The sequence below is a fragment of the Chryseobacterium sp. KMC2 genome (genome assembly GCF_016756935.1).
Lineage (GTDB): Bacteria > Bacteroidota > Bacteroidia > Flavobacteriales > Weeksellaceae > Chryseobacterium > Chryseobacterium rhizosphaerae.
Map to the genome: position 1 here is coordinate 1 of NZ_JAESIT010000005.1, position 57,671 is coordinate 57,671.

A 57,671-nucleotide genomic window follows, 5' to 3' on the forward strand; every position below is an offset into this window, starting at 1 on the left:
AATAAGCAATAAGCAATAAGCAATAAGCAATAAGCAATAAGCAATAAGCAATAAGCAATAAGCAATAAGCAATAAGCAATAAGCAATAAGCAATAAGCAATAAGCAATAAGCAATAAGCAATAAGCAATAAGCAGATGGAACGTAAAAAATTTGATGTCATCATAATAGGAGGGAGTTATGCCGGATTATCAGCAGGAATGGCTCTGGGCAGATCCTTAAGAAATGTTTTAATCATAGATAATGGAAGACCTTGCAACAGACAAACTCCACATTCGCATAACTTTATTACGCATGATGGAAGCACTCCTAAAGAAATCTCAGATGCAGCAAGGGAGCAGGTGAAAGCCTATCATACTGTAGAATTCTATAATGGTACTGTTGTGAAAATAACTAAGGAAATTGAGGGTTTTAAAGTAGAATCATCTTATAATGGGGTTTTCCGGGCTAAAAAACTTATTCTTGCTTCCGGAGTGAAGGACCTAATGCTTGATATTCCAGGATTTGCAGCATGTTGGGGGATTTCCGTAATACACTGTCCATATTGTCATGGTTATGAAGTAAAAGATGAGGTAACCGGAATTCTTGCAGATGGGGAGATGGCTTTTGAATTTTCAAAACTGGTTTTTAATCTAACTAAAAAGCTAACCCTGTTTACCAATGGGAAAACTAAGCTCACTCCGGAGCAGGTCGCCCAATTGAATCGGAATGGAATTAACATCAACGAGGATGAAGTTCAAAGTATAGAACATGAGAGCGGATATATTCAGAACATGATTTTTAAAAACGGAAAAACGGTTTCGTTAAAAGCTTTATACGCCAAAATACCTTTTGAACAACATCTGAATGTCTCGACTGATTTGGGGGTTGAATTAACGGAGCAAGGATTTATAAAGGTAGATTTTATGCAGAAAACAAATGTTCCCGGTGTTTTCGCCTGTGGAGATAATGTTACCATGATGAGGTCTGTAGCCAATGCTGTTGCACAAGGTAATTTTGCCGGAGCTATTGCCAATAAAGAACTTTCGGAAGAAGAATTTTAACAAGTTTCCAGATATTACTTTCCCCATAACAGCTCTATGGGGAATTTTTGTAAAATTTTGTAATGGAAAGTTATTTTGTTAACAAGTTGTCCTTTTGTATAGCCTCCATTTTTCAAGAGGTAAAGAATGAAAAAACTGTTGACTACTTGTTTCTCAGATGCAATCACAACAGAGGTTTATTTTGGAAAGTTTGTAATCGGATTAAAAATTATGGTCACCGGTTTAGGGCAGGAAATTTATAATTATATATTCCCGATAAGGTTTTACAACACTTAGGGGCTAAAAATCATATGATTTGATACCAAAATCTCAAGGGAAATTCCGTACATTTGGGGTGAAAAATTTCAAAAACTAAAAGTAAAATGGATATTATTTTTGACCTGATTGAAAAGGAAAGACAAAGACAAGCCCATGGATTAGAGCTTATCGCATCAGAAAATTTTGTTTCTGAAAACGTGATGAAAGCAATGGGAAGTGTACTGACAAATAAATATGCTGAAGGATATCCCGGAAAAAGATATTACGGGGGATGTGAAGTGGTAGATGAGGTTGAAACATTAGCCATCAACAGAGCAAAAGAACTTTTCGGAGTAGATTATGTGAATGTTCAGCCACATTCCGGTTCTCAGGCCAATGCAGCCATCTATCTTGCTGTTTTGAAAGCTGGAGATAAAATTATGGGAATGGACCTTTCAATGGGAGGACACCTTACTCATGGTTCTGCAGTGAATTTTTCAGGAATTCAATACGAAGTGGTTTCTTACGGTGTAGAAAAAGAAACAGGGCTTATTGATTATAACCAAATGAGGGAAGTCGCTTTAAGAGAAAGACCCAAAATGATGATTGCAGGTTTCTCAGCATATTCAAGAGATCTTGATTATGCTAAATTCAGAGAAATCGCTGATGAAATTGGAGCAACACTTTGGGCAGACATAGCACACCCTGCAGGATTAGTAGCTAAAGGATTATTAAACTCACCATTTGAGCATTGTCACGTAGTAACGACTACTACGCACAAGACATTAAGAGGTCCAAGAGGAGGGATGATCATGATGGGGAAAGACTTTGAAAATACATATGGTCACAAAACTCCAAAAGGAGAAACTAAAATGATGAGCCAGGTATTGGACGGAGCTGTATTCCCAGGAATCCAGGGAGGGCCTTTGGAGCATGTGATTGCCGGTAAAGCAGTAGCTTTCGGAGAAGCTATAGATGGAAAGTTTGAGACATATGCAAAGCAAGTTAAAGCAAATGCTCAGGCGTTATCCAAAGCAATGATCGATAGAGGATTTGACATTGTGAGCGGAGGTACAGATAATCACCTGATGCTTGTAGATCTTAGAAATAAGGGAGTAAATGGTAAAGAAACTGAAAAAGCATTAGTTCTTGCCGATATTACTTGTAACAAAAATATGGTTCCTTTTGATGACAAATCACCATTTACAACATCTGGTATCAGATTAGGAACGGCAGCGATTACAACAAGAGGACTTAAGGAAAATGATATGGATACCATTGCCGGATTTATTTCTGATGTGGTAGACAATATTAAAAATGAAGAGGTTCTTGGATCTGTAAGAAAGAAGGTTAATGAATTAATGGAAGGAAAAGCTCTATTCAATTATTAATATAACAGAAACAATATAATACAAAGAATGAGCAAAGGCTCATTCTTTTTTTTGTAAATATGGAAAAGAAATCTTTTACTTTTGATGAAATTAAAATGAAATTGGTGAACTATTGTGTTTATCAGGACCGATGTCATGCTGAAGTAGAGCAGAAAATGAGAGAATTTTTGCTTATTGAAGAGGCAAAGGAGGAAATCATATTGTATCTTCTGAAAGAAAATTATCTGAACGAAGAAAGGTTTACACGAAGTTATATCCGAGGGAAGTTTTATATCAAACACTGGGGGAAGAATAAAATCAAAATGAATCTTAAACAGAAACAGATTTCTGAAAAACTGATCAATATGTGTTTTGACGAAATTTATGAAGATGATTACGTGAAAACCATTACAAGAATCTACGAAGATTACTTCTCTAAACAGACAGGACTTAAGGAATATCAGAGAAAATCAAAAACTATAAAATATTTAATGAGCAGAGGTTTTGAATATGAGAAAATAAATGATATTTTTGAATAAACATAAATTAAACAAAAAACACACAAATTGGAAAAGAATAAGATCTGGCTGTCACCTCCGCACTTAGGAGGTAACGAGCTGAAATATATACAGACTGCATTGGATACAAACGGAGTTTCTCAGTACGGTTCAAATATAGATGAGTTTGAAAAAAGACTTGAAAATTATTTTGGCAAAGATTCCTTCGTGACAGCTTTGTCTTCCGGGACAGCGGCAATACATCTTGCATTGAGGCTTTTGAATGTCGAAGAAGGTGATTTCGTAATTTGCCAGTCCTTTACTTTTGTAGCTTCTGCTAACCCCATCCTTTATCAGAGAGCAATTCCTGTTTTTGTAGACAGTGAAGCTTCTACTTGGAATATGTGTCCCAATGCTTTGGAAGATGCTGTTAAATATTGTCTGCAGCAAGGTAAGAAGCCGAAGGCAATCATTGCTGTCTCTTCATATGGAATGCCATTTATGGTAGATGAAATCCTTGAAATTTCCAGGAAATATGAAATTCCTATTATTGAAGACAGCGCCGGAGCTCTGGGCAGTACTTATAAAAATAGACCTTGTGGAACATTTGGAGATTTGTCTGTGATTAGTTTTAATGGAAATAAGATTATTACAACTTCAGGTGGGGGGATTTTAATATCGAGAAGTAAGGCAAATAAAGAAAGGGCTCTTTCTTTTTCTACCCAGGCCAACGAAAATAAAGAGTATTACAGCTATTCAGACATAGGATATAACTATAGAATGAGTAATATCTCTGCAGGGATAGGAATAGGGCAATTGGATGTTTTAGAAGACAGGGTAATAAAGAGAAGAGAAAACCATGAGTTTTATCAGGATATACTTGAAAACGATGAAACCATCCATCTTTTGGAAGAACCAAGCGAAGATTTTTTCTCTAATTATTGGTTGAACACTGTCACCATTGGAGGAAATAATTATGGAATGACAAAAGAAAAATTAAAAAAAATATTTTCTGAGAGTAATATAGAAACCAGATATTTATGGAAACCTATGCATTTGCAAACCTTATATAAAGGGTATAGGTTTTTTGGAAATAATATTTGTGGTATGCTTTTTGAAGCGGGTTTATGCTTGCCGTCAGGGACCAATCTTTCTGCTGAAGATAAAAATAGAATTGCAGATGTCCTTAAAAATCTAAGAAAGTAAAATTATTTTTTAGATTTAGGATATTGATGATATTTTATTTTAATTTTGCACGAATGATTCAATGTGAGTTGAATTAAGCGGCTAGAAATTGTACCACATTTAATAACATATGAACACCAATCAAGACAATGTATAACTCTCTTAGAAAAAAAATATTTGGAGGAGATAATGTTGTCAATCTCTCAGATGTAAGATATCTTCCCAGATGGATAATACTCGTAATAGATATTATTATTTTGGTAGTATCCTTATTTCTTTCTACGTATATCATTGAAAAAATTACCCAAAAAGAGTTTATTTATCATGAAGAGAAAAGTATTGTTTTTGCTTTTATCATTTTGGTAAATACAGCATTTATGTATTTTTTTAAAACATACGCAGGGATTATCAGACATTCCACATTTATAGACTTATTTAAACTTCTTGTTTCCTGCTTCTCTACATTATTTGTCGTTGCGACAATTAATCTGATGTATTTCTGGGTTACTGGAGGCAAATTCATTTTAACCCCCTATCTAGTTTTATACTTTGTTATATCCTTTATGGGATTATTTCTTTTTAGACTCTATGTCAAAGAATTTTTTCATATTGTCAGAGAGTATAGGAGAAGTACGTTGAAAAAAAGAATCCTTGTGTTGGGGATTGATGAACAGTCCATTGCTATCGCGAGGGCTATTTTGGATAATCCTAACCTTCCTTACCAGGTTGTAGGTTTCCTGACACAAAGAACGGACTCAAAAAGGGCGTCGCTTTTAGGGAAGCCTATTTATGCAAAAGAAAAAATTGAAGAAAATACCAAAGATGACCTTCTTGTTGACGGAGTTATTATTGTAAAAGAAATGATGGCTAAGGATGAGATGAATTCCTGGGTGAATTTATTTCTGGAAAAAGACCTGAATGTTTTCAAAGCTCCTTCTGTGCAAAAACTAAGAGACAGTGATCTGGGAGGATCAATCAGAAACCTTCAAATTGAAGATTTGCTTAACAGAAAGCCTATAAAAATTGAAAATGAAGAAGTCAAAAGCAGACATTACGGTAAAAACGTATTAGTAACTGGTGGTGCCGGTTCTATCGGCAGCGAAATTGTAAGACAGGTTGCTCAGTTTACACCTTCTTTAATTGTGGTGTTAGATCAGGCTGAAACACCGTTATATGATATTGAACTTGAAATGAAAGATAAGTTTCCTCATATCAGGTTTAAATTTGTTTTGGCAGATGTTTCCAATATACATAGGGTTGAGCCGTTATTCGAAATGTATAATTTCTCAATGGTTTATCATGCTGCAGCCTATAAACATGTACCTCTTGTTGAAGACAATCCTAATGAAGCTATTCGTGTAAATGTTTTAGGGTCAAAAAATATTGCTGTTTTATCCAGTCGTTACAAAGTAAACCGATTCGTGATGATTTCTACGGATAAAGCTGTAAACCCTACTAATGTAATGGGAGCTTCTAAAAGAGCTGCAGAATTATTTGTTCAGTCTTTACAACATGCTGAGGGAAATTCAACGAAGTTTATTACCACAAGATTTGGGAATGTTCTAGGGTCAAACGGTTCTGTTATTCCACATTTTAAAAAACAGATTGAAGCTGGAGGACCCGTAACAATCACCCATCCTGATATTGTAAGATATTTTATGACCATTCCTGAGGCTTGCGAACTGGTTCTTCAGGCAGGAACAATGGGACAGGGGGGTGAAATTTTTGTTTTCGATATGGGTGAGCCGGTGAAGATTCTTGATCTGGCCAGAAGAATGATTAAATTATCAGGGTTTGAACCCAATATTGATATTAAGATTATTTACACAGGACTTAGACCGGGAGAAAAGCTATACGAAGAGCTGTTGAGTGACAATGCAAAAACTCTTCCTACCCATAATGAAAAGATCATGATTTCTAAAGATCCTACCATGTCATTTTCAGAAATAGAAAGTCTTGTTCATTTGATTGGAGAGGCATCTGTCAATAAAGAAAAAGTAGAGGTCGTCAAAATTTTAAAGCTCATCGTTCCTGAATTTATAAGCAATAATTCAATCTACGAGGTTTTAGATAAATAGGAAAAAATATAAGTGTATATTTGTACAATTTTAAAATATGAAAAGTAAAATATTAGGGATATTTTTTGTATTCTTATTAGTATCATGTAAGGTAAAGGAAAATGCCCAGAATGATTTAAATTATATGCAGAATATAGAAAATGTTGCAATAGAATCATCTGCTAAAAATTCTAATTCTACTATACAAACTGGTGATCAATTAGTGATTTTGATTACAGCAAAGGATATGGATGTTGTAAAACCATTCAACCAAAACTATTCTTCTTCCGAAATGATTCAAACCAATAGTTTTGCAGGAGGAAATACACCTAATCAAGGGATGACAACCATTTCAGGACCTACATATATTGTAGATAGTGAAGGGAATATAGATTTCCCCGTTCTTGGTAAAATTGATACAAAAGGTAAATCACTTGTAGAATTTAAAAATGAAGTAAAGGATAAAGTAAGTCAATATGTTATTAATCCGACGATAAGTATAAGGCTTGCTAATTTTAAAATAACAGTTTTAGGTGAGGTTAATAAACAGGGAGACTATACCATATCTAATGGACAGGCTACGATTCTCAATGCTTTGGGACTTGCTGGAGATTTAACCATGTATGGTAAAAGGACTGATATCTTAGTAATAAGAACTGAAAATGGAACAGTTACTCATGGTAAAATCAATTTACAGGATGCTAATCTTATTAATTCCCCCTATTTTAATTTGAAGCAAGGAGATGCTGTTATTGTTCCGTCGAATAAAGCAAGAGACATAGCTTCTAAACAAAACCCTAATACAGCGATTTATCTGACAGCAGCTTCTGTTATTGTCACTGCACTTGCCGTAGTGGTTGGTTTGTTTAAAAAGTAAGAGTATTATATATCTATAAATGCAACTTTACATAAATTGTATTATAAAGTAAGGATAAAGGCTCTTCTAATAAAATCACAAAGAAATGAAATCATATAAAATAGCTGTTATCGGGCAAGGATATGTAGGGTTACCTTTATCTTTGGAGTTTGCAGGTCATTATCCGGTTTTGGGTTTTGATATTAATGCAGACAGAATTAACCAGCTTAATAATGGCTACGATATAACACAGGAAGCGGATCTCCGTAAGCTTAATGATGGCTTAAATTCCTATAAAGAATCCGGCGGAAGTATAGGTTATCATGGTACAAGTGAACTGAAAGAACTTTTAGACTGTAATATTTTTATAGTCACTGTACCAACTCCCATAGACAAATATAATGCTCCTGACTTAAATCCGTTACTTACAGCATCAAAAATGCTGGGAGGGATTATAAAAAAAGGAGATATTATCATATTTGAATCTACCGTTTTTCCTGGTTGTACAGAGGAGGAGTGTGTTCCTATATTAGAACTGTATTCTCACTTAAAATTCAATGAAGATTTTTTTGTAGGATATTCTCCGGAAAGGATTAATCCAGGGGATAAAATAAACACTTTGACAAGTGTAAAGAAAGTAACTTCAGGGTCTACTGCTCAAATCGCAGAGGAAGTAGATCGTCTATATAAAACAATCATTACAGCAGGCACTCATAAAGCACCTAGTATAAAGGTTGCTGAAGCATCTAAAGCCATTGAAAATGCCCAAAGAGATGTGAATATTTCTTTTGTGAATGAGTTAGCTCTTATCTTTGACAGGATGGGAATTGATACTCACGATGTTCTGGAAGCTGCTGGTACAAAGTATAATTTCTTACAATATAAACCTGGATTAGTAGGAGGGCACTGTATTTCTGTAGATCCATATTATTTAGCGCATAAAGCCGAGCAATTGGGATATCATCCGGATGTTATTTTATCCGGTCGAAGAGTAAATGACTCAATTGCAAAGTTTATAGCTTCAAAAGTGGTGAAATTGTTAATAGCAAAAAGCAATGTTATTAAAGGTTCACAAGCCTTGATATTAGGAGTAACTTTTAAGGAAAATTGTCCTGATGTTAGAAATACCAAAGTAATTGATATTTATAATGAATTAATAGATTATGGAATTGGAGTTGATATTTTTGATCCATGGGTGAATAAATCAGAGGTGGAGCATGAATATGGTATAAGCATTCTCGATCAGCTTCCGGAAGATAAAAAATATGACTCTATTATAGTTGCTGTATCCCATAAAGAATTTCTTACCTTAGATTTTGAAAAACTAAAGAAAAAAGATAGTGTCATCTTTGATACTAAAGCTTGTATTGATAGAAGTTTAGTAGATGCTAGACTATAATTAAAATAATAAAACTAATAAATATCTGTTGTTAAGTAACAGAATAATTTGTAAAATTTAAAACTAAATAATGGATAATCCAGTTATTGAAGAATCAGAAAAAATTAATATCCAGGAAATAATCAAACCCTATTTAAGAAACTGGTTATGGTTTGTTATTATTCCTATAGTGTCTTTAATTATCAGTTATTTTTATTTAAAACTAACTACTCCGGTATTTAGCATTCAATCATCAGTACTTATTAAAGATGCTAAAAAAGCAGCTTCTGGTGCTGGAGATTTTGGTATGTTACAGGATTTGTCGGTATTGGGAGGTATGGGAACTAATAGTATAGATAATGAAATAGAAATTTTTAAGTCTAAAAAATTAATGCAAGAAGTTGTAAAACAATTAAGATTACAAACTTCTGTCTATACTAAATATGGGTTAAAAGAAAAAGAGCTTTACAAAAGTTCATCTCCTGTTATCATTGAAGTAGTTAATGAAAAACCCTTTACAAAAGAACCTCAAAAACCTATTTTAGTAAAAATTTCCGGGGATAACATAACTCTAGCTAGTGATGAATTACCTGAGATTAAAACTCAGTTTAATAAAGTTATCAATCTTCCTTATGCTAATATAATCATATTGAAAAATTCCCAGTTTAATAAATTAGAAGCTGGAGAAATGGGAGATATTTATATGACATATTCGACAGTTGATGGTGCTGTGGATAACTTACAAAAAATATTAAATGTAGCATTGGTAAATAAAGATGCTACAGTGATTGGGTTGTCTCTTAACTATGCTAATATATCTAAAGCTAAAGATATAGTAAATAAACTGGTAGAAGCTTATAATAATGAAGCGATTTCAGATAAGAATTCAGAATCTAAAAAAACAAAAGATTTTATAGATGACAGAATCAATATCATTTCAAATGAATTGGGGCAGGTAGAAAGTGAAAAGGAAAAATTCAAATCCAATAATCAGATTACTGATTTAGTAACAGAAGCTAAAATTAATCTTGAAGTTTCCGCAGAAGCAAGAGCAAAACAAATTGACCTGGAATCTCAGCTTGAACTGACCAATGCGTTGATTGATTTTATGGGCAGACAAAATAACAGTCAGGTTCTACCTTCCAATATTGGTTTAAATAATACGACTGCTACAACTAATATTTCTGCATACAATCAGTTGGTATTGGAGAGAAACCGCTTATTAGAAAATGCAACCCCTCAAAACCCATTAATTATAGATCTTAATAAACAGATTTCATCTTTAAAAGGCTCTGTAATGGAAAGTCTTATTAAAAATAGGACAGGAATTCAGTTAGCTAAAAATCAATATGAAGGAGAGCAGAGTAAGATCAGCTCAAAAATCACAAAAATTCCTGCTCAGGAAAAGATGTTTAGAAGTATTGAGAGACAACAGCAAATAAAGGAAAATTTATATTTACTTCTATTACAAAAAAGAGAAGAGACAGCTATTTCTTTAGCTGTAACAGCTAGTAAAGCAAGAATAGTAGATTATGCCTATGCTTCACCTAAACCAGTTGCACCAAAAAAAATATTTATACTTTTAGGCGCATTGGTTTGTGGCTTTGTCATTCCATTTGTGATTATATACTTAAAAGAACTTCTTAATAATAAAGTGAAATCAAGAAGTGATCTAGAGAAACTTTCTCATGGTAAATCTGTAATAGGTGAAATCCCTGGTTTATTAAGAGGTCAGGATGAATTGGTAAAACTTAATGATCTTTCACCTTTGGCAGAGGCATTTAGAATTCTTATTACTAATATGAATTTTATGATTCCTAAAAAGAAAGATGCTAAAGTTATCTTCGTTACTTCAACGGTAAAGGGAGAGGGGAAAACTTTTGTTTCCGTTAATTTAGCACTTACTTTAGCTACTCCGAACAAAAAGGTTATTATTATTGGGTCTGATATTAGAAACCCGCAGCTTCAGAGATATAATCCTGCTAGAAAAGGTTTGTTAGGTCTTACAGAATATTTGTATAGTGATAAAATAAATATTAAGGAAGTTGTACATGTATCTACGTTCAATCCTTATTTAGATGTTATTTATTCCGGAAGTATTCCCCCAAATCCTACAGAGTTGCTTACAAATGGACGTTATGAACATTTAATTGAAGAATTGAGTGATCAATACGACTACATTATTCTGGATACTGCTCCTCTAATGCTTGTTACAGATACATTCCTGATAGCTGATATGGCTGATGTTACTTTATATGTAACCAGATCAAGATATACAGAAAATGCATTAATTGATTTTGCAAATAAGAGTATCAGCAGCCAGAAAATTAAGAATGTAGGCTTTATATTAAATGATGTTGATAAGGATTACTTTGGATATGGCAATAAATATGGGTATGGATATCATGCTGAAGAGCAAAATTGGTTTACAAAGCTTAAAAACAGATTTTAATTATGGATAAACCGGCTCTTATTACGCTTCCTAAAATTGTTGACCCAAGAGGTAACTTATCTTTTTTTGAACACCCCAACCAATTGCCCTTTGAGATTGTAAGAACTTATTGGGTCTATGATGTACCGGGAGGTGAAATAAGAGGAAGCCATGCCTTTAAAGAACAGCAGGAATTTATTATTGCACTTTCAGGTAGTTTTGATGTAGTATTACATGATGGTATAAAAGAAGAAAGATTTTCTTTAAACAGATCTTATTATGGTTTATATATTCCCAAAATGTATTGGCGAAGATTAGAAAATTTTTCTACTAACTCATTAGCTCTTATTGTATCAGACAGGTTGTATAATAATGAAGATTATATTAGAAATTTTGAAGAGTTTAAAATATTAGTCAATGGAAAGTAAGATTTCAGTATTTGATTGCAGTGTAATTGATTTAGGAAAAATCAGTTTTGCGGAAGGGAATCTAACAGTTGTTGAGAATGATTCGTCATTTCCTTTTAATGTAAAGAGAGTTTTTTATCTTTATGATATTGCTGGTGGTGAGAGCCGTGGAGCACATGCACATAAAGAGTGTCATCAATTTCTTATTGCAGCAGGTGGAAGTTTTGAAGTAGAATTGGATGATGGTAAATTTAAAAGGCAAGTCTTTTTAAATCGTCCTGATATAGGATTACATATTCCACCTGGAATCTGGGCTTCAGAAGTTAATTTTTCGTCAGGTGCTATTTGCCTAGTATTGGCGTCTCATACCTATAACGAAAGAGACTATATTAGAGATTATAGTAATTTTTTAGAATCTTTGAAATGAAACAATTAGTTAGAAATGTTAAGATAATAGGAACGGGCTCTTATGTTCCAAGAACAATATATACGAATGAATATTTAGAAACCATTTTACCAACAAGTGCTGACTGGATATTTGAAAATTTAGGAATTAAAGAGAGAAGAATCGCAAGTGAGACAGAAGCGACTAGTGATTTAGCTTGGAGAGCAGGCGAAAAAGCAATTAGCAATGCAGGATTAACAAAAGATGATATCGATTTAATAATTGTTGCAACAGCTACTCCGGATCGTCTGGCCCCTTCAACTGCGTGCATTGTTCAAGATAAATTACAAGCCTATAATGCTGCTGCTTTTGATATTTCAGCAGTTTGCAGTGGCTTTTTATTTGGAATGTCTGTTGCCTCACAATATGTGGCAAGTGGAGTTTATGATAATGTTCTCATCATCGGTGCGGATACATTCTCTAAAATTACTGATTGGACGAGGAGAGATGCTGTTTTCTTTGGTGATGGAGCAGGCGCTGCCGTTATTTCTCACTGTAAGGATGACGGAGGTTTCTTAGCATACCGTCTTTATTCTGATGGAAGAGGAAAAGAAAATTTTACAATTCCTGGGGGTGGATCAGAATTTCCTGCTACTTCAAAAACATTAGAAGAAAAGAAACATTTCTTTCAAATGAACGGAAGTGCAGTTTACGAAACAGCAACGAAAGTTCTTCCCAAAGCTATTATGCAGGTTTTAGAAGATACTGGGCTATCAATAGAAGATGTAGATTTAATGGTACCACACCAGCCAAGTATCAAAATTTTACAAAAAACAGCAGAAATAATTGGCTTGCCTTTTGAAAAGGTAATGACAAATATGGATAAATATGCTAATACTTCAGGTGGTACTTTACCTATTTTATTAGATGAATTGCATAGAGCAGGAAAGATAAAGAAAGGGAATATTATTCTTTTTGTTGCAGTTGGAAGCGGCTGGACTTATGGCGCATCCATTATTAGATGGATGTAATTTAATAAATAAATATAAACAACACAATATGATTATAATAATTGGAGCCTCAAAAGGGATTGGTAATTTTCTGTATGAGAAATATAAATCTTTAGATTTCAAAGTTTTAGGTACTTATAACAGTACTTCTTCTTCAGAAGATGCACTTTCTAAAGTGGATGTTACAGACTATCAATCAGTTTCAAATTGGATTGATAGCAATGTAGAATCATTAGAAAATATCACCCTTATCAATTGCGCAGGAATTACATATAATGCCTTTGCTCATAAATCAGATCCTGATGCATGGAAGAAGGTTATTGATGTGAATTTAGTTGGAACTTTCAACTGCATAAGAGCAGTATTACCAATAATGCGTTCTCAAAAATTTGGTAGAATTATCAATTTTTCCTCTGTTGTTGCCTCTAAAGGTACGCCTGGAATTAGTGCTTATGCAGCATCTAAATCTGCACTTTGGGGAATGTCTAAGTCATTAGCTCAAGAAAATGCAGGACTGAATATAACAATTAATAACATTAACCTGGGATATAGTGAATTGGGAATGATAAGTCAGGTACCACAAGAATTTCTTGAAAACCTGGTTAAACAGATTCCTGCTAAAAAGCTATGTGAGCCGATCGATATTTTTAGAACAGTGGATTACTTAATTAATTGTGAATATATCAATGGTTCATCAATTGATCTAAATGGAGCATTAATATGAGTAATGAATTAATCAAAAGCCAAATAGAGTTTAGAAAAAATGAACTCTTGCATTATGCACCAACAAGCTTTTTTAGAAATAACTCTGAAAAGTCATTTGAGTATTTTGTTAAAAATGATATTCTTTCAAAACCGGAAGGCGGAGAAGGAGAAATTTATAGCGTTGATATTGAGGGACACACATATAATTTCTTTTACGAATTCTTAAAATGGGACAGTGAATTTTTTAAAATGCCCACTCTTAAACTTACCTATATACTTTTCGGAGAAACTAACTATGCAAAACTTTTAAAAGCAATTTCAGCCTTTAAAGAAAATGTTGTTAAGAGTAATTACATTTTCATTGAAATTCCTTCTGAAGATATTTTTGTCATTCAGGCTTTAAATGAAAGTTTGTTTAGGCTGGTAGAAACAAGGATGACATATTACCTGGATCTTAATAAATTTACAAACAACAGATATGCTGTAAGAGAAGCTCAGGAATCTGATATTATAAATTTAAAGAAAGTTTCCTCTGAAATGGTTAATCCATTTGATAGGTTTCATGCTGATGTCTGTTTAGACCCGGTAATTGCAGATAGTTTCCTGGGAGTATTTGCAGAAGAATCAGTAAAAGGATTTGCAGATTATGTGATGGTTCCAAATGAAGAAGGAGTGCCGGCAGATTCATTTTTAACAGCTAAATATTATCAAAGCTGGTGGGATAATATTGATCTTAAAGTATCTAAAATGGTATTAAGTGCCGTATCATCCAAAACAAACCAAGGATGGTATGTTAAACTTATTTCCGAAATGGCATATCATTTAAGAGAACAAGGAGCCGAATTTGCTCTTATGCACCCTGCTTCAACAAATAAAGCCGTAATTCACTCTTATGAAAAATTAGGATGTAAATTGGGTAAAGTTTCACATATTTTAACATATAAACTGAGATGATAAAGTTTTTAGATTTACAAAAAATAAACCTGGTTTATCAACAGGAGATTGAAGATAGAATTTTAAAGACTTTCCGTTCAGGATGGTATTTATTAGGTGAAGAATTGAAAAACTTTGAAGAAAAACTGGCTCAATATATAGGGGCAAAGCATGCGATTGGGGTAGCCAATGGTTTAGATGCATTGCGTCTTATTCTTCGGGGATATATTGAATTGGGTATAATGCAGAAGGGAGATGAAATTATAGTTCCTTCTAACACCTATATTGCTTCTATCCTTGCTATCTCAGATAATGGGTTGGTTCCTGTGTTAGTGGAGCCAGAGATCAATACTTATAATATTGATATTTCTAAAATCGAAGAAAAAATTACCCCTAAGACGAAAGGAATCCTTATTGTACACCTTCAGGGAAGAGTTGTGTTTTCTGAAGAACTTAAGAAAATAGGGGAAAAGCATAATCTTAAAATTATTGAAGATAACGCTCAAGCTATCGGTGCAGAATGGAAGGGCATAAAAGCTGGAAATCTTGGAGATGCTGCAGGTTTTAGTTTTTATCCGGGTAAAAATCTTGGAGCTTTGGGAGATGCTGGGGCTGTGACAACCAATGATGATGATTTGGCAAAGGCAATAAGAGCTCTGGCTAATTATGGTTCAAATCAAAAATATGTTAATATATATCAAGGTTTAAACTCTAGGTTGGATGAAATTCAAGCCGCTGTATTGGATGTAAAGCTGAAGTATATTGATAATGAAAATGAAGTAAGAAGACAGCTTGCCAAAAGATTGATAGATGGAATTATAAATCCTAATATTATTCTTCCTGAATACCCTGTAGATGATAAGGAACATGTATGGCACGTTTTTGTAATCAGAACGGAGAAAAGGGATGAACTTCAGACTTATCTTACAGAAAACGGAATACAAACAATCATTCATTATCCAATTCCACCGCATAAACAAAAGGCTTATAAGGAATGGAATGAATTGTCATTTCCTATTAGTGAAAAAATACACAATGAAGTATTAAGTTTGCCTATTTCTCCTGTAATGAGTGAGGAAGAACTCTTAAAAATTATAGCTATAGTTAATTCATATAATGCTGAATAAAGTAAAGAAAATAATTGCAAGTGATCTGGTTAAAGTATTTTCTTTCACAAGTATTTCAACAATTATAAAATTAATTACAGGTTATGTAAGCGTAAAAATAGTTGCATCTATTATTGGACCTGCAGGTATTACATTACTAGGGCAACTCCAAAATTTTACAGCAATCTTTACAACTCTAGGAGCAGGTGGAATAAATAATGGAGTTGTAAAATATGTTTCTGAATTTAATGATGATAAAAAAACTTTAAAACAATTTTTAAGTAACGGTTTTAAAATCACTTTTTGTTTATCATTGTTTTTCGGACTTATATTAATTTTGTTAAGCCATCCAATAAGTACTTGGATCCTTTTAGACGTAAAATATTACTATGTCTTTATTTTTCTCGGAATAAGTTTGTTGTTATTTTCAATAAATAATTACTTTCTTTCTATACTAAACGGTTTTAAGGAGTTCAAAAGATTTATTATAGTAAATATTATTACTAGTTTAGTTGGACTTATATTTACTGTTTTATTAGTGCTAATGTTCCATCTTGAGGGTGCTCTTATTGCCAATGTAAGCTATCAGGGGGTCGTTTTATTTGTGACCTTTTTTTTAGTTAGAAAATATGACTGGTTTAATAAGGAATACCTTTGGGGACATTGGAATATAAAGATTCTTAAAAAGTACGCATCTTATTCATTAATGGCATTGGTTTCGGCCGCTACAGTGCCTATATCACAATTATTGATCAGGGGATACCTGATAAAAAATTTTTCAATAAATACTGCGGGTTACTGGGAAGGAATGAATAGAATCTCAACCTTATATATGGTGTTTTTTACAACAACTTTTGGAGTTTATTATTTACCAAAGCTCTCAGAAATTAAAAATAATTTATCACTTAAAAATGAGGTTATAAAAACGTATAAAATTATAGCTCCATTAATACTTATTAGCTTAGTTATTGTCTTTTTGTTAAAAGATGTTGTTATTAATCTTTTATTTACAAAAGAATTTTATTCTATGAAAGATTTATTTTTCTGGCAATTACTTGGTGATTTTTTCAAAATAATGAGTTGGATATTGGCTTTTATTATGGTTGCTAAATCTATGCCGAAAATATATATTTTAACAGAAATTATTTTTTCATTTTCTTTAATAACATTTTCATATTTTTTTATAAATGCAAATGGAATAATTGGTGCAACGCAAGCTTATTGTCTCAATTATTTTTTATATTTTATAGTTATGGTTTTTATTTTTAAAAATCTTATTTTTTCAAAAAATTAATTTATTATTATGAAAATACTAATTCCCTTAGTAGGAACTTTTAGTAAAGAGGGGGGATGGAGAGTTCTTTCCGAACTTGCTAATAGATGGTTAAAAGCTGGTCACGAGGTAGTTTTTCTATCACATAAAAAATACAAAAAACCCTATTTTCCAACAGATGCTAAGATATTGTTTTATGATAATAAAGGAAATATTTCTGAATCAGGATCTGACAACTATCCCTTACCTTTTGGTGGACCTTTCCCCTTAAGAAGAAAGTTAATAAAGGCTTTAAATCAATTATCCGCTGATGTAGTTTTGGCAACCCAAAATTTTACTGCAGGGCCAATAAAGAAGAGTACTATAAAAGCGAAAAAATTCTATTATATACAAGCTTACGAACCTGAATTTTATGATGGAGGCCCACTGCGTTATAAAGTTTATAAACAAATTGCCATTAATTCTTATAAAAAAGGCCTTATACATATTGTAAATGCGCCCATGTATCAAAATTTTAAAGAGATAATGTCTGATAAGGTAGTATTTCCTGGAATTGATCTAGATAAATTTTATCCAAAAGAATATAAACCATTGGATAGTATGCCTTTCATTATTGGTAGTATCGGAAGAACTGAAATTTATAAAGGAACGTCTTTTGTTATTGAAGCTTTTCAAAATATTCGTAAATCATTGGGGAATAAAGTTGAGTTACACCTTGCTTTTGGAAATGAGGATTGGAATAATATTGATGGAGTAAAAGTATTTTATCCTAAAAATGATAAAGAACTTGCAGACTATTACAGAACATTAAATTGCTACGTTTGTGCAGGTTATCTTCAAATGGATGCTATTCATTATCCTGTAATAGAAGCAATGTCTTGCAATGTTCCTGTTATTACAACGGGCTATTATCCTTCATCCGAAGAAAACTCTTATAAAATCAAAATTAAAGATAGTCAATCTATTGTAGACAAAATTTATTGGATGATGGATAATTATGAAGAAACAACAATTAAAAGTAAAATTGCTTTACAGATTATTCAGGAATTTGATTGGGATCGGGTAGCAAATAAAATGTTAGGATATTTTTTTGAAAAATGATAGTCGCAGCTTGTATATTGTATGTTTTATCTTTAGCTTTCGTAGTTTTCCCTACGAAAATAAAGACCGTTAACAAGATTACTATTGTAATATTATTTTTATCACTATTATATATAGCGTGTATACGGGATGAAAATTCAGTGAATGATTATGAATTATACATTGGAGCATGGATTTATTCAACTTATGAGAAAACCACTATTGAGGCATCATTCCTTTTTATCAGAGATATTCTCAGGGATACTTTACAGCTTCATTATAAAAGTATTTTTATTGTTTACGCTATATTAGGAGTAGGTACAAAGTTTTGGGGAATCAAAAGACTTGCAGATAATTTTTACCTGGCAGTACTTGTTTATATTAGTCATTTTTTTATTTTGCATGAACTTACTCAAATGAGAGCAGGGGTTGCAGCAGGTTTTATTTTAATTGCTTTAAAACCTTTATATGATAAAAATCTAAAACAATATTTGATATTTATTGGTTTAGCTACTTTATTTCATTATTCTGCAGCATTGATGTTACCATTATGGTTTTTGAATAGAGATAAAAATAATAAATATTTTTACTATTTTCTGATTCCAACGGGATACATTATATATTTTTTAGGTCTAGGTTTTGTTCAAAATATTCCAATACCTTATTTTCAGTCAAAATTAGATGCTTATAAAACTATAACAGAGGATGAATCTAATAAAATTAATGTTTTCAATGCATTATTTCTGCTTCGTATTTTGATTTATTATGTGTTAGTTTTTAATAGAGAGAAGATTGCCAAAGAATATAAGATGTTTTATTTCTTATTGAATATTGATGCGATTTCATTATTTGTTTTACCTGCATTAGCTGCTATTCCAGCTATCGCTTTTAGAGTACACGAACTTCTGGGAGTTGTTGAAATTATATTATTTTCTCTTTTGATTTACACATTTAAACCGAAGATTTTTGGTTATATAGCTGTTATAATTATTACACTGGTCTTTTTCTTGATAAATCTATTTTATAACAAATTAATCTTTAATTAAATTGGATACTAGCATACTCTTAGCAACCTATAACAGTTCTTATTTTTTGAGAGCTCAGCTCAATTCTCTATATGAACAAACAGATCTTAATTGGGAACTGATTGTTAGAGATGATGGATCTACCGATAACACTATTGAAATTATACGTGAGTATCAGCAAAAATATAATAATATTAAAATTTTAGAAGATAATGAAAAAGGCTTAGGAGCAATGAATAGTTTTATGAGGTTGCTTGAGAAGACTAAGTCTGAATATTATTTTTTTTGCGATCATGATGATGTTTGGTTACCACACAAGATAGAAGTTTCGAAAAATGCTATGTATAAAGCAGAAGAAAAAAATAAAAATATTCCTATCATCATCCATACTGATTTAATAGTAGTGGATGGCAATCTTAAAGTGATTAATGATTCATTTTGGAAGTCATCAGGAATAAAACCTAACATATTAGACAATAAAAATTTCATTCAGGTATTTAACTTTGTTACAGGATGCAGTATGATGTTTAATAATACCGCAAAGCAAGTAAGTTTTCCTTATCCAAAACGTACTCCCATGCATGATTGGTGGATAGCAATTCAAACATTAAAAAATAATGGAAAAGTGATACATCTGGAGAACCCATCTATTCTTTACCGACAACATGGAGGAAATGAAGTTGGAGCCAGAAAAGTAGATTTAAATTATTTTGTAAAAAAAGTGAAAAATATTAATGCAACTTTGAAAGGTCATCAGGAACATATTGAATTTTTAAAAGAGGCAAAAGGACTTAATGTATTTCAATACTATTTTTACAAAATTTTGTATACTATAATAAGAAAGATCTGATGAATCATATGCGATTGGATAAACTTAGATTTTACTCTGGTGTATTATGTGAACTAATATTTTTGCCCTTCCTTTTAATATGGGAAGAGCTAAAAAAATATATGAGTTCTAAAGATACTTTAACAATTAAAAAAAAGCGTTCTGCTGTTGCTGGCAATACGATTAGAATTAATATTCATGAGTGGGGAGGGTACCCGTTAAAAAGAAGTAAAAAAGTAAATGTTATTCCTGAATTTGAGTGTGGACTTTATTATCAGTTAGAAAGATTTACAAAAGATGATGGTCTTGATAAAAATGTTAGTGTTACGATTTCTGAAATTACTAGACACCAACATCTTGAGTATATAAAATCTAAAGTAGAAAATGTATTTTCTGTCTCTAATGATGGAATGGACTTTTCTGGGTATAATTTTTTTTATGAAAGTATAAAAGACTTGCCTAACAGTTATGTTATACTCACAAACAGCTCAGTAAATAAGATTCAAACCGAATTTCTTAAAGATTATATCAAATACATGGATGATAATTTAGATGTGGGAATTCTTGGTGTTTCATATTCTTCCAAAAAAATGCAAACATTAATTCGAAATAACTTTACACCTCATCTACAAAGTTTTTTTTTATTAACAACAACAGAAGTTTTAAAAGAAATTGTAGAAAAAAATAATGGAATATTTCCTGGCTCTACAATATCACATAAACTCTCACTTATTCTAAAAGGTGAGGTGAAAATTTCTGAAATAGCAATTTTACTAGGTTATAACTTAGCGGTCACATTAGAAAATAAAAGTATCTTTAAGTTCGGGAAAAATAATTGGTTTGATAATGGATATAAAAGATGGAAACTTAAAGAAGGAGATGTAAGATTAACAGTTAAAAACCCTAATATAATTAATGAAATTATTATTTAGAAATATTATAAACATAGTTACAGTATTTGTTTTTGTTTATTGTAATGCCCAGAATACAAAATCTCTAAATCAGTTTGGGGCAAAAGGTGATGGAATTACTGATGATTCAGAGATGATAAAAAAGGCTATGCTTGAATCACAAAACGGAATAATATTAGATGGGCAGAACCGCACATATCTAATTGCAAAAAATATAGATCTTGATTTAAAATCACTGAATTTAATTAATACTAAAATCATTACCGGTAAAGAATATATCAGACAGTCCATAAAAATAAATTCAAATAATATAGTACTGGATAATATCTCTGTAGATGGTGGTAGAAATTCATATAAAAAAGGATATGAAATATGGAATGTTTTTTCAAAGGAAAATAATGTTGAAAGTATCTATCCTGATGAACCTGATTTTTTTTATTTTACAGGATTAGATAAAAAAGCAAATTATAGCATTAGTAATCTTTCAATGAATAATATGCATGCGTCATCTGCCATAACAATTATTACCTATGGAAACGTAAATTTCAAAAATATAAATTTTAATAACCTTAGTAATAAATCCTTTCACATTTATCACAGTGTAGATGAAGGCAAATATCAAAGTGGTAGTACATATGTTATAAATGCAATCGCCAATAATGTAGGAGTTTTGTCAGATAAAGTAATGGTAAATAAAACGGTTTATAATAGAGATGACTTGAAAGTAATGCCCCAGGCATCTTTTAATTTTATTGTGAGTTTTGGCAATTTTTATTTTGATAAGTTGGTTGTTAATAATTATGGTTCAAGTGGAGTAACTTCAGATCGTAATTTAAATTTTATTGGAGATCAGATTATTGTATCTAATGATTCAGATAAAGTATTTTCCAATAATCCGTCAGGAGCAGTTTGGTTTGAAGACTCTAAAAATATTTATGTTAAAAATATCAGTGTAAATATTCAAAAAAGAAATTCAAAAGATCTGCAATTTGACAGTTCTGCAGTGAGTTTATTTGCGATAGACTCATCGGTTAAGATTGACAATATTACTATTAAGGGGAACAATAATAAAATATTAAATAAAGCTATTAAAGGTTCATTTGCAGGGAAAAACAATGTTTTTTTCGGTAATATAACTATTGATGGAAATTACAAACAGGCAGGTGCTTTATTTGCAACTGTTGAAAATGTACCCTTAGAAAGTAAAATAAATATCAATAAAATTACTTACAAAAATCAGACAATAGAATTTTATGGAATGAAGGATGTTCATATAAATGAAGTTTTTGGAATTACAGGAAAGGAAAAACTTAATTTCAAATTATCTAAACCTATAAGGGACGAAAATTATACGATTAAAAATATTAACCTCAACGAGATTAATGTTGGGGAAAATGTGAAAAAAGTGAATGTAACTAATAACTCACATAAAATCAAATTTTCAAAACTTTATTAATTTATATATATGTTAGTCACTGGTAGTATTGTTTTATACAAAAGTAACAGAGTGGTTCTTTTAAAAGCTATTGACAGTTTTTTAAATTCCAGGCATGATTATCCATGTATCCTCTTTTTGATTGATAACTCTCCAACTGATGATTTAAAAGAGTTGAAAACAGACGAAAGAATTGTTTATATATTTAATCCATCTAACCCTGGTTTTGGAGCTGCACATAATATTGCAATCAAAAAAGCTATTGAAATGGATAGTAAATATCATTTTGTTATAAATCCTGATGTTTTTTTTAATACTCATGTAATAAGCTCAATGGTAAATTATATTATGGGAGATTGCAAAATAGGTATGATGATGCCGAAGATTTTAAATACAGATTTAACAAGGCAGAATCTTCCGAAATTATTACCTGCGCCTATTGATGTCGTTTTAAGAAAATTAAAGAAACCCGATTTTATATATAAACCGTTTATAAATAAGTATGAATTAAGGTTTGTGGAAGATAATAGAATCTATCAGGCTCCTATTTTATCAGGTTGTTTCACTTTATTTAATGTAGATGCATTAAAAACTAAAGGTTTGTATGATGATGGTTTTTTTATGTATTTTGAAGACTGGGATATTTCCCGAAGAATTAGTCAAAGCTATAAAACAATAGTATTTCAGGAAGTTTCTGTGGTTCATGAATATGAATCAGGGGCTAATCGAAATAAAAAATTATTTCAAATCTTTCTCAAATCTGCTTTTCATTACTTCAATAAGTGGGGGTGGTTTTTTGATAGAGAAAGAAAAAAAATTAATTCAGAAATATTATCTCAGTTCAAATAATGATAACAATCACAGGAGTTTCTGGTTTTGTTGGTAACAATCTGTCCAGATATCTAAAAGATAAAAATTATGACATCAAAGTGATGTCATTGAGAAAAAATTGGACTTTAGAGAAAGATACGAATGCGATAATCCATCTTGCAGGAAAAGCCCACGACACAGCAAATACTTCGGCTGACGAGGAATACTTTAAAGTAAATACAGAGCTTACCAAGAAACTTTTTGATGAATTTGTGGATTCGGATATCAGAGATTTCATTTATTTTAGCAGTGTAAAAGCAACAGCAGATACCGTTGATGGAATTTTGGATGAAGGACATGCATCCGACCCTAAGACACCTTATGGAAAATCTAAGCTTTTGGCTGAAGAATATTTATTATCAAAAAAACTTCCCGAAGGAAAGAGATTTTTTATTATCCGTCCATGCATGATCCATGGTCCTGGAAATAAAGGAAATCTGAATCTCTTGTATAAAGTGGTAGAAAAAGGTGTTCCGTGGCCATTAGCTGCTTTTGACAATAAACGTTCATTTTTGAGTATTGACAATTTAAACTTTTTGATACACGAAATACTTAAAAATAAAGATATTCCCTCCGGAATTTATAATTTTGCTGATGATGAAAGTATTTCTACAAATGATTTGATAGAAATTATAGGAAAGGCTTCAGGTAGAAAAAGCAAGCTGTGGAGGTTACCTTCCGGAATGATTTCTTCAGTAGCAAAATTAGGTGATGCACTAAAATTACCGTTAAATTCCGAAAGATTGAAAAAGCTAACAGAGAGTTATCAGGTTTCAAATGAAAAAATTAAGAATGCTTTACATATAAAAAAACTTCCTGTATCCGCAGAAGAAGGCCTTTTTAAAACAATAAAAAGCTTTAAAAACAAATGATGGAATATATAATTATAATAATTGTCTTATTTATTGTAATGCTGTTGTATTTTAAAATAGCTGATAAATATAATATTATTGACAAACCCAACCACAGAAGCGCCCATACCCAGATTACCTTAAGAGGCGGAGGAATTATCTTTCCAGTTGCATTTATTATTTTTGGGTTGTTTAATCCCAGCTTGGTAATAGAGGAGTATTGGTCTTTTGGTCTGGGCCTGCTTGCGATATGTACAATAAGTTTTATTGATGATATTAGAACTTTATCTAATAAAATAAGGCTGTCTGTCCATCTTATTTCAGTTATTTTACTGTTATATTTTACCGGAGCCTTTGCCTTAATGCCTTTTTGGGTCTGGCCTATATTATTTGTTGTGATTATAGGGACACTCAATGCCTATAACTTTATGGATGGTATTAATGGGATGACAGGAATCTACAGTCTTGTTACCCTAGGTTCTCTGGCGTATATCAACAGAGAGGTTATTCAGTTTACTGATCATGATTTTATTTATTATCCTATATTAGCATGCCTTGTTTTTTTGTTTTTTAATTTCAGAAAAAAAGCAAAATGTTTTGCCGGTGATGTGGGAAGTATGGGGATCGGCTTTTGGGTAATCGGGCTTATTACATTGCTGATCATGAGAACAGGTGAGTATAAATATATCTTACTTTTGGCAATCTACGGAATGGAAGTAGTACTTACTATTATTGAAAGAATATTTTTAAAAGAAAATATTTTCGAAGCCCATAGAAGGCACTTATATCAGCTTTTTGCGAATGAGGAAAAAGTCTCTCATTTAGTTATCAGCAGTGTTTACGCTATAGTACAATTATTCATAAATATATTTTTAATACATTCGCACTTTCCAATTTGGGCTATTGTATTAATTGTTTTTATTCCTGCAGGTGGCGTTTACCTGGGATTAAAATTGAGCTTAAAAAAGAAATATAGTTTATAAAAGATTAAAACCTAAATATGAAAATAAAAGAAACTCCCTTAAAAGATTGCTACGTAATAGAACCTACTATTTTCGAAGACGGGAGAGGTTACTTTTTTGAAAAGTACAATGAGAAAAAATTTGAAGAATTGACTGGTATGAACGGTCATTTTGTACAGGACAATATTTCAAAGTCTTCTTATGGTGTGTTGAGAGGACTGCACCTTCAAAAAGGAGAACATGCACAGGCAAAGCTAGTATCTTGTCTTGAAGGAAGAGTTTTTGATGTCGCTGTAGACCTGCGTAGAGAATCTCCTACTTTTGGTCAATGGTATGGTATTGAGCTAACTCCTGAAAATAAATTGCAACTCTATGTACCAAGAGGTTTTGGACATGGCTTCTCTGTATTAAGTGAAACAGCTGTCTTTTCCTATAAATGCGATAACTTCTATAATAAGGAATCAGAAGGAAGTGTTATCTGGAATGATTCTGAATTGAATATAGATTGGCAGTTGCCGCTCGATGTAGTTCAGCTTTCAGATAAAGATAGAATCCTGCCTACGTTTGCTGAAGGAAACTTTTAAATAAGATATTGAAAACCACTTTTCTAAAGTGGTTTTTATTTTTTAATTTTTTACTCTTCAATATTTTGTATCTTTGCACACTCAAAATCAAAAAGATGCGCACAAAATCTGTAGGGAAGAAGAAAATCAATGTAGTTACTCTTGGATGCTCCAAGAATGTATATGATTCTGAAGTTTTAATGAGCCAATTGAAAGCAAATGGCAAAGAAGTGGTTCATGAAGACCGTGGCGATATTGTAGTCATCAACACCTGTGGATTCATAGATAATGCCAAAGAAGAATCTATCAATACGATCCTTGATTATGTAGAGGCTAAAAACAGAGGGGAAGTGGAGAAAGTATTCGTTACAGGTTGCCTTTCTGAAAGGTATAAGCCGGATTTGATAAGAGAGATTCCAGATGTTGACCAATATTTTGGAACAAGAGATCTTCCTATTCTCTTAAAACATCTTGGAGCAGATTACAAACACGAATTGGTTGGAGAAAGACTCACCACTACTCCCAAACATTATGCTTACCTTAAAATCTCAGAAGGCTGTGACAGACCTTGTTCGTTCTGTGCTATTCCTTTGATGAGAGGGGGACATATTTCAACACCTATCGAAAAGTTGGTGACTGAAGCTCAGAAACTCGCTAAAAAAGGGACAAAAGAATTGATTCTTATCGCTCAGGATCTTACCTATTATGGATTAGACCTGTATAAAAGACGTGCGCTTGGAGATCTTTTAAAAGAATTGGTAAAAGTAGAGGGAATAGAATGGATTCGTCTTCACTATGCTTTCCCAAGTGGATTTCCTGAAGATGTTCTGGATATCATCCGTGAAGAACCGAAAGTATGTAATTATATTGATATTCCTCTTCAGCACATCAATTCAGATCTTTTGAAATCTATGAAGAGAGGAACAACTCACGAAAAAACAGATGCACTTTTAGCAAAATTCAGAGAAAAAGTTCCGGATATGGCAATTAGAACGACTTTAATTGTAGGATATCCCGGTGAAACACAAGAGAGGTTCCAGGAACTTAAAGACTGGGTAAAGGAACAGAAATTTGATAGATTAGGATGTTTTACCTATTCACATGAGGAAAATACAACGGCCCATGTATTGGAAGATGATATTCCACAGGAAGTAAAAGAGGCGAGGGTAGAGGAAATCATGGAACTGCAGTCACAAATTTCTTGGGAGAAAAATCAGGAAAAAATAGGTAAAACCTTTAAATGTGTCTTTGACCGTAAAGAAGGAAATTACTTTATTGGAAGAACAGAATATGACTCTCCAGATGTAGATAATACTGTTTTAGTTTCGGCCGAAGAAACCTATATTTCTATAGGAGAATTCGCAGAAGTGAAGATCACCTCAGCTGAAGAATTTGATCTGTACGGAGAGCTGGTATAATCATTTTATTTAGTCTTGATTATCAGGAGTATTGAATTTGACTTTTAGATCTGAAATGAAAATATATTAATGAAAATTAACATAAATATTTAATTTTTACAATTATTTATATTTCTGGTTTTCAATTATTTACGTTTTCACCATATTAAGATTTTTTAAATTTATTTTATAAAGTATATAAATTAAAAAATTATGTCTTAAATTTGCGCCATAAGCAATATTTTTAAATCATATGCTTTCAATAAGTTATTTGTTTGAAATAGAGCTTAAAATGACTATAATGTACTATATTTGTCTATATTAGCTAAAGGAAGAATCACAAGTTGGGATGCATCTTCCTGATGAAAATACTGATGAAAATAATGTAATTAAAATCTTTAAAAACTTATGAAAAAATTTTTATTCACAGCAACTATGCTTGTTTGCCTTTCGGCACTTTCCAAGGCTCAGCAAGGGCGAGTGGGGATTAACACAACCACACCTGCCGCAACTTTAGATGTAGTAGCTAATACTACGGACAATGCAAGACCTGATGCTTTATTGGTCCCTCGTTTAACAAGAGCTCAATTATCAGCTAAGAATAATGCCTATGACACCGCTCAAAACGGTGCACTTGCATTTGTAACGACTCTAGACGGTACTGCCGCTGGTAAAACAGCCAACGTATCTGCTACAGGTTTCTATTATTATGACGCTCCTAACTCTGTATGGAAGAGTGTAGGTGGTGGATCATCTACTCCAAATTTTCAGATTCAAAAAGGTAGACTCCATTCAGTGAATGGTCCTATTGTTTGGGCTGCTGATGATTATTCAGTAGTTGCAACTGCAATGGGAGGAACTAGTCAGCTATTATTACCAAATGCAACTACTCTTCCTTTAAACTCTGTAAGATGTGTATCTGCTAACGGTCCTGGAAACATTGGATGGGATGCAGCAGCTGTAACAGGAACTACAAGACCTATTAATAACTTACCAAGTACAATTACTTCTGCAGGATCTTTCTGTTTTATCGTAGTTGATCAAGCTGGTGTAAACGTTTGGGGTATCCTTTCAGGAAGATAATAGAATTTAGTTGTAATTTTAATTTAAAACAAAATGAAAAAAATAATATTTGCGCTATTTGTAGCTACAGGTACATTTGCAAGTGCTCAGGTTTTATCCAACGGTGTTGTTGCTAACCAGTTCCCAAATGAAAATATCTTTTTAGATGCTTCTACAAATAATAATGGTACGGTTAATGACGGAAAAGGATTATTATTCCCATCAACAGATTTAACACAGTTTACTTTTAAAACAGCTAGTTTAGATGGAATCAACTTCCCATCAGCTTATGATGGTATGGTAGTTTACAATACTGCTACTGGTAATACGGTTACTGGTAATGGAGTAGTAACTGCTGTAACTCCTGGTTTTTACTATTTCTCTAACCCGGGGCAGTCTACGGATGTTACTCCAGGGAGATGGTTACCACTAGGATCTAATGCTAATGCTGGGAAACTAAACATCCTCACAACAGAAACAATTACCAATACTTCAGTAAATAATAAGCAAGTATATGCAGTTAAAGGTTCATTTGCAGCTACTGGTACTTCTACAGCTGTAAATATCCCTGCTCCTGCAGGAATGACTGCTATGTATGGAATTACGATCTACAAAGCTGGAACCAATACAGTATATGACAGAAGTTTATACTCTTATACTGTAGCTACTTCTGCTGGAAATGCAATTACTGGATCTCCTAGTATGTCTGTAGTTTATCCTGCTGATACATATGAATATGTATTAGAATATTTGAAGAATTAATAAGTATTCAATTACACATAATAAAAACCAATGAGTCTTCTCATTGGTTTTTTTAATTATAGCAGTAGTGTAATTGAATTACGTTAGCAGGCTATAAGCATCTTAAAAGATTATCTTTGGGATGAGATACAAAAAATGTAGACTAAGTGAAATTTAGCTAGTTACAGGATGTTATATTGTCGAGTAATCAGAATTTGGGATAAGAATAGATAAAACAATAGGATATTCTTCACAATTTTTGATATTCATCTGTTTTTGGATATAAGGAGTTGGAAATATATTCATATTTAAAATGAATAATGGGTTTAAATTTTTTTGTTAGGTCTTCTTTTGCTTGTTAAAATAACTTTTAAAGATGAAGCTTTATAACTGGAAACAACCTTTATTACAAATTTTTCTTTTCCCTTTAATCTTAAAACTTTTGTTTCTTTAGAACAGATTTTAATTTTAAAATGAGAATTGTTTATTTTCCAACATATTGATTTACAATAGTTTGCGTTAACTGTTTTTTACAATTATGCATGAATTAGTTAATTATATTAACTTTTAAGCTCTTTTTTTAACACTTTTTAACAGTGCATCCTAAAACGCCTATCCATAGGGGCTTACAAAGACGTTTAACATATGTTTTTGTTTTTATTAACAGTTTTTAACATTCTGACTGTAGACTTTAAAAGATTCCTGATACATTTGCTCCGTCAAAACCAATAAAAGTTCAACATGATGAAAAGATTCATTCTCGTAATCATAATGATGATTTCAACTTTAGGTGTTTATTCTTTTACGAATAATGCCTTAGATGCGAAAAAAACAAGTTATGCATCGTACTACCACGATAAATTTAACGGTAGAAAAACCGCTAGCGGTGAAATTTTTGATAACTCAAAGTTCACAGCAGCAAACAGAACGCTTCCATTCGGAACAAACGTTAAGGTAACAAACCTTAAAAATGGTAAAGAGGTAATAGTGAGAATTAATGACAGAGGGCCTTACCATTCATCAAGATCTTTAGATATGTCTAAAGCAGCGTTCGATGAGATCGGAAATATCAGTCATGGTACCATTCCGGTTGAATATGAAATTGTCGATTAAATTTATGATTTAAATTAAAAAAAGCCAGCTTTTAAAGCTGGCTTTTTGTATGATCATAGTAGAACTTATCAGACATCTAATTCCAATAAAGCTGGACAGTGGTCAGAATGTACTGCTTCTTTTAAGATGACGGCTCTGTTAAGCTTGTCTTTTAAGCTATATGAAGTAAAGTTGTAATCTAATCTCCATCCTTTATTATTTGCCCGGGAATTTTGTCGGTAGCTCCACCAGGTATAATTGTCAGGATCACTATTGAAAAACCTGAAGCTGTCAATCAATTCACATTCGTTGATGAAATTGGTCATCCACTCTCTTTCCATAGGAAGAAACCCTGAAACATTTTTTAAACGGATAGGATCATGTATATCGATGGCTTCATGACAAATATTGAAATCACCGGATATAATAAGATTGGGAATTTCTTTTTTAAGATTTTTGATGTATTCTAAAAAATCATGGCAGAACTGCATCTTAAAATCTAATCTTTCAATATTGGAAGCTGAAGGAACATATACGGAAATAGCTGAAAATCCGTCAAAATCAGCACGGATGATTCTGCCTTCATTATCATAGCTTTCAATACCGCAACCGTACTCTACATGATTAGGCTTTATTTTTGAGGCTATTCCAACCCCACTATAGCCCTTTCTTACTGCCGAGTGCCAATAACTGTGATATCCTGATTTTTCAAGACTTTCGATGTCTATCTGATCGTTTCCGGCTTTGCTTTCCTGGATACAGATAATATCGGGGTCAGCAACCTTCAACCAGCCTAAAAAATCTTTTGTGAATGCGGCCCTGATTCCATTGACGTTGTATGTAATTAATTTCATTAGTCTTTTATAAAGAATTTAAAGTTTTCATTGTATTTTGAAGGAATAAACTCGATGATTTCATAATCTGCTATCTGATGAACATGAAAAGGATCTTCGCTGATGATCTTTTCCGTTTCCTGTTTAGAGACGGTATTGGCAATAATGATACCTCCGGTTCTCGGTTCCTTTCTTCCCGAAGTAATGAATAGTCCGGAATCATAATACCTTTGAAGAAAAAGATTATGCTCAGGAATATAACGCTCTACATTTTCAAGAGACGTTTTATAGGTAAGTGAAATAATAAACATATTGTATTTTTTACGAAGATATAAACTCTTTCAGACTATAAAAAACTTTGACTGATTTCGTTAACCTATAAAGGGTGGAGTTTATTAAGGGATTTTGATTTTTTGAAATGATACCAACAAAAAAAATCGGTTTTTCTTGGTGGAAAAACCGATTTAACTAAAAATTGAATTTTAATTATTTTTTATTTGATGCCCTTGAAAATTACTTTTCCATCTTTTGAAAGTTCATTTTCAGAGCCTTTTCCTCGAAGTTCATAATGGTCATTCTTATACCAGATTCCAGATCCTGCAGCCTGGGCTTTTAATTCAATCGTTTCACCATCGAAAACTACAGTCGCCGTTTCTTTGTTATTATTAAAACTTGCCTCCAGTTTTTTTCCTTTTGCATCTACCATTGTACTTTTTATGATTTCATCAGTACCGGTAGCTGCTTGAGCTGAAGATGAATTAATCACAGCTGTACTATCAACAGCAGCTGATTCTGGTTTTGTTTCTTTTTTTGTACAAGAGGCTAAAAATAAAGCCGTAAGTGTGGCTATGACAAAAATATTTTTTTTCATATAATGCTTTTATCAAACAAACTTATAAAATATTGATTAATAAAACAATATAGATGTTCATTGACTTATATTATTTACCTGTATTCGTGGCGTACAGATAATAACATTAGTTTATTTTTGTGATTAATAGAATAGTTTTCTATTTCTGATGAGGCTATATTTTGAAATTAAAAGCGGAAAAAATCAATTGATTTTTTCCGCTTTTAATTTCAAAATGAAATATTACTTTGGCTCTAATACGCAAATTGGAATAATACACTCTTCAAGTGAAATTCCTCCATGCTGGTAGGTCTCTTTATAGTAATTTACAAAATGGTTGTAATTTTTAGGATAAGCAAGGAATATATTGTTTTTGGCAAAAATATACTTTGAACTCAGGTTTCCTTTTGGTAAGAAAAGCTTTTCGGGGTTAGTAATTGCCCATACATCACTGCTGTCATACGTTAAGCTCTTTCCTGTTTTATAACGGATATTAGTTGAGGTCTCTCTGTCGCCAACAACCTTGCTTGGTTTTTTTACATATACTGTTCCGTGATCGGTGGTAATAACCAATTTATATCCGCTTTCTGCTGCTGCCTTAATGATCTTCAGGAGTGAAGAGTTTTCAAACCAGTTGAAAGTCAGAGAACGGAAAGTTTTATCGTCACGGATAAGCTGATCTACAATGTGGTTGTCTGTTTTGGCATGCGAAAGGATATCAATAAAGTTATAAACAATAACTAGCAGGTCATTGTTTTTATGCTGGTTGAAATCATCATAGATTTTTCTTTCAAAATCTGCATTCAATACTTTAAGATATTTCATAGACTTAGAACCAAGTCCGATTCTTTTCATCTGGTCTTCAAGGAAATCACGCTCAAACTCATTCTTATTACCTTCTTCATTGTCATTGAACCACTTGTCCGGGAAACGTTTTTCAATTTCTGACGGCATCAGACCCGCAAAAAAAGAATTTCTTGCATACTGTGTGGCGGTTGGTAGAATACTGTAATAGTAATCTTCGGAAATTTTATTGTAGTATTTTGTAAATAACGGTTCTACAACTTTCCATTGGTCGTAACGAAGATTATCAACCATCAGAAGAAGTACTTTCTCTTTTTCTACTTCCGGTTTTACCTTTTCCTTGAAAAGAGTATGGCTCATCAGAGGTTTATCCGAGTCAACAAGCCAGTCTTCATAATTTTTTTCAATAAATTTTGCAAACTGAATATTAGCCTCTTCTTTTTGCGACTGCAAAAGATCAGCAAATTCATTATCCGCTACTTTATCAAATTTAATCTCCCAGCTAAGGATCTTTTTATAGTACTCTGCCCATTCCTGATACGTTCTCAAATAAGAAAGTTCCATAGAAAGGTTTCTGAACTCTTGTTGGTACTGCAGAATTGTTTTCTGTTCCACCAGATTATCCTCCTGAAGATTCTTCTTCAATGAAAGCAAAATCTGGTTAGGATTTACAGGCTTTAAAATGTAATCGGCAATTTGAGACCCGATAGCCTCTTCCATGATGTGTTCTTCTTCACTTTTAGTCACCATAACAATTTTCAGGGAATTATCTTTTTCCTTGATCATAGGAATGGCTTCCAATCCGGAAATACCGGGCATATTTTCATCAATTAATGTTAATGCAAATTTCTCTGAATCCATAAGCTCCAATGCCTCGTTCACATTATTAACGGGGGTTACCTGGTAGCCCTTTTTTTCTAAAAATACGATATGAGGTTTAAGTAAATCTATTTCATCATCTATCCATAATATCTTTTCTGACATAATTTATTTTTTACATGATTATTCTATCAAAATGTTGACCAAATCCGTTTAAAATCTCACAAAATGAGCAGATTAAAAGTTAAATATTAGTTAAATGAAAACAATGGCCAAACTTCTCTGTTTTCATTTCATTTATTCTTTGGTTTCTATATAACGTAAAGCCCTTTGCAATACCTCATCAATTCCATTTTTTATACCCTCTACACTAGGTTTTACTATAATATCGGGAATGATACCGATTCTTTGGGTCTCCCTGCCATCGGGATAATATGCTCCAAGCCCTGTAAAGCAGGTGTCGAGGTCCGCAATCTTAAATCTGATAATATCTCCGTTAGCTCCTGAAGTATTGCTCCCGATTATTTTAGCATTAGGATGCTGCTTAAACATCATGGTCGTTGTTTCTGCCTGGCTTTGGGTATTTTCGTCTACCAAGACAACGACATTCCCCTTGTAATATTTTTTGTTTTTTCTTCCGATACTGTTTTTTCTACTGTAAAACTTGCCGGGATAATTGGTTTCAGGAAAGTTAAATTGATAATAAACAGCCGATTTTGGAAGTAAAATACGGCTTAAAGGGATAATGGTCTGCTTAGGATAATTTCTAAGATCAAAAATAATAGAGGTGGCAGATTCTAAGTTTCTGTACATCTCATCCAAATCTTCTCTTTCAATAACCCCCATATTAACGTAGCCGATACTTTTTTTATTATCTATAAATGTCCACTTTTGGGGAATGGCAGTCGTTTCATAGGTGAGATCTTTTACAAAATATGTTTTTGCTGTGATAGGTAAATTTTGCCCATCTCTTTCAACTTTTACAGAGATTGAATCTCTGTTAGTAAAAAGGAGGAGGTTTTTTACTTTTCTTATTTTTCCCCAGGAATTGGACGCGGGAATAAATTTTCCAAGATCATTAACCATCTGGGGAATGGTTTTACCATTAATATCATAAATAACATCTCCTATACGTAAAGGTATTTTTTCATTGAATCGGGTGGTATTTACTTTGGTAATTACCAGTTTTCCTTCTGCATATGAATATTCTACGGGTATTTTTCTATTCCCGAACTGATGAAGGCTGATCAGCGTTGAAAACAGAAATGCATGGGAGTCATCTGTTTTGGTTACAAGTTCAGCTAAGGCCAGGTGATAATTTTCATCATTATTTATATGAAGAAATGTTGGAATCATTTCTGACAAAACATCACCCCATTTTTGATCTGTTTCATATTTATAAGGGAAAAAATACTCCACGTAATTCCAGTATCTGAAAAGTTCCAATAATGTGATTTCTTTGGAAGTAAATTTTGAACCATAAGAATTTTCATTTCTGAAATATATTTTCCTTCCCCCTTTTCCTAAATAATGGTTGTCTCCTGTATTCCGGTTATTTTCTATATAATGAAGGGTCTGGGCTGTTTGTTCAGTGAATACATTGGGATTGTCAATCCATTTCAGGTCAAAATTATTCAGAAAATAAACCTTGTCATCCTCTTTTAGACATGATTTACATTCATCTACTTTTCCAAGACTTTCGATCCATTCAGAATATAAGAGGTTGAGCTCTGTTTTGTCATGAATCTTTTCAAGGTCATTGATCTTATGAAAAAGTTGCTGATCCCAATCCAATTTCCCTTTTGCCACATTGGGATGATAATATTTTAAAAATCCCCAAACTCTGCAGAGTGATTCCAGTTTTTGGTTTTCTGATAAAACCTGTGCGGAAAAGTGTAAACTTAAAAATACAAAAAGGAAAAGTGAGAGCTTTCTCATTAAAGGCTATTGTGTTTTCATTCAAAGATAAATCTTTAATATTACAGTTACAAAAGATTTTTTAAAAATAAAATGGCCTTTAAAAATCTTAAAATTTTCCGGCATGAAGTTGAAAGCTGTTCGTAAAATAGGGAGGTACCCATATATATAAGATCTTTAATAGTAAATTAATCAGACCTAAAATTTAAAATCCCTAACTTTGTTTACTAATATTGACGTTTCAATGCAGAATAAGCTTAAAATCATCAACGATCCCGTTCACGGATTTATCAAAATACCCCACGAAATTTTATTTGATATCATTGAACATCCTTATTTTCAAAGATTGAGGAGGATTGGACAAACGGGTCTGCTGAACCTGATTTTTCCGGGAGCAACCCATACCAGGTTTCATCATGCTTTGGGAGCAATGCACCTGATGTTTACAGCATTGGAAACCTTAAAACAGAAAGGCATTAAAATTTCTGAAGAAGAAGAAAAGGGAGCTATGCTGGCCATTTTGATGCATGATATTGGTCATGGTCCATTTTCTCATGCATTGGAAAGTATGCTGATGGACGACTGGCACCATGAAAACCTTTCATTGCTGCTGATGAACGAGCTTAATGACGAGTTTGACGGACAGCTTTCAATGGCTATTGAAATGTTTCAGGGGAAATATCATAGAAAATTTTTTAATCAGCTGATTTCCTCTCAGCTGGATGTTGACCGTCTGGACTATCTGAAAAGAGATAGCTTTTTTACGGGAGTATCAGAGGGGAATATTAATACCCAGAGGATTATTTCTATGATGAATGTTTGTGAAGAAGGAGAATTGGTGATAGATGCCAAAGGAATTTATTCTATTGAAAACTTTCTGACAGCCAGAATGTTTATGTACTGGCAGGTATATTATCATAAAACCTCAGCCTTAGCCGAATTTCTTTTGGTGAAAATTTTGGAACGGGCAAAACATCTGATTTCTCAGGGGATTGAACTTCCGGCAACGGATAATCTGAAATACTTTTTATACCGTGAAAAAAGCTCAGCTTCAGATGAAGATATAGAAAGATTTACACAGCTTGATGATAATGATGTGATTCAGGCGATGAAAGAATGGCAGAATTCTGATGATTTTGTGTTGTCATATTGGTGTAAATGTGTGATTCAGAGAAACCTTCCCAAAACAATCATTTCATCACAGTCTTTTGATCAGGAAATTATTGAAGAAAAAATAAAAAATACCAATGAATTTTTCGGAATCGATAACGGAAAAGAATTGGTACATGAAATCAAGAGAAAACTTGTTCCTTACAACAGAGAAAAGCAACCCATTTTTCTATTACAGAAAAATGGAAAAAAAACAAGGCTTCACGAGTCAGAAGATCAGCTTTTATCGGGGTTAATGGTCAATAAGACCACAAGACATATCCTTATGTTTCCCCGAGATGTTTCCAGGTTAGATTCTTAAAGGAATATTAAAATTTAAGATCTGAAACCAAAAAATGTTTGCAAATTCTAGAATTTCTTATCTTTGCAGAATATGGAATTTACAGCTTCGCAAATTGCAAGTTTTATTGACGGTAAAATAATAGGTGATGAAACTGCGCTTATTACAGGGGTTTCTCCAATTGAAAATGGAGAATCAGGACATCTTTCTTTTATAGCACAAGATCGGTTTTCTCATTTTTTGGATACCTCCAAATGCTCCGTTATCATTGTTTCTGAGAAACTTATAGTCAAAGATAGTTACAATCCAACCTTAATTGTTGTAAAAGATGCCTATCTTTCATTTCAGGTTCTGATGAATTTATATCAGGAAATGAGAGGAAGAAAAGAAGGCGTGGAGGATGGTTCATCCATTCATGATACAGCTGTAATAGGAGATAAAGCCTATATCGGTGCATTTACTTATGTGTCGGAGAAAGCTAAAATCGGAGATGGCTCACAGATTTATCCACATGTATATATTGGAAAAGGCGTAAAAATTGGTAAAAACTGTAAAATAGACAGTGGTGCCAGAATTTATGACTATTGCATTATTGGAGATAACTGTGTGATTCATTCTAATACAGTAGTAGGAGGTGACGGTTTTGGTTTTCAACCAACCGCTGAAGGATTCAAAAAGATTCCTCAGCTGGGAAATGTTATCATTGAAGATGATGTTGAAATCGGTTCAAACTGTAGTATTGACAGGGCAACAATAGGCTCTACCATTATTGGTAAAGGAACAAAAATTGATAATCTGATTCAGATTGCTCACAATGTGAAAATAGGACAGAATAATGTAATTGCCGCACAAGCCGGTATTGCGGGTTCTACTACAATTGGTGACTGGAATCAAATTGGAGGTCAGGTAGGAATTGTAGGACACATCAAAATCGGAAACCAGGTGAAAATTCAGGCTCAAAGTGGCGTGAATTCTAGTGTTAATGATAAAGAAACATTATATGGTTCACCGGCAATCAGCTATAATGACTATCTGAGAAATTATGTTCATTTCAGAAATTTCACTGAAATAGTAAGCAGAATAAATAATCTTGAGAATAACTCAAAAGATCATACTAATGAGTGATATGCAAAAAACACTTCAGCAAGAGGTTACTCTTTCTGGAATTGGTCTTCACACTGGTAAAGAAGTAAAACTTACCATTAAACCTGCCAAAGAAAACACAGGTTTTGTATTTGTAAGAACAGACTTAGAGGGACATCCTCAGGTAGAAGCAGATGTAAATTATGTTATAGCAACAGAAAGAGGAACTACATTAGAAAAATTAGGGGTAAAAATTACTACATGCGAACATCTTTTAGCAGCCTTAGTAGGTTGTGATATCGATAATGCAATGCTAGAAATGGATGCTTCTGAACCTCCTATTTTAGATGGGTCTTCAAAATATTTTGTTGAAGCAATCGAAAGTGTTGGAGTAGTGGAACAAAACATTGCCAGAGAATATCTGGTAGTAAAAGAAGTTCTTACCTATAGCGATCCGGCTACCGGTTCGGAAATTACAATTATTCCTTCAGATACATACGAAGTAACAACAATGGTAGATTTTGGGACTAAAGTTTTAGGAACTCAAAATGCTACGCTAAAAAATATTTCTGAGTTTAAAGACGAAATATCTTCAGCGAGAACATTCAGTTTCTTACATGAGCTGGAGATGCTTTTAGACCATGGGTTGATCAAAGGAGGAGATATTTCTAATGCTATTGTATACGTAGATAAAGATCTTACACCGGAAACTACAGAAAAATTAAAGAAAGCCTTTGGAAAAGATAATGTTTCTATCAGACCCAACGGTATTCTGGACAATCTGAACTTAAACTATCCAAATGAAGCGGCTAGACACAAATTACTGGATGTAATTGGTGATTTAGCTTTAGCTGGAGTAAAAATAAAAGGTAAGGTTATAGCTAACAAACCTGGCCATTTTGTAAATACACAATTTGCAAAAAAACTAAACCGTCAGTGGAAATTGCAGAAAAAGAAAAACGTTCCGGACTTTGATCTTACAAAAGAGCCGGTATTTGATATCAACGGAATTATGAAGCTTATGCCTCACAGACCTCCGTTCTTATTAATTGATAAAGTTCTTGAACTTTCAGACTCTCACGTAGTAGGATTGAAAAATGTAACCATGAATGAACCTTTCTTCGTGGGCCATTTTCCTAAAGAACCTGTAATGCCGGGAGTACTTCAGGTGGAAGCTTTAGCACAGACAGGAGGTATTCTTGTACTGGCAAGTGTTCCGGATCCTGAAAACTATTCTACATACTTTATTAAAATTGATAAAGTAAAGTTCAAAAGAAAAGTAGTTCCTGGAGATACTATTATTTTCAAAATTGAACTGATAGAACCTATCAGAAGAGGTATTGTTCACATGCAGGGGTATGGATATGTGGGAGATACAGTGGCAGTAGAAGCAGAGCTTATGGCTCAAGTTGCAAAAAATAAAGTTGATTAAATGATTCATCAATTAGCAGCCGTAGATAAACGTGCGAAAATCAGCAAAAATGTAATTGTAGAACCTTTTACTACAATTGCGGGGGACGTAGAAATTGGAGAAGGAACATGGATTGGTCCTAACGTTACCATCATGGAAGGTGCAAGAATTGGAAAAGATTGTAAAATCTTTCCCGGAACTGTAATTTCTGCAATCCCTCAGGACTTGAAGTTCGATGGGGAAGATACACAAACAATTATTGGAGATAATACAACGTTAAGAGAATGTGTGACTATAAACAGAGGAACTAAAGCTCTTGGATTTACAAAGGTAGGCAGCAATTGCCTTATCATGGCTACTTCCCACGTTGCTCATGACTGTATTATAGGAGATAATGTGATTATTGCCAATGGATGCGGTATTGCAGGGCATGTTGAAATTGGAGACTTTACTGTAATGGGAGGTCTTTCAGCAGTTCAACAGTTCGGTAAGATCGGAAAACATACCATGATTTCAGGGGGATCACTGATCAGAAAAGATATTCCTCCGTACGTAAAAGTAGCCAGAGACCCTATCTCTTATGCAGGGATTAATTCCGTAGGTCTAAGAAGAAGAGGGTTTTCTAATGAGAAGATCTTCGAAATTCAAAAAATTTACAGAGCTATTTTCCAAATGAAGATGAATGTTTCTCAGGCACTGGCATATATTGAAAAAGAAATGCTTCCTACTGCTGAAAGAGATGAAATCCTACAGTTTATCCAAAACTCACCAAGAGGTATTGTAAAAGGGTACGGAACCAGCAAAGAGAGCAATTAACAAATAAAGCTAAAAAGTAAATTTGTAATTTGCCGGACAGCCCAATAAAAACTAAATAAAAAGAATAATATAATTAATGGCAACAAGTAACGATATCAGAAAAGGACTTTGCATCGAATTTAGCAATGACATTTTCAAAGTAATTGAATTTTTGCACGTAAAGCCAGGAAAAGGTCCTGCTTTCGTGAGAACAAAACTGAAGTCAGTAACCAATGGAAAAGTACTTGATAATACTTTTTCTGCAGGACACAAAATTGATGAAGTAAAGGTAATCACAAGAAAGTTCCAGTATCTGTATGATGATGAGAACGGATTCCACTTCATGAATAATGATGACTTCTCTCAATTATATATCAACAAAGAAATGATCGAGAACTCTCAGTTTATGAAAGCTGGTGAAGAAGTAACGATCATTCTGAAAGAGGCTGATGAAACTCCACTTTCTGCTGAGCTTCCACAATCCGTTTATCTGGACGTTATTGAAGCAGATCCGGGTGTAAAAGGAAACACTGCAACAAATGCCCTTAAAAACGCGATCGTTGAAACAGGAGCAAGAGTAATGGTTCCTTTATTTATTGAGCCGGGAGACAGAATTAAAGTGAGCACTGAAGACGGTAGCTACTTAGAAAGAGTAAAATAATATATACAATGTACATAAATTCGGTTTGCACTAGCATTCCGAATTTTGTTTTATAAGAAAATCTATTGTTATGAGATTCCATTCTCCACAAAAGCTTAAAACAATTGCAGATCTGATAGGAGCAAAATTTGTTGGTCCTGAAGATTTTGAAGTATTGGGTTCCAATGAGATTCATATGGTGAAACCGGGTGAGATCGTTTTTGTGAACCATCCAAAATATTATGACAAAGCATTGCAGTCTGCTGCTACCATCATCTTGATCGATAAAGAGGTAGAATGTCCTGAAGGAAAAGCTCTTTTAGTTTCTGATGATCCTTTCAGAGATTTTAATGCAATCAATACTCATTTTACAAGAATATACAATTTCACAGAAGAACTTCATGATGTAGAAATCGGTGAGGGTACAAGAATTCACCCTTCAGCAGTCATTGGAAATAATGTGAAAATTGGTAAAAATACACTGATTTTCCCTAATGTTGTCATTGGCGACAGAACGGAAATAGGAGATCATGTAATCATTCAGTCCAATACAGTGTTGGGAGGTGATGCATTTTATTACAGAAAATTAAATGGAAATTTTGACCGTTTAATTTCAGTGGGAAATGTGGTGATCGAAAATAATGTGGAGATCGGAAATGGCTGTACCATTGATAGAGGTGTTACAGATTCTACCATCATTGGAGAAGGCTCAGTCTTGGATAATCAGATTCAGATAGGGCATGATACCATTATCGGAAAAAAATGTCTGATCGCTTCCCAGGTGGGTATTGCCGGATGTTGTGTTATTGGAGATGAAGTAACATTATGGGGACAGGTGGGTATCGCCTCAGGCAATAAAATTGAGAGCGGATCTGTACTTTTAGGAAAAACCGGAGTGAACAGAGACCTGGAAAAAGGAACCTATATCGGGATGTTTGCCGAAGACTTCAAAACATATCTGAAAAAAGAAGTAAAACTAAGACGACTTTGATGAAGAGATTATTTGGATTACTTGTTTTTATTTATACCATAGGTTTTGCGCAGAAATCAGAAATTGATTCTAAAATTACTTTTAATAATGATCAAGTTTTGAATGCTAAAATTCCGTTTATAACCAATCTTTTTGATGGAAATCAAATCGATGAAATAACACTTGCGGATAAGACTATAAAGATTTTGGAAGATGGAAAGAAAGTTAAGTATCCTGCTTCTGAAATTAAAAAAATTGAGTTCACTGATCTCAAAAATAAACCGAGAATTTTCGTGTATTTCCCGGCAGAATCTTCAAAAACACTCATAGAAGAGCTGTACAATGGGAATAAAATAAAATGGTTTAGAAGTTATCAGCGCCATGGTTATGATGGATCTACCTTAAGTACAGATATTTTGTATAAAGGAAATGTAAGACAGGTATTGAACATCCTTACGAATAATAGAAAAAGATTAAAGGTTCTGATGGCTGATAAACCAGAATTGGAACCGCTTATTGAGAACATTAATTATAACAGACTTAAGGAGGAAGATTTGATTAATGTGCTGAAAAAATATGATGAATAAAATCAGATTTAAAAATTTTTTTAACGACAAATAATCGTTATTTTTGTCTGACGTATAAACTGAAAATTAATAAATTAAAACAACAATAAAATGTCAATTTTAGTAAACAAAGATTCTAAAGTAATTGTACAAGGATTTACAGGGAACGAAGGTACTTTCCATGCTAGCCAGATGATTGAATACGGAACCAACGTAGTAGGTGGGGTTACTCCAGGAAAAGGAGGTAGCGAGCACTTAGGGAAGCCGGTATTCAATACAGTAGCTGACGCTGTTGAAAAAGCAGGGGCAAACGTAAGTATTATTTTCGTACCACCAGCATTTGCAGCAGATGCTATTATGGAAGCTGCTGAAGCAGGTATTAAGGTTATTGTATGTATTACTGAAGGTATTCCTGTAGCTGATATGGTAAAAGTAAAATCTTACATTGCTGACAGAGACTGCAGATTAATCGGACCAAACTGCCCTGGAATCATTACTTCTGAAGAAGCTAAAATTGGTATTATGCCAGGTTTCGTTTTCAAAAAAGGTAAGGTAGGTATCGTTTCAAAATCAGGTACTCTTACTTATGAAGCTGCTGACCAAGTGGTAAGAGCTGGATACGGAATTTCTACAGCTATCGGTATCGGTGGTGACCCAATCATTGGAACAACTACAAGAGAAGCACTAGAATTATTCATCAATGATCCTGAAACTGAAGCTGTCGTAATGATCGGTGAAATCGGTGGTGGATTAGAAGCTGAAGCTGCAAGATGGTATAAAGCAAGCGGATCTACTAAGCCGGTTGTAGGATTTATCGCTGGACAGACTGCTCCAAAAGGTAGAACAATGGGACACGCTGGTGCAATTGTAGGTGGTGCAGAAGATACAGCTCAGGCAAAAATGGAAATCATGAGAGAAAATGGTATCAACGTTGTTGACTCTCCTGCTGACATCGGTGCAACTGTTGCAAAAATCTTAGGATAATCTTAAACCAAACATATGAAAAAACTTTTATTAGCCTCAGCGCTTACCCTCTCCGCTTTGTCTTTTGCTCAAGTTCAATGGAAAAATACCAGATTTGGTGTTACTGCGGGATTAAATTATTCCAGAGTAGCCAATGCCCATAACCCTTCTGGCCCTAGATACACTTTTCAAGGTGGAGCTTTGGCTTTGATCCCGGTTGGAAAGGCAAACCAATTCTATATACAGCCGGAAGTTCTGTACTATGGTGCAGGAGAAACAGGTAAAGATAAGGATGCAAAAGGAAAAGATGGTTATGATGCTGTATATGGCAACAACTATCTAAGTGTACCTCTTTATTTTAAAGGGTATTTTTCAGAATCTGCATCTGAATTCTTTGGAATGATAGGACCAAGATTTAACTTTTTGCTTAACCAGAATGTTAAAAATGTTCCTGCAGACAGACCTTATTACGATCCGGATGTTATTGACCCGGCAAGACCAACAGTCAACGGAAAAGCAAAAAGCTTTAACTGGGGACTAGGACTAGGAGTAGGTTATAGCTTCAAGAGACAGCTGGAAGTAGCCGTTAAATATGATTTAGGTCTTTCAGATACTTATCCTGGTCTTGCAAAAGAAAAAGGAGGTACTGACAAGAAAAAATCTGAACAGGTTTTAGCACTTACCTTAAGCTACATATTCAAATAAAAGTTATTCATCATAACATAAAAAAATCCCGGAATTTATTTCCGGGATTTTTGTTTTATAAATATAAGATAGTCTCTATCCTCTGATCCATTTCCAAAGCTCTTTTAAAGTCGCTTTATTGCCATACATCAATATACCTACACGGTAAATTTTTCCTGCCAGGAATATCATGAAAATGGTTGTTCCCAGCAATAATGCAATAGATAATGCAATCTGCCATGCAGGAACTCCAAATGGTATTCTTGCAATCATTGCCACAGGTGAAGTAAACGGAATAATAGATAACCAGAAGCCCAATGGACCATCAGGATTATTCATTAATGAAAAACTTCCGTACATCCCCAGCATCAATGGTAAGACAGCAAATAAAGTAAACTGCTGGGTTTCGGTTTCATTATCAACGGCAGAGCCAATTGCAGCATAAATTGAACTGTAGAAAATATAGCCTAAAAGGAAGAAAACAATAAATACAAAAATAATCAATGGGAAGTTCATTTCCAGTAAGCTATGAGAAATCTGAGTAGCAAGCTGGGCAATGTCCAGTTTATTCATCACCTGTTCATTTCCGCCGGGCATATTTTTCTGGAGTGATGAAAAACCGGTATTTAAAACCAAAGCACCAATCACAGACATGGTAATCCAGATGATAAATTGAGTTAAGGCAACCAATGTCACTCCTAAAATTTTCCCCATCATCAGCTCAAAAGGTTTTACAGAGGAAATGATAATTTCTACGACACGGTTGTTTTTTTCCTCCAGCACGCTTCGCATAACCCTTACCCCATAAATGATAATAAACATAAATGTTACATACATAAGAATCATACTAAGCCCTGTTTTCACGCCGAAAGCAAGATCAGAATCCTCTTTATTGTCATTAGATACATTAATGGTTTTCAGAGTGAAGCTTTTGTCAAGATCATCTAGCTGAACTTCCTGAATGCCTAACTGCTTGATCTTTTCCTTTTTAATAACATTGGAAATATCAGATACGATCTTCTGTTTCGTATCAAGACCTATTTTGCTGTTCACTATTAATCGGCTGCCGCTTTCCAGCTCATCATAATTCTGATTCTTAAGCTCCGGTAAAATCAAAATACCATCCAGAGACTCATTGTCTTTTAAATTATTAACTTTTGCCTTTTCGTCTGCTGCAGAAATAAATTGATAATCCAGTTTATCATTAGACTTGAACTGATCTCTGAACAATCCGCTTTTATCTACTACCTCGATGACACTGTGAGACTCATTAGCTTTAAACATCAGCCCGATTACTGCTCCAAAAGCAATAATAAGGATAGGAGCCAATAAGGTCAATATGATAAAAGACTTTTTCTTAACCTGAGTAAGAAACTCTCTCTTTGTAATTAAAAAAATATTATTCATAAAATTAAGAATGGTTACTTACTGCATTAATAAACACTTCATTCATACTAGGAATTCTTTCGTCGAATGATCTTACCTGGCCTACGTTGACAAGGTCAAGAAGAATATTATTTTGACCGGTTTCATTCTTCAGATCGAATGAGACAAGATTGTTCTCGTTAGAAAGATTGAAAATCTCATATCTGTTTTTGAAGTTTTCAAATTGGTCATTGCTAACTTCGGAAAGCGTAACACCAAAAATATTTTTCTTAAACTTTTCTCTTACATCAAAAACCTTTCCGTCAATAATCTTCTTGGAATTGTTGATCAGTGCTACATAATCACACATTTCCTCTACACTTTCCATTCTGTGGGTAGAAAGAATAATGGTGGTTCCATTATTTTTGAGATCAATGATCTGGTCCTTGATCAAGTTCGCATTCACAGGGTCAAAACCGGAGAAAGGCTCATCGAGAATCAAAAGGTGGGGCCTGTGTAAAACAGTGACTACAAACTGAATCTTTTGGGCCATCCCTTTGGAGAGCTCAGAAAGCTTTTTTTTCCACCACTGGTCAATATTGAGTTTTTCAAACCACTTTTTTGCTTCCTGTAAGGCGTCATTTTTGCTCATTCCCTTCAGTTCGGCAAAATAAAGAATCTGATCACCCACGCTCATATTTTTATATAAGCCTCTTTCTTCGGGCATATACCCAATATCCCTGATATGATTGGGGTTCAGTTTTTCTCCATTGATGAAGATATCTCCTGAATCTGCCTGGGTAATTTGGTTGATGATACGGATAAAAGATGTTTTTCCAGCTCCGTTGGGGCCTAGAAGCCCATAAATGCTGCCTTGTGGAACGTGGATGCTAAAATCATCCAGTGCGACCTTTTTTCCTGCATTATAGGTCTTTTTAATATGTTCAGCTTTTAACATTAAATTGTTCTTTTACAATTAGTATAAAAAAGTGCTGAAAGTTACGGAAATATTAAACAGAATTGATGTAAAAGAAAAAATCCTGATGATTATCAGGATTCTAATTTATTGTTTTACGATTTGAGTAACTTTTTGCGTGTTGTCACTTAAGATATAACGGATCAGATATTTTCCGGGTTTCAATTTTTCAATATTGATTTCTCCGGAATTCATATTGACAGTATAGCTGGCAACCTGCATACCCAAAATAGAATAAAAAGTCACACTTTTGATTCTTAAAGAAGAATCCTTTGCCTTTATGATAAGGTAATCCTTTGCAGGATTTGGATAGGCAATCATTACTCCATCATCAGCTTTTTGTGAGATGGAACTCGGCTCTTTAAGCTGAGCTTGTAAATTGTTGGAAAATCCAACAAAAGTGCCTACAAATAAAATTAAAAGTAAAAGTTTTTTCATCAAATTTATATTTTCTCGAATATATATAACAAATGTAACAAATTCTACAATCTTGTACAATAGTTTTTTATTGAACTTGTAGTAAATTTGTAGAAACTTATTCAAAAAGTATTCCAAAATGATACATTCAAGAAATAGAAGACTTAGAGTTAATGAATCTATCAGAAGTTTGGTAAGAGAAAATGTGCTTACAACTGATGATTTTGTAATGCCAATCTTCGTAATGGAGGGCGAAAACAAGCAGGAGGCGATCCCGTCGATGCCGGGGATATTTAGGCGGAGTATAGATCTGACCGTAAAAGAATGTAAGGAATTATTTTCTTTGGGAGTAAAAGCTGTCAATCTGTACATGAAAGTGTCAGAAAACCTGAAAGACAATACCGGAAAAGAAGCATGGAATAAAGACGGATTGATGCAGAATACCATTAAGGCGATTAAAGATGCCGTTCCGGGAATGGTGGTTATGCCTGATGTAGCGTTAGATCCTTATTCAATCTATGGTCATGACGGAATCATTGAAAACGGGAAGGTTTTAAATGATGCTACCAATGATGCATTAGCCAGAATGTCTGTGTCTCATGCTGAAGCAGGGGCAGACTTAGTGGCACCAAGTGATATGATGGATGGCAGAGTATTGGTCATCCGTGAAGCATTGGAAGAAAGTGGATTTACAGATGTAGGAATTGTAAGCTATGCTGCAAAATATGCAAGCTCTTTCTATGGACCTTTCAGAAGTGCCTTAGATAGTGCACCGAAAGATGATATGGAAATTCCGAAAGACAAAAAAACATATCAGATGGATTTTCATAATTCCCGTGAAGCATTGAATGAAGTCTATAAAGATATTGATGAAGGAGCTGATGTTATCATGATCAAACCGGGACTTCCTTATCTTGATATTGTTTCTAAAGTACGTGAAGCTATAGATCTGCCGATAGCAGTTTATAACGTAAGTGGAGAATATGCTATGGTAAAAGCAGCCGTTCAAAATGGCTGGCTGGATAATGATAAAACTATTATTGAAAGTCTTACCTGTTTTAAAAGAGCCGGAGCAGATATGATCTTTACTTATTTTGCGAAGGAGGCAGCAATGATTCTGAATAAATAAGAAAAAGATACTATAAAAAAACACCTCAACTAGAGGTGTTTTTTTATGATCATATTATAACCAGCCTTTTTTTCCATACACATAAGTATCATCAAACTGTTTATCACTCATAAACAAGTATAGGATACCTTCTATAAACGGGATAATAGAAGCAGCTCCTAAGGTAACAATATTCAGGACAAGCTGAATAACACCTTCTTTGGTATAACCCAGGTAAAATTTATTGAGAGCCAGCCACCCTACCAGAATACCTAATATGGCCGCTGGAAGTTTCTTTTCCGAACGATAGGGAATATTGTTCTGCTGATTTTGTGTATTTTCTGTTTTTGTATAGCCGTAATTTTCCATTTCCTAATGTTTTTAAACGATTGATTTTTTTCAATATAAGTAGTTTGAAGTTATAAAAAGTTACAATGCTATGAAAGTAAATAAGTTTATATTGCTATAAAGGGAGTTTATATTTTTGATATATTTGCCCTATGATTTTACGAGGAGAAAACTTAATCAAAGAATACGGTCCTAAAAAAGTTGTAAAAGGCGTTTCTGTACAGGTTCAACAGGGAGAAATTGTTGGTTTGCTGGGTCCGAACGGAGCAGGAAAAACCACTTCGTTTTATATGATTGTAGGGTTGGTTAAGCCTACTTCAGGAAAGATTTTTCTTGATAAACAGGAAATCACCACTGATGCGATGTACCGCAGAGCTCAGAAAGGAATCGGATATCTGGCTCAGGAAGCTTCCGTTTTCAGAAAACTTTCCGTGGAAGAAAACATTATGGGAGTACTGCAGCTGACCAAACTTTCAAAACGTGAACAGCACATCAAATGTGATGAGCTGATCGAAGAATTTTCTTTACAACACGTTCGTAAAAACAGAGGGGACCTTCTTTCCGGAGGAGAAAGACGTAGAACGGAAATTGCCCGTTGTCTTGCTACCAGCCCGAATTTCATTCTTTTGGATGAGCCTTTCGCCGGGGTTGACCCGATTGCGGTAGAAGATATTCAGAAAATTGTAAGAAGCTTAGTTGATAAAAATATCGGAATTTTAATTACCGACCACAACGTACAGCAAACGCTGGCTATTACCAACAAAACTTATATCATGTTTGAAGGTAAAATTCTTAAGGAAGGACTTCCTGAAGATCTTGCCAATGATCCGCAGGTAAGAGAAGCATATCTTGGAGAAAACTTCGTTTATCAGAGTATTTTAGACAAACCAAAAAAGAAAAAATATGCCTACAATATCTGGGCAGGAAATTTTGATTCAAAAAACCATTTCCAGGGATTTGTAGATGAAAACTTTAAACAGTTTGATGACCTTAGACTGATGTATGGTTTTGAAGATATCAGCTTTGCTTCATTGGCCAATTCTGAGATTGAACATATCTTTAATGAAGTGGTGGATAAAAATGCAAATAACTCATTTGTTTTCCAGAAAAAAGAAATCAACAGCCAATATTCCTTAGAACAGGCAGAAGCAGCATCTAAAGAGGCAAGTCAATCAGAACTTCACTATCTGACAACGTATATGTATGAGGGATAAAATCGGGGATTTTGTTGAAAATATAAAAATTGGAAGCAAAGTCTTTCCGGATCATGAATATGGTATTCTAACAGATTAAAAAAAATATGAATTTTCAACGATAATCCTCTGGGATATTCCTGATCAAAGAGATTTTGGGGATTGGTGCGGAGTGTGGGAGAGTTTTGTTGAAACTGGCTGAAAAATAGCTGATAACAGTGATCAGTTTAAATATAGTAATGATTAATATTGAGGAAAATAATATTCGTAAAGTCTATGAAGTTTCTTATTTTCATATTTCCTCTTATCTTTTCAATAAAAACAAATGCCCAAACCATAGTTTCTATTAAGAAGCCAGTGGTGAATCCTGTTTTATCTGTTTACGATGCACCCAATCTGGAAGCTAATGTTTATCTTATTAATAAAGATTATATTGTCTTTCAGGGAAATGAAGGGATAAGAAACGTAACGAGCGCAGATACGAAATCCTTTTCTGTACATAAAGTTTATGACGAAATGGCCAGAAATAAAGATGGAATTTTTGTAGAAGGAAATTTTGTAAAAACAGATACATTAGGTTTTAAATATATAGGGACCACTGGTAATGGCCATCTCTGGAAGACCAAAACTAAGATTTATAAAAACCTTACCGAGCTTACTGACTTTACTGCTTCAGAGTTTATTCCGCTGAAAGATTCAAAAGGAAATTATTCCAGTTACCAATACTATCAATACAAGGATCAGGTGTATTACTATGATAAACTGGTCAAAGATATAGATGTCAGTACTATTGTTTTTCTTGACTGGGAATTGTGTTATGACAAAAATGGATTTTATGACAGGGGTGAAAAAGTATTTTTTGAAGGAACTCCTGTAACTTATCTTACTCCGTATTTACAGAAAGCAAAAAATCACGTCCTTAATAGGGAAAATATTCTTCCCGGAAGTGATGCTGATTCCTTTATTAAACTGCATGGAGATTATGCCAAAGATAAAAACCGGGCCTATCATGGTTCTTCTATTGTAAGGGGTGCAGATGCTGCTTCGTTTGTTTCTGTAAATGAACATTTTGCTAAAGATAAAAATCATGTTTACAGTGACAGCAATATAGTGCCTGATGCAGATCCTAATACATTTGTTTTACTGGATAAATTCTATTTTAGAGATAAGAACCATGTTTATTATCAGGATCAAATATTACCCATTGATATAGCAGATGCCGGAAAATTGAAAATATGGAACACAGATTATGTCTATACATTTATCACGGATGGTAAAAAAGTTTTTTTAGCAGAAACTTTATTAGACAAGCCAAAATTTGACGCCCCAAGTTTTGGAGTTATCGCTGATCAGGCACTGTGCTATGATAAAAATGGGATATACATCAGTTCCTATGATGCTAAGACCAATGAGGTTTTATATAAAAAGATTCCTTTCAATTATTCAGGTGCAGTAGACCGTAAAGATATTATCGAAATTCCGGGATATATTTTTTATAAAGAACAGGCATATTCAGATCATAATAATGCCAGTGTTTTTAATCATGTGACTCAGGAACATATTGATATTCTGAAAAACAAGAATAAAGATCTGATAAAAATTAATGGTTCCGTTCAGTTCAGAACCAATTACGATTTTCTATTGGGAAAAGTGGGTAATAATGTTTACTGGAATGATAAAAAAACTTCTGCAGATGCAGAAACATTTGAAAATATTAAAGATACCTATTATAAAGATAAAAACAACGTGTATTTTTATTCTTATAATACAGGATTAACTACTCTCAAAGGAATAGATCCAGGTTCTGTAAGGGTATTTAATGCCTTCCTGGCGGATAAAGATTATATTTATACAAAAAACCACAGAATCATTAAGAGCAAAAATATAGAACTTCTTGCTGCATATGAGGGCTCATGGCCGATGTGTGCAGTAGGAAATCCTGTTTCATCTACTTATTATGTATTTAAAAATGCTGAAGGCTATTGGCTGGCATTGATTTCCGATAAAAATGTTGAAATCAATGAAATACCTGCATCTGATCCCAATCTTAAACAATTTTTAGAAATCAGATAAATCTTAGAATAACAAAGAATTATTTGCTGTAAATCATAATAAAACGTACCTTTTCTCTTGAAACGGTACGTTTTTCAGTTTAAATAATTCCTATGGCAAAACCTTTTAACAGAACAGTTACTTTATTCGGGATCTATAAACAGCTGGTTCCATTTATCAGGCCTTACCGTCCCATGATTTATGGCACATTGTTTCTTACTTTTTTGGGAGCTCTGGCAGCACAGGTCAACCCAATCGTACTGAAATATACGGTGGATGAGGTGACCAAGCTTACCCATCTTCCACATCCCATGACAGAAGGTATCCATATCCTGATCATTATCTCCATTATTTTGTTGGGAAAGGAATTGTTGAATATTTTTATCAATTTCGGACAGAAGTTTTACGGAGAAAAGATCAGAATTAATGTAAGTTCTGTTCTCGCCCAGTCAGCTATAGATAAAATTTTGACCTATAAAGTTGCTTATTTTAATGATGAAAACCATGATTCGGGAAAATTACAGATCAGAATTGACCGCGGTATTGAAAGTTTAACAAAGCTGGTCCAGAATTTTTTCATAGATATTCTACCGCTTTTTTCCAATGCGATTATCGCTTTGATTATAATGTACATGCAGAATGTCTATGTGGGAATGGTTTCTACGATCATTGTTCCCATTTATTTTTATATAAGCTCCCTACAGGCGAAAAAGCTGGGTGGAGTGCGTCGCCAGCTCAGAAACCAGAGAGAAAAGAAAACTTCAGGACTTTTGAATCTGATTAATTCCATTATGGTGATCAAAAGTTTTGTCCGTGAAAAATTTGAAGGTAAAAAGCAGTATGATCTGCAGATGCAGCTCATGGAAAGCCAAATGTTTACCAGAAAGATCAACTTTATTTATGATGGGTTGAAAACCTTTATTGAACAGTTCGGAGTCGTTCTTATTATTCTTTTAACGGTTTATCTTGTGCTGGATCAGCAGATGACTATCGGGGCTATTATGCTTCATATTATGCTTTTTAATAATGTTTCAGCACCTATCCGTCAACTGCACAGGATTTATGATGATATGAATGACGCCATGATCTATGCCGAAGGATATTTTGATATTCTTAATGCAGATCATGAAGCCGAACCCAACGGAACTTTTGTAGAAAAACAGATCAAGGGCGTTTTTGAATTGAAAAATGTTGATTTTACCTATCCCAACGGAACAAAAGCTTTGCATAATGTATCCATGAAAATTGAGAATGGAAAAACAACCGCTTTGGTTGGGTTAAGTGGAGCTGGAAAATCTACGGTGATTAATCTTTTGTGTAAATTTTACCTCCCGGATTCCGGGGAAATCCTGTTAGATGATATCAACCTTAATGAATTTGATAATACTTTTCTGAGAAGTGATCTCGGATTAGTTCTTCAGAAAAATCATATCTTCCAGGGAAGTATTGAAGACAATATCCGCTATGGAGATATGAATGCTGATCTTAAAGAAATTCAGGAAGCCGCAAAAAAGGCTTACCTGCATGAGCAGATTATGGATCTTCCTGACCAGTATAATCATGATGCCACTCAGCTTTCAGGAGGACAGCAGCAGAGAATTGCTATTGCCCGATTATTTCTTAAAAATCCGCCTATCATTTTTCTGGATGAGCCTACAGCAAGTTTGGATGCAATAGCCACAGAGCAGATCAAGAATTCCTTAGATGCCATAAAAGAAGGTAGAACGGTGATTATTATTTCGCATTCTTTATCCCAGATTTTAGATTCAGATACCATTTATGTGATGAAAAAGGGCAGGGTGGTCGAAAACGGGACTCATGATGAACTTTATAGTAAAGATGGTACCTATCGTGAGATTTTTGATGCTTCAGCACGGAGTTTAAACCTGGATAAACTGGTGAATACTTATAAAGAAAACTAAATCAAAAAACTCAGCCGGACAGCTGAGTTTTTTTATTCAATACCCATTTTTCAATGGGCTTTTTCAGGAACCTGATAAGTGCCCACCTCTGCACCAAAAGCAATATTGATTCTATTGTAACTATTGATAGCGATGACGGCCATTGTTAAATCCACTATTTCCGTTTCAGAAAAATAATGACTTACTTGTGAATATACCTCATCAGGAACTTCTTTACCCTGTAAAGCTGTTAAAGACTCAGCCCATAGTAGTCCTGCTTTCTCTTTTTCTGTATAAAATGAACATTCTCTCCAGGCACTTACCAGAAATATTCTCTGTTCGGTTTCACCCTTTGCTCTTAATTCTTTGGAATGCATATCCAGGCAAAAAGCACATCCGTTCATTTGAGATACCCTGAAATAAAGGAGTTCTAAAAACGTATTGTCTAATGATGAGTTTTGTACCTGAAATCCCATGTTGTGAAGTGCATTTATCGCTTTGTTTCCCATTGCAAATGCGTTGATTCTTTGTGACATACTATTTGTTTTTTGATTAATGATGTGACAAATGTAGAACGGAAATTTTCGGAATTTTTTTACAAATGATAAATAATGTAATAAAAAAAGAGGATAGGGACGTGATCAGAATAAAGGCAGACAGAAAACAATAGATTTTCAAATATTGTTATCTATTTCTGCGCTCTGATCCTGCTTAAAGAAACCTGGGTAATGCCAATATAATCTGCCATATCTCCAAGACTGATGCGCTGAATAAGATCAGGTCTCTGTCTGAGAAAATTGTGATACCGCTTTTTGCCGTCGTCCTCTAGCATTTCACTGATTCTTCCCATCATATTCACCGGAGCTTTGGAATATAATTTACTGAACAGTGTTTCTGCACTGTGGTATTTTTTACACAGTTTCTCAATGATATCCTTATGTATGCGGAGAACCTCTGTCTGTTCTACCGCTACAATCATATACTTTGAAGGCTGGCTGGTGAGAAAGCCGCTTAATTCTGCAAAAAAAGCATTCTCTGCAAAAAAGGTCATGATAAAATCTTTGTCACCATTGTCAAAAAATAATTTGACAAGCCCTTTTTCTATAAAATAAATTTTCAGTAAATATACATCAAAGATTGAAAACAGGAAAAACGGTTGTAAATAAAGGCTTTACAGCCGTTTTATGATTTTTTGGTAATGTGGTAAAAAGCAGGAAAAAGCAACGATTGGCAAAAGTAAGGTTACTAAAACGTTACTTTTAAACATCGGAAACAATCGATTCAAAATACTGTATTTCAGCTTTTTGCGCAATTTTTCATATTGTTCCGTGGCTCACATAAGTTTAATTTTATCATTAAGAATTGTGAGTATGGAAACGACAAAAAAATCAACATTTAAGGTGCTTTTCTACCTTAAAAAGAACGCCCCGAAGAAGAACGGAAAAGTTACGGTTATGTGCAGGGTTACCGTAAACGGTAAACAGTCTGCATTCAGTACCAAGCTGGATATTTGCGCAACAAATTGGGATTTGAAGTACGGCAGGGTTTTAGGTAAAAGCCGAGAAGCCCAGGACACAAACAGCAAACTTGACAAAATTCGTTTGGGTATCGAGGAATGTTATTCCAAAATCCTGAAAAACGAGGGGGCTGTAAACAGTGCTAAACTTAAAAATGCTTTTCTTGGTATGGAAAGCGGAGAGCTTACCTTTTTCAAATTCTATGAACAGTTCCTGTCCGACTATGAAAAAAAGGTAAACAGCGGACTACGGGTAAAAGGTTCACATGGTAAATACAAAACACTTTTAAAACACCTGCGGAATTTTGCAAAGATAAAATATGGATATTCTGACGTATCTTTTACCGACCTGAATTGTGAGTTTGTACAGGAGTTTGATTATTACTTGCGTAACGACAAAGGTTTAGTGCATAATACGATTTGGCTCTATATGATTGGCTTTACAACCGTGTGCCGATTGGCAATGAACAGAAAGCACCTCGCCTTTCATCCGTTCAGCGAGTACAAGAACACCAAAAAGGACAAGGATAGAGGCTATCTGATTCGGAACGAGTTGGAAGAACTTGTAAAATTCAACTGTGAAAAGAAGATTGATGAATTGGTTAAAGACCTTTTTGTTTTTAGTTGCTTTACAGGTCTTTCCTATTCGGATATGAAAGGACTTAGAAACAGTAATATTCAAGACTTTTTTGATGGCAACCAATGGATAATCGTACGCAGAAAGAAAACGGCTACATCGTCAAACGTGATGCTGTTGGATATTCCAAAAATGATTATTGAGAAATATGCAGGATTTTCAAAGGACGGCAAGGTTTTTCCTGTTCCGTCTAACAGCTACTGCAACGATAGATTAAGTGCAATATCCGAACAAATCGACTGCCTGAAAGAAAAGAAAGTAACCTTTCATTTGGCACGCCATACATTTGCCACCCTATTTTTAAGCGAGGGCGTTCCATTGGAGAGTTTGAGCAAAATGTTAGGGCATAAGAATATTGCCACTACACAGATTTACGCCAAGATACTTAACGAGAAAGTTGGTAAGGATATGCAAAAGGTATCGCACAAATTTAAGAGTTTGGAACGCTCTTTTGTTTCGCAACTCTGAAACCAATTAAAGTAGTTAAGGAAAGTCAATGTTATTTACATTGGCTTTTTTTGTATTTTTACTATTGGTGGAAACAATGGTAAAAAAACAGAATGAAAACACTTATTCTACTTATAATTTCGTCAACACTATTATTGAGTTGTAACCAAAATAAAAAGAAAGAAGAGCAATCGACCACTAAAGAACAAGTAAACGATGTAGTGGATAAAACCGTATCATTATCGATTGAGCCAAAGATTTTTAAACTTTCTGAAATCCCTGATATTTTAAAAGTTACAATATCCAACAATACCAATGATACGATCACAACGGGGGTACATTATCAGATTGAAAATTATCAGAACAACGTCTGGAAAGAAGTATCACCAAAGGACATAGTTTTCGAAGACCTTGGCTGGCGACTAAAACCAGCCGAAAGTGAAGATTTTGACAAGAAATTATATAAAGACCAAATCAATTATAAGGCAGGCAAATACAGAATTGTCAAATATTATCTGAATTCCGACTATCAAACGACAAAGGAAACTCATAATGTTTACGGAGAGTTTGAGATTAAGTAGAATATAAATATCACAGCCCACCGCTTTAAGCAGTGGGCTGTTTCTTTAATTTACCGATACGGTTACGGTTTCAAAGCATTCATTTATTCGGCTAATGCTGATAGTTATCTTCCAACACCTTGATAATGTCGCTTTCACGGAAAAGGATTTTCCGTTCGAGCTTGATAAAAGGTATCAGTTTGTCATCCCTGTACTGTTGTAATGTTCGTTTGCTGATGTGTAGCATTTCGCAAATCTGTTCGCCTGACAGGTAGATTTCCCCTTTTAAGAGTGGATGAAAATATTCCCTGATAAAGACCGTAAAAATTGACATGAATGCAGTTGAATACCACACAGGATTGACCAAATTTTTCGGTCAGTTTCGGGGAATAGCAACCAATTACAATCAGATTGTAAAGCTGTTGAACGCAAATTTTTCGGATAAAAAAGCATCGGCATACCTCTATAAATTGGAAAAACAGACAGCAGAAATGAAAGAATTGTTGCTAAAGGTTTTAATTCTTACCAATGAATTTGAAAAGAAATACCTGAACAAAGAGTGAAGTTATGATTGCAAAAATTGGAAAGGGAAGCAATATGTACGGAGCGATTTTGTACAATCAGCAAAAAGTGGACAAAGAAAATGGAGCAGTTTTGTTGCTGAACAAGATACCCGATACAATGGACGGCAGGTATTCTGTAGCGTATTTTAACAAGTGCTTTGAACCATATCTGTCGGCAAATATCAAAACAGAAAAGATGGTAAGGCATATATCGCTGAACCCAGACCCAAAAGACAAGGTAAGCGATGAACAGTTTACGGAAATGGCACAGGAGTATATGGAACGTATGGGGTACGGCAATCAGCCTTATATTGTTTTCAAGCATACGGACATTGACCGAACGCATATACACATTGTTTCGACCTGCGTGGGCATTGACGGTAAGAAAATCCCCGATGATTATGACCACCCACGTTCAATGGCAATCTGTCGGGATTTGGAACAGAAATACAATCTGCAAAAAGCCACCGAACAGGAGCAGAAACAGGGCAATAAAGTTTTCAAACCTATTGATTATCAGCGTGGCGATATAAAGAGCCAAATTGCTTCGGTAGTCCGTCATTTGCCAAAGTATTACAGCTTTCCGACTATGGGAAGCTATAATGCTTTATTATCGCTATTCAATATCACCGCGGAAGAAGTCAAAGGCGAGCGAAACGGTCAGACCGTAAACGGATTGGTCTATGTGGCATTGGACGAAAAAGGAAACAAGGCAAGCAATCCGTTCAAAGCTTCGCTATTTGGAAAAGATGCAGGCGTAGCACAATTACAAAAACACTTTGAGCAGTCCAAAGAGAAAATGAAAACCAATCCTGCAAAGTCAGTTCTGAAAAATACGGTGGAGCTTGCTATACACACCACAAACAACGAAACAGATTTTAGAAAGCAATTGACCGAGCAAGGCATCAATACGGTTGTCCGCAGGAACGACAACGGACGGATTTACGGTATAACTTTTATCGACCACGAAAGCCGAAGCGTTTGGAACGGTTCACAATTAGACAGAAACTTGTCGGCAAACGTATTCAACGATTGGTGGAACAACGGAAACAAACCCGAATTTAAATTACAGAACAGACCTGTTTCCAATACAAATACATTGGACAATTCGCCA

Annotated in this window: 56 protein-coding genes and 1 pseudogene (1 of these 57 running past the window's edge); 45 read left to right on the forward strand and 12 right to left on the reverse strand. The window is 33.9% G+C overall.

The annotated features are described in order from the left end of the window. Positions 1-135: 135 nt before the first annotated feature. The 28 genes from JML65_RS07065 to JML65_RS07200 all read left to right on the forward strand — a co-directional run bounded on the left by JML65_RS07065 (position 136) and on the right by JML65_RS07200 (position 29,710). Positions 136-1,041 carry an NAD(P)/FAD-dependent oxidoreductase gene (locus tag JML65_RS07065; protein ID WP_202270372.1) on the forward strand — a complete coding sequence of 302 codons (906 nt, stop codon included), beginning with the start codon at positions 136-138 and terminating at the stop codon, positions 1,039-1,041. 362 nt (positions 1,042-1,403) lie between these two features. Continuing rightward, the gene (glyA, locus tag JML65_RS07070; protein WP_202270373.1) at positions 1,404-2,669 is read left to right on the forward strand and encodes a serine hydroxymethyltransferase; all 1,266 of its coding nucleotides are present in this window, start codon (positions 1,404-1,406) and stop codon (positions 2,667-2,669) included. A gap of 59 nt (positions 2,670-2,728) precedes the next feature. Further along, complete coding sequence (locus JML65_RS07075) at positions 2,729-3,187, forward strand: regulatory protein RecX (protein WP_174772365.1); 459 nt, start codon at positions 2,729-2,731, stop codon at positions 3,185-3,187. Positions 3,188-3,214: 27 nt separating this feature from the next. After that, positions 3,215-4,351 carry a DegT/DnrJ/EryC1/StrS family aminotransferase gene (locus JML65_RS07080; protein ID WP_202270374.1) on the forward strand — a complete coding sequence of 379 codons (1,137 nt, stop codon included), beginning with the start codon at positions 3,215-3,217 and terminating at the stop codon, positions 4,349-4,351. A 128-nt stretch (positions 4,352-4,479) separates the two neighbouring features. Further along, entirely contained in the window at positions 4,480-6,408 is a 1,929-nt protein-coding gene (locus JML65_RS07085; RefSeq protein WP_084085228.1) for a polysaccharide biosynthesis protein, read from the forward strand. A 37-nt stretch (positions 6,409-6,445) separates the two neighbouring features. Further along, on the forward strand, positions 6,446-7,264 hold the full coding sequence (locus JML65_RS07090) for a polysaccharide biosynthesis/export family protein (protein WP_202270375.1): 819 nt from the start codon (positions 6,446-6,448) through the stop codon (positions 7,262-7,264). A gap of 85 nt (positions 7,265-7,349) precedes the next feature. Further along, on the forward strand, positions 7,350-8,642 hold the full coding sequence (locus JML65_RS07095) for a nucleotide sugar dehydrogenase (protein ID WP_202270376.1): 1,293 nt from the start codon (positions 7,350-7,352) through the stop codon (positions 8,640-8,642). A gap of 70 nt (positions 8,643-8,712) precedes the next feature. Next, positions 8,713-11,073, forward strand: a complete 2,361-nt coding sequence (locus JML65_RS07100; RefSeq protein ID WP_202270377.1) for a GumC family protein — start codon at positions 8,713-8,715, stop codon at positions 11,071-11,073. A gap of 2 nt (positions 11,074-11,075) precedes the next feature. Then, a complete protein-coding gene (locus JML65_RS07105; protein WP_202270378.1) occupies positions 11,076-11,480 on the forward strand; it encodes a sugar 3,4-ketoisomerase in 405 nt (134 codons plus the stop codon). Further along, a complete protein-coding gene (locus JML65_RS07110; protein WP_202270379.1) occupies positions 11,470-11,886 on the forward strand; it encodes a sugar 3,4-ketoisomerase in 417 nt (138 codons plus the stop codon). Before JML65_RS07105 ends, JML65_RS07110 begins: the two co-directional genes overlap by 11 nt. Next, positions 11,883-12,875, forward strand: coding sequence for a 3-oxoacyl-ACP synthase III family protein (locus tag JML65_RS07115; protein WP_202270380.1), 993 nt, complete (start codon positions 11,883-11,885; stop codon positions 12,873-12,875). The genes JML65_RS07110 and JML65_RS07115 overlap by 4 nt, the downstream gene beginning before the upstream one ends. Positions 12,876-12,903: 28 nt before the next feature. Next, positions 12,904-13,578: an SDR family NAD(P)-dependent oxidoreductase gene (locus JML65_RS07120; protein WP_202270381.1), complete on the forward strand. Its 675-nt coding sequence runs from the start codon at positions 12,904-12,906 to the stop codon at positions 13,576-13,578. Then, entirely contained in the window at positions 13,575-14,513 is a 939-nt protein-coding gene (locus JML65_RS07125; protein ID WP_202270382.1) for a hypothetical protein, read from the forward strand. The genes JML65_RS07120 and JML65_RS07125 overlap by 4 nt, the downstream gene beginning before the upstream one ends. Next, positions 14,510-15,619: a DegT/DnrJ/EryC1/StrS family aminotransferase gene (locus JML65_RS07130; RefSeq protein ID WP_202270383.1), complete on the forward strand. Its 1,110-nt coding sequence runs from the start codon at positions 14,510-14,512 to the stop codon at positions 15,617-15,619. The genes JML65_RS07125 and JML65_RS07130 overlap by 4 nt, the downstream gene beginning before the upstream one ends. Beyond that, complete coding sequence (locus JML65_RS07135) at positions 15,609-16,892, forward strand: O-antigen translocase (protein ID WP_202270384.1); 1,284 nt, start codon at positions 15,609-15,611, stop codon at positions 16,890-16,892. The genes JML65_RS07130 and JML65_RS07135 overlap by 11 nt, the downstream gene beginning before the upstream one ends. A 9-nt stretch (positions 16,893-16,901) precedes the next feature. Then, entirely contained in the window at positions 16,902-17,972 is a 1,071-nt protein-coding gene (locus tag JML65_RS07140; protein ID WP_202270385.1) for a glycosyltransferase family 4 protein, read from the forward strand. Then, positions 17,969-18,997: an EpsG family protein gene (locus JML65_RS07145; protein WP_202270386.1), complete on the forward strand. Its 1,029-nt coding sequence runs from the start codon at positions 17,969-17,971 to the stop codon at positions 18,995-18,997. The genes JML65_RS07140 and JML65_RS07145 overlap by 4 nt, the downstream gene beginning before the upstream one ends. A 1-nt stretch (position 18,998) precedes the next feature. Continuing rightward, complete coding sequence (locus tag JML65_RS07150) at positions 18,999-19,826, forward strand: glycosyltransferase family 2 protein (RefSeq protein WP_202270387.1); 828 nt, start codon at positions 18,999-19,001, stop codon at positions 19,824-19,826. Positions 19,827-19,927: 101 nt separating this feature from the next. Next, positions 19,928-20,737 carry a hypothetical protein gene (locus tag JML65_RS07155; RefSeq protein WP_202270388.1) on the forward strand — a complete coding sequence of 270 codons (810 nt, stop codon included), beginning with the start codon at positions 19,928-19,930 and terminating at the stop codon, positions 20,735-20,737. After that, complete coding sequence (locus tag JML65_RS07160) at positions 20,721-22,172, forward strand: hypothetical protein (protein ID WP_202270389.1); 1,452 nt, start codon at positions 20,721-20,723, stop codon at positions 22,170-22,172. Before JML65_RS07155 ends, JML65_RS07160 begins: the two co-directional genes overlap by 17 nt. A gap of 9 nt (positions 22,173-22,181) precedes the next feature. Then, entirely contained in the window at positions 22,182-23,000 is an 819-nt protein-coding gene (locus JML65_RS07165) for a glycosyltransferase (RefSeq protein ID WP_202270390.1), read from the forward strand. Beyond that, positions 22,997-23,893, forward strand: coding sequence for an NAD-dependent epimerase/dehydratase family protein (locus JML65_RS07170; protein ID WP_202270517.1), 897 nt, complete (start codon positions 22,997-22,999; stop codon positions 23,891-23,893). The genes JML65_RS07165 and JML65_RS07170 overlap by 4 nt, the downstream gene beginning before the upstream one ends. Then, on the forward strand, positions 23,890-24,855 hold the full coding sequence (locus JML65_RS07175; protein WP_237390809.1) for an MraY family glycosyltransferase: 966 nt from the start codon (positions 23,890-23,892) through the stop codon (positions 24,853-24,855). The genes JML65_RS07170 and JML65_RS07175 overlap by 4 nt, the downstream gene beginning before the upstream one ends. A 17-nt stretch (positions 24,856-24,872) precedes the next feature. Beyond that, complete coding sequence (gene rfbC, locus JML65_RS07180; protein ID WP_115917591.1) at positions 24,873-25,418, forward strand: dTDP-4-dehydrorhamnose 3,5-epimerase; 546 nt, start codon at positions 24,873-24,875, stop codon at positions 25,416-25,418. Positions 25,419-25,513: 95 nt separating this feature from the next. Continuing rightward, positions 25,514-26,815, forward strand: coding sequence for a 30S ribosomal protein S12 methylthiotransferase RimO (rimO, locus tag JML65_RS07185; protein ID WP_047488388.1), 1,302 nt, complete (start codon positions 25,514-25,516; stop codon positions 26,813-26,815). A gap of 387 nt (positions 26,816-27,202) precedes the next feature. Beyond that, positions 27,203-27,877: a hypothetical protein gene (locus tag JML65_RS07190; protein WP_084085190.1), complete on the forward strand. Its 675-nt coding sequence runs from the start codon at positions 27,203-27,205 to the stop codon at positions 27,875-27,877. A 33-nt stretch (positions 27,878-27,910) separates the two neighbouring features. Beyond that, on the forward strand, positions 27,911-28,618 hold the full coding sequence (locus tag JML65_RS07195) for a hypothetical protein (protein ID WP_084085188.1): 708 nt from the start codon (positions 27,911-27,913) through the stop codon (positions 28,616-28,618). Between the two features lie 720 nt (positions 28,619-29,338). Then, on the forward strand, positions 29,339-29,710 hold the full coding sequence (locus JML65_RS07200; protein ID WP_047488394.1) for a septal ring lytic transglycosylase RlpA family protein: 372 nt from the start codon (positions 29,339-29,341) through the stop codon (positions 29,708-29,710). Positions 29,711-29,778: 68 nt separating this feature from the next. Here the strand turns inward: JML65_RS07200 and JML65_RS07205 are convergent, their stop codons facing one another. The 5 genes from JML65_RS07205 to JML65_RS07225 form a co-directional block, all read right to left on the reverse strand. Then, positions 29,779-30,543 (reverse strand): exodeoxyribonuclease III, encoded by a 765-nt coding sequence (locus JML65_RS07205; RefSeq protein ID WP_047488397.1) that lies wholly within the window; start codon positions 30,541-30,543, stop codon positions 29,779-29,781. Continuing rightward, positions 30,543-30,833 carry a YciI family protein gene (locus tag JML65_RS07210; RefSeq protein ID WP_202270391.1) on the reverse strand — a complete coding sequence of 97 codons (291 nt, stop codon included), beginning with the start codon at positions 30,831-30,833 and terminating at the stop codon, positions 30,543-30,545. The genes JML65_RS07205 and JML65_RS07210 overlap by 1 nt, the downstream gene beginning before the upstream one ends. Positions 30,834-31,015: 182 nt before the next feature. Beyond that, on the reverse strand, positions 31,016-31,393 hold the full coding sequence (locus JML65_RS07215; RefSeq protein ID WP_202270392.1) for an MliC family protein: 378 nt from the start codon (positions 31,391-31,393) through the stop codon (positions 31,016-31,018). A 222-nt stretch (positions 31,394-31,615) separates the two neighbouring features. Further along, entirely contained in the window at positions 31,616-33,160 is a 1,545-nt protein-coding gene (locus JML65_RS07220) for a bifunctional response regulator/alkaline phosphatase family protein (RefSeq protein WP_202270393.1), read from the reverse strand. 132 nt (positions 33,161-33,292) lie between these two features. Continuing rightward, entirely contained in the window at positions 33,293-34,933 is a 1,641-nt protein-coding gene (locus JML65_RS07225) for a S41 family peptidase (RefSeq protein WP_202270394.1), read from the reverse strand. Positions 34,934-35,156: 223 nt separating this feature from the next. On the opposite strand from JML65_RS07225, the gene JML65_RS07230 reads away from it, so the two are divergent. From JML65_RS07230 to JML65_RS07270, 9 genes are all read left to right on the forward strand, one after another. Continuing rightward, a complete protein-coding gene (locus JML65_RS07230; protein WP_202270519.1) occupies positions 35,157-36,383 on the forward strand; it encodes an HD domain-containing protein in 1,227 nt (408 codons plus the stop codon). 72 nt (positions 36,384-36,455) lie between these two features. Next, complete coding sequence (lpxD, locus tag JML65_RS07235; protein WP_047488413.1) at positions 36,456-37,487, forward strand: UDP-3-O-(3-hydroxymyristoyl)glucosamine N-acyltransferase; 1,032 nt, start codon at positions 36,456-36,458, stop codon at positions 37,485-37,487. Further along, positions 37,480-38,877, forward strand: coding sequence for a bifunctional UDP-3-O-[3-hydroxymyristoyl] N-acetylglucosamine deacetylase/3-hydroxyacyl-ACP dehydratase (locus tag JML65_RS07240; protein ID WP_047488416.1), 1,398 nt, complete (start codon positions 37,480-37,482; stop codon positions 38,875-38,877). The genes lpxD and JML65_RS07240 overlap by 8 nt, the downstream gene beginning before the upstream one ends. Beyond that, positions 38,878-39,672, forward strand: a complete 795-nt coding sequence (gene lpxA / locus JML65_RS07245; RefSeq protein WP_047488419.1) for an acyl-ACP--UDP-N-acetylglucosamine O-acyltransferase — start codon at positions 38,878-38,880, stop codon at positions 39,670-39,672. Positions 39,673-39,748: 76 nt separating this feature from the next. Then, complete coding sequence (efp, locus tag JML65_RS07250) at positions 39,749-40,312, forward strand: elongation factor P (RefSeq protein WP_047488422.1); 564 nt, start codon at positions 39,749-39,751, stop codon at positions 40,310-40,312. Between the two features lie 70 nt (positions 40,313-40,382). Further along, complete coding sequence (locus JML65_RS07255; protein ID WP_047488426.1) at positions 40,383-41,282, forward strand: LpxD N-terminal domain-containing protein; 900 nt, start codon at positions 40,383-40,385, stop codon at positions 41,280-41,282. Then, positions 41,282-41,848, forward strand: coding sequence for a hypothetical protein (locus JML65_RS07260; RefSeq protein WP_202270395.1), 567 nt, complete (start codon positions 41,282-41,284; stop codon positions 41,846-41,848). Before JML65_RS07255 ends, JML65_RS07260 begins: the two co-directional genes overlap by 1 nt. Before the next feature lie 90 nt (positions 41,849-41,938). Next, positions 41,939-42,811, forward strand: coding sequence for a succinate--CoA ligase subunit alpha (gene sucD / locus JML65_RS07265; protein ID WP_047488432.1), 873 nt, complete (start codon positions 41,939-41,941; stop codon positions 42,809-42,811). 15 nt (positions 42,812-42,826) lie between these two features. Continuing rightward, positions 42,827-43,495 (forward strand): porin family protein, encoded by a 669-nt coding sequence (locus tag JML65_RS07270; protein WP_047488436.1) that lies wholly within the window; start codon positions 42,827-42,829, stop codon positions 43,493-43,495. Between the two features lie 75 nt (positions 43,496-43,570). On the opposite strand, the gene JML65_RS07275 is transcribed toward JML65_RS07270, so the two are convergent. The 3 genes from JML65_RS07275 to JML65_RS07285 all read right to left on the reverse strand — a co-directional run bounded on the left by JML65_RS07275 (position 43,571) and on the right by JML65_RS07285 (position 46,253). Beyond that, positions 43,571-44,881 carry an ABC transporter permease gene (locus JML65_RS07275; RefSeq protein WP_047488438.1) on the reverse strand — a complete coding sequence of 437 codons (1,311 nt, stop codon included), beginning with the start codon at positions 44,879-44,881 and terminating at the stop codon, positions 43,571-43,573. A gap of 4 nt (positions 44,882-44,885) precedes the next feature. Next, complete coding sequence (locus tag JML65_RS07280; RefSeq protein ID WP_047488441.1) at positions 44,886-45,797, reverse strand: ABC transporter ATP-binding protein; 912 nt, start codon at positions 45,795-45,797, stop codon at positions 44,886-44,888. Positions 45,798-45,902: 105 nt separating this feature from the next. Further along, positions 45,903-46,253: a T9SS type A sorting domain-containing protein gene (locus JML65_RS07285; protein WP_047488443.1), complete on the reverse strand. Its 351-nt coding sequence runs from the start codon at positions 46,251-46,253 to the stop codon at positions 45,903-45,905. Positions 46,254-46,371: 118 nt separating this feature from the next. On the opposite strand from JML65_RS07285, the gene hemB reads away from it, so the two are divergent. Then, the gene (gene hemB / locus JML65_RS07290) at positions 46,372-47,361 is read left to right on the forward strand and encodes a porphobilinogen synthase (protein ID WP_047488446.1); all 990 of its coding nucleotides are present in this window, start codon (positions 46,372-46,374) and stop codon (positions 47,359-47,361) included. 54 nt (positions 47,362-47,415) lie between these two features. Here hemB and JML65_RS07295 read toward each other — a convergent pair whose 3' ends face one another. Next, a complete protein-coding gene (locus tag JML65_RS07295) occupies positions 47,416-47,709 on the reverse strand; it encodes a TM2 domain-containing protein (RefSeq protein WP_047488448.1) in 294 nt (97 codons plus the stop codon). Positions 47,710-47,840: 131 nt separating this feature from the next. Here JML65_RS07295 and lptB point away from each other — a divergent pair. From lptB to JML65_RS07310, 3 genes and pseudogenes are all read left to right on the forward strand, one after another. After that, positions 47,841-48,566 (forward strand): annotated as a pseudogene (gene lptB, locus JML65_RS07300) (LPS export ABC transporter ATP-binding protein); the annotation flags it as partial. 591 nt (positions 48,567-49,157) lie between these two features. Beyond that, positions 49,158-50,954: a DKNYY domain-containing protein gene (locus tag JML65_RS07305; protein WP_084085179.1), complete on the forward strand. Its 1,797-nt coding sequence runs from the start codon at positions 49,158-49,160 to the stop codon at positions 50,952-50,954. 173 nt (positions 50,955-51,127) lie between these two features. After that, positions 51,128-52,855, forward strand: coding sequence for an ABC transporter ATP-binding protein (locus JML65_RS07310; protein WP_084085864.1), 1,728 nt, complete (start codon positions 51,128-51,130; stop codon positions 52,853-52,855). A 50-nt stretch (positions 52,856-52,905) separates the two neighbouring features. Here the strand turns inward: JML65_RS07310 and JML65_RS07315 are convergent, their stop codons facing one another. After that, positions 52,906-53,370, reverse strand: a complete 465-nt coding sequence (locus JML65_RS07315; RefSeq protein WP_047488456.1) for a carboxymuconolactone decarboxylase family protein — start codon at positions 53,368-53,370, stop codon at positions 52,906-52,908. A 152-nt stretch (positions 53,371-53,522) separates the two neighbouring features. Further along, positions 53,523-53,981, reverse strand: a complete 459-nt coding sequence (locus JML65_RS07320; protein WP_202270520.1) for a Crp/Fnr family transcriptional regulator — start codon at positions 53,979-53,981, stop codon at positions 53,523-53,525. A gap of 223 nt (positions 53,982-54,204) precedes the next feature. Between JML65_RS07320 and JML65_RS07325 the strand changes: the two genes are divergently transcribed. Next, the gene (locus JML65_RS07325; protein ID WP_202270396.1) at positions 54,205-55,455 is read left to right on the forward strand and encodes a site-specific integrase; all 1,251 of its coding nucleotides are present in this window, start codon (positions 54,205-54,207) and stop codon (positions 55,453-55,455) included. A gap of 92 nt (positions 55,456-55,547) precedes the next feature. Further along, positions 55,548-56,015 (forward strand): immunoglobulin-like domain-containing protein, encoded by a 468-nt coding sequence (locus tag JML65_RS07330; RefSeq protein ID WP_202270397.1) that lies wholly within the window; start codon positions 55,548-55,550, stop codon positions 56,013-56,015. A 91-nt stretch (positions 56,016-56,106) separates the two neighbouring features. Here the strand turns inward: JML65_RS07330 and JML65_RS07335 are convergent, their stop codons facing one another. Next, positions 56,107-56,328 (reverse strand): helix-turn-helix domain-containing protein, encoded by a 222-nt coding sequence (locus JML65_RS07335; RefSeq protein WP_202270398.1) that lies wholly within the window; start codon positions 56,326-56,328, stop codon positions 56,107-56,109. Here JML65_RS07335 and JML65_RS07340 point away from each other — a divergent pair. Together JML65_RS07340 and mobB are read left to right on the forward strand one after the other, a co-directional pair. Further along, positions 56,327-56,557 (forward strand): hypothetical protein, encoded by a 231-nt coding sequence (locus tag JML65_RS07340; RefSeq protein WP_202270399.1) that lies wholly within the window; start codon positions 56,327-56,329, stop codon positions 56,555-56,557. The two genes, JML65_RS07335 and JML65_RS07340, sit on opposite strands and share 2 nt — an antisense overlap. 4 nt (positions 56,558-56,561) lie before the next feature. After that, a protein-coding gene (mobB, locus tag JML65_RS07345; RefSeq protein WP_202270400.1) for a conjugal transfer protein MobB crosses the window boundary here: on the forward strand, positions 56,562-57,671 show its 5' portion. The gene runs 153 nt beyond the window's last position; 1,110 of the gene's 1,263 nt are visible here — the first part of the coding sequence; the start codon lies at positions 56,562-56,564; its stop codon lies beyond the right edge, outside the window.

What these genes read in the sequence shown, in the direction of transcription:
- JML65_RS07065 (WP_202270372.1), top strand. Translation starts at nt 136, where the DNA reads ATGGAACGTAAAAAATTTGATGTCATCATAATAGGAGGGAGTTATGCC.
- glyA (WP_202270373.1), top strand. Translation starts at nt 1,404, where the DNA reads ATGGATATTATTTTTGACCTGATTGAAAAGGAAAGACAAAGACAAGCC.
- JML65_RS07075 (WP_174772365.1), top strand. Translation starts at nt 2,729, where the DNA reads ATGGAAAAGAAATCTTTTACTTTTGATGAAATTAAAATGAAATTGGTG.
- JML65_RS07085 (WP_084085228.1), top strand. Translation starts at nt 4,480, where the DNA reads ATGTATAACTCTCTTAGAAAAAAAATATTTGGAGGAGATAATGTTGTC.
- JML65_RS07090 (WP_202270375.1), top strand. Translation starts at nt 6,446, where the DNA reads ATGAAAAGTAAAATATTAGGGATATTTTTTGTATTCTTATTAGTATCA.
- JML65_RS07095 (WP_202270376.1), top strand. Translation starts at nt 7,350, where the DNA reads ATGAAATCATATAAAATAGCTGTTATCGGGCAAGGATATGTAGGGTTA.
- JML65_RS07100 (WP_202270377.1), top strand. Translation starts at nt 8,713, where the DNA reads ATGGATAATCCAGTTATTGAAGAATCAGAAAAAATTAATATCCAGGAA.
- JML65_RS07105 (WP_202270378.1), top strand. Translation starts at nt 11,076, where the DNA reads ATGGATAAACCGGCTCTTATTACGCTTCCTAAAATTGTTGACCCAAGA.
- JML65_RS07110 (WP_202270379.1), top strand. Translation starts at nt 11,470, where the DNA reads ATGGAAAGTAAGATTTCAGTATTTGATTGCAGTGTAATTGATTTAGGA.
- JML65_RS07115 (WP_202270380.1), top strand. Translation starts at nt 11,883, where the DNA reads ATGAAACAATTAGTTAGAAATGTTAAGATAATAGGAACGGGCTCTTAT.
- JML65_RS07120 (WP_202270381.1), top strand. Translation starts at nt 12,904, where the DNA reads ATGATTATAATAATTGGAGCCTCAAAAGGGATTGGTAATTTTCTGTAT.
- JML65_RS07125 (WP_202270382.1), top strand. Translation starts at nt 13,575, where the DNA reads ATGAGTAATGAATTAATCAAAAGCCAAATAGAGTTTAGAAAAAATGAA.
- JML65_RS07130 (WP_202270383.1), top strand. Translation starts at nt 14,510, where the DNA reads ATGATAAAGTTTTTAGATTTACAAAAAATAAACCTGGTTTATCAACAG.
- JML65_RS07135 (WP_202270384.1), top strand. Translation starts at nt 15,609, where the DNA reads ATGCTGAATAAAGTAAAGAAAATAATTGCAAGTGATCTGGTTAAAGTA.
- JML65_RS07140 (WP_202270385.1), top strand. Translation starts at nt 16,902, where the DNA reads ATGAAAATACTAATTCCCTTAGTAGGAACTTTTAGTAAAGAGGGGGGA.
- JML65_RS07145 (WP_202270386.1), top strand. Translation starts at nt 17,969, where the DNA reads ATGATAGTCGCAGCTTGTATATTGTATGTTTTATCTTTAGCTTTCGTA.
- JML65_RS07155 (WP_202270388.1), top strand. Translation starts at nt 19,928, where the DNA reads ATGAGTTCTAAAGATACTTTAACAATTAAAAAAAAGCGTTCTGCTGTT.
- JML65_RS07160 (WP_202270389.1), top strand. Translation starts at nt 20,721, where the DNA reads ATGAAATTATTATTTAGAAATATTATAAACATAGTTACAGTATTTGTT.
- JML65_RS07165 (WP_202270390.1), top strand. Translation starts at nt 22,182, where the DNA reads ATGTTAGTCACTGGTAGTATTGTTTTATACAAAAGTAACAGAGTGGTT.
- JML65_RS07175 (WP_237390809.1), top strand. Translation starts at nt 23,890, where the DNA reads ATGATGGAATATATAATTATAATAATTGTCTTATTTATTGTAATGCTG.
- rfbC (WP_115917591.1), top strand. Translation starts at nt 24,873, where the DNA reads ATGAAAATAAAAGAAACTCCCTTAAAAGATTGCTACGTAATAGAACCT.
- rimO (WP_047488388.1), top strand. Translation starts at nt 25,514, where the DNA reads ATGCGCACAAAATCTGTAGGGAAGAAGAAAATCAATGTAGTTACTCTT.
- JML65_RS07190 (WP_084085190.1), top strand. Translation starts at nt 27,203, where the DNA reads ATGAAAAAATTTTTATTCACAGCAACTATGCTTGTTTGCCTTTCGGCA.
- JML65_RS07195 (WP_084085188.1), top strand. Translation starts at nt 27,911, where the DNA reads ATGAAAAAAATAATATTTGCGCTATTTGTAGCTACAGGTACATTTGCA.
- JML65_RS07200 (WP_047488394.1), top strand. Translation starts at nt 29,339, where the DNA reads ATGATGAAAAGATTCATTCTCGTAATCATAATGATGATTTCAACTTTA.
- JML65_RS07205 (WP_047488397.1), bottom strand. Translation starts at nt 30,543, where the DNA reads ATGAAATTAATTACATACAACGTCAATGGAATCAGGGCCGCATTCACA.
- JML65_RS07210 (WP_202270391.1), bottom strand. Translation starts at nt 30,833, where the DNA reads ATGTTTATTATTTCACTTACCTATAAAACGTCTCTTGAAAATGTAGAG.
- JML65_RS07215 (WP_202270392.1), bottom strand. Translation starts at nt 31,393, where the DNA reads ATGAAAAAAAATATTTTTGTCATAGCCACACTTACGGCTTTATTTTTA.
- JML65_RS07220 (WP_202270393.1), bottom strand. Translation starts at nt 33,160, where the DNA reads ATGTCAGAAAAGATATTATGGATAGATGATGAAATAGATTTACTTAAA.
- JML65_RS07225 (WP_202270394.1), bottom strand. Translation starts at nt 34,933, where the DNA reads ATGAGAAAGCTCTCACTTTTCCTTTTTGTATTTTTAAGTTTACACTTT.
- JML65_RS07230 (WP_202270519.1), top strand. Translation starts at nt 35,157, where the DNA reads ATGCAGAATAAGCTTAAAATCATCAACGATCCCGTTCACGGATTTATC.
- lpxD (WP_047488413.1), top strand. Translation starts at nt 36,456, where the DNA reads ATGGAATTTACAGCTTCGCAAATTGCAAGTTTTATTGACGGTAAAATA.
- JML65_RS07240 (WP_047488416.1), top strand. Translation starts at nt 37,480, where the DNA reads ATGAGTGATATGCAAAAAACACTTCAGCAAGAGGTTACTCTTTCTGGA.
- lpxA (WP_047488419.1), top strand. Translation starts at nt 38,878, where the DNA reads ATGATTCATCAATTAGCAGCCGTAGATAAACGTGCGAAAATCAGCAAA.
- efp (WP_047488422.1), top strand. Translation starts at nt 39,749, where the DNA reads ATGGCAACAAGTAACGATATCAGAAAAGGACTTTGCATCGAATTTAGC.
- JML65_RS07255 (WP_047488426.1), top strand. Translation starts at nt 40,383, where the DNA reads ATGAGATTCCATTCTCCACAAAAGCTTAAAACAATTGCAGATCTGATA.
- JML65_RS07260 (WP_202270395.1), top strand. Translation starts at nt 41,282, where the DNA reads ATGAAGAGATTATTTGGATTACTTGTTTTTATTTATACCATAGGTTTT.
- sucD (WP_047488432.1), top strand. Translation starts at nt 41,939, where the DNA reads ATGTCAATTTTAGTAAACAAAGATTCTAAAGTAATTGTACAAGGATTT.
- JML65_RS07270 (WP_047488436.1), top strand. Translation starts at nt 42,827, where the DNA reads ATGAAAAAACTTTTATTAGCCTCAGCGCTTACCCTCTCCGCTTTGTCT.
- JML65_RS07275 (WP_047488438.1), bottom strand. Translation starts at nt 44,881, where the DNA reads ATGAATAATATTTTTTTAATTACAAAGAGAGAGTTTCTTACTCAGGTT.
- JML65_RS07280 (WP_047488441.1), bottom strand. Translation starts at nt 45,797, where the DNA reads ATGTTAAAAGCTGAACATATTAAAAAGACCTATAATGCAGGAAAAAAG.
- JML65_RS07285 (WP_047488443.1), bottom strand. Translation starts at nt 46,253, where the DNA reads ATGAAAAAACTTTTACTTTTAATTTTATTTGTAGGCACTTTTGTTGGA.
- hemB (WP_047488446.1), top strand. Translation starts at nt 46,372, where the DNA reads ATGATACATTCAAGAAATAGAAGACTTAGAGTTAATGAATCTATCAGA.
- JML65_RS07295 (WP_047488448.1), bottom strand. Translation starts at nt 47,709, where the DNA reads ATGGAAAATTACGGCTATACAAAAACAGAAAATACACAAAATCAGCAG.
- JML65_RS07305 (WP_084085179.1), top strand. Translation starts at nt 49,158, where the DNA reads ATGAAGTTTCTTATTTTCATATTTCCTCTTATCTTTTCAATAAAAACA.
- JML65_RS07310 (WP_084085864.1), top strand. Translation starts at nt 51,128, where the DNA reads ATGATTTATGGCACATTGTTTCTTACTTTTTTGGGAGCTCTGGCAGCA.
- JML65_RS07315 (WP_047488456.1), bottom strand. Translation starts at nt 53,370, where the DNA reads ATGTCACAAAGAATCAACGCATTTGCAATGGGAAACAAAGCGATAAAT.
- JML65_RS07325 (WP_202270396.1), top strand. Translation starts at nt 54,205, where the DNA reads ATGGAAACGACAAAAAAATCAACATTTAAGGTGCTTTTCTACCTTAAA.
- JML65_RS07330 (WP_202270397.1), top strand. Translation starts at nt 55,548, where the DNA reads ATGAAAACACTTATTCTACTTATAATTTCGTCAACACTATTATTGAGT.
- JML65_RS07340 (WP_202270399.1), top strand. Translation starts at nt 56,327, where the DNA reads ATGAATGCAGTTGAATACCACACAGGATTGACCAAATTTTTCGGTCAG.
- JML65_RS07335 (WP_202270398.1), bottom strand. Translation starts at nt 56,328, where the DNA reads ATGTCAATTTTTACGGTCTTTATCAGGGAATATTTTCATCCACTCTTA.